The 46,483-nt window shown below is 51.2% G+C and carries 38 protein-coding genes and 6 tRNA genes (1 of these 44 running past the window's edge); 24 read left to right on the top strand and 20 right to left on the bottom strand.

Annotation, left to right across the window (positions count from 1 at the left end):
• Positions 1-97: 97 nt before the first annotated feature.
• On the bottom strand, positions 98-1,522 hold the full coding sequence (miaB, locus tag B4923_RS07430) for a tRNA (N6-isopentenyl adenosine(37)-C2)-methylthiotransferase MiaB (RefSeq protein WP_109053707.1): 1,425 nt from the start codon (positions 1,520-1,522) through the stop codon (positions 98-100).
• A gap of 226 nt (positions 1,523-1,748) precedes the next feature.
• On the opposite strand from miaB, the gene ubiF reads away from it, so the two are divergent.
• Complete coding sequence (ubiF, locus tag B4923_RS07425; protein ID WP_109053706.1) at positions 1,749-2,915, top strand: 3-demethoxyubiquinol 3-hydroxylase; 1,167 nt, start codon at positions 1,749-1,751, stop codon at positions 2,913-2,915.
• 121 nt (positions 2,916-3,036) lie between these two features.
• Here the strand turns inward: ubiF and B4923_RS07420 are convergent.
• From B4923_RS07420 to nagB, 10 genes are all read right to left on the bottom strand, one after another.
• A tRNA-Gln gene (locus tag B4923_RS07420) sits at positions 3,037-3,111 on the bottom strand.
• 6 nt (positions 3,112-3,117) lie between these two features.
• Positions 3,118-3,194 (bottom strand) — tRNA-Met (locus tag B4923_RS07415).
• 55 nt (positions 3,195-3,249) lie between these two features.
• Positions 3,250-3,324: transfer RNA gene (locus B4923_RS07410), tRNA-Gln, on the bottom strand.
• A 35-nt stretch (positions 3,325-3,359) separates the two neighbouring features.
• Positions 3,360-3,434 (bottom strand) — tRNA-Gln (locus B4923_RS07405).
• A gap of 54 nt (positions 3,435-3,488) precedes the next feature.
• Positions 3,489-3,573: transfer RNA gene (locus B4923_RS07400), tRNA-Leu, on the bottom strand.
• Between the two features lie 8 nt (positions 3,574-3,581).
• Positions 3,582-3,658: transfer RNA gene (locus B4923_RS07395), tRNA-Met, on the bottom strand.
• A gap of 218 nt (positions 3,659-3,876) precedes the next feature.
• Positions 3,877-5,544 (bottom strand): asparagine synthase B, encoded by a 1,668-nt coding sequence (gene asnB, locus B4923_RS07385; RefSeq protein WP_109053704.1) that lies wholly within the window; start codon positions 5,542-5,544, stop codon positions 3,877-3,879.
• Between the two features lie 302 nt (positions 5,545-5,846).
• On the bottom strand, positions 5,847-7,070 hold the full coding sequence (gene nagC / locus B4923_RS07380) for a DNA-binding transcriptional regulator NagC (protein WP_109053703.1): 1,224 nt from the start codon (positions 7,068-7,070) through the stop codon (positions 5,847-5,849).
• Between the two features lie 20 nt (positions 7,071-7,090).
• A complete protein-coding gene (nagA, locus tag B4923_RS07375; RefSeq protein ID WP_109053725.1) occupies positions 7,091-8,248 on the bottom strand; it encodes an N-acetylglucosamine-6-phosphate deacetylase in 1,158 nt (385 codons plus the stop codon).
• A gap of 181 nt (positions 8,249-8,429) precedes the next feature.
• The gene (nagB, locus tag B4923_RS07370) at positions 8,430-9,230 is read right to left on the bottom strand and encodes a glucosamine-6-phosphate deaminase (RefSeq protein WP_109053702.1); all 801 of its coding nucleotides are present in this window, start codon (positions 9,228-9,230) and stop codon (positions 8,430-8,432) included.
• 446 nt (positions 9,231-9,676) lie between these two features.
• Here nagB and nagE point away from each other — a divergent pair, with 446 nt between their 5' ends.
• Both nagE and glnS read left to right on the top strand, forming a co-directional pair.
• Positions 9,677-11,173, top strand: coding sequence for an N-acetylglucosamine-specific PTS transporter subunit IIBC (gene nagE, locus B4923_RS07365; RefSeq protein ID WP_109053701.1), 1,497 nt, complete (start codon positions 9,677-9,679; stop codon positions 11,171-11,173).
• Positions 11,174-11,335: 162 nt separating this feature from the next.
• Positions 11,336-12,994 carry a glutamine--tRNA ligase gene (glnS, locus tag B4923_RS07360; protein ID WP_109053700.1) on the top strand — a complete coding sequence of 553 codons (1,659 nt, stop codon included), beginning with the start codon at positions 11,336-11,338 and terminating at the stop codon, positions 12,992-12,994.
• A 140-nt stretch (positions 12,995-13,134) separates the two neighbouring features.
• Here glnS and fur read toward each other — a convergent pair whose 3' ends face one another.
• Both fur and fldA read right to left on the bottom strand, forming a co-directional pair.
• Positions 13,135-13,584: a ferric iron uptake transcriptional regulator gene (fur, locus tag B4923_RS07355; protein WP_109053699.1), complete on the bottom strand. Its 450-nt coding sequence runs from the start codon at positions 13,582-13,584 to the stop codon at positions 13,135-13,137.
• A 325-nt stretch (positions 13,585-13,909) separates the two neighbouring features.
• Positions 13,910-14,437, bottom strand: coding sequence for a flavodoxin FldA (fldA, locus tag B4923_RS07350; RefSeq protein ID WP_109053698.1), 528 nt, complete (start codon positions 14,435-14,437; stop codon positions 13,910-13,912).
• Between the two features lie 1,047 nt (positions 14,438-15,484).
• Between fldA and B4923_RS07345 the strand changes: the two genes are divergently transcribed.
• Complete coding sequence (locus tag B4923_RS07345; protein WP_109053697.1) at positions 15,485-17,155, top strand: methyl-accepting chemotaxis protein; 1,671 nt, start codon at positions 15,485-15,487, stop codon at positions 17,153-17,155.
• A 56-nt stretch (positions 17,156-17,211) separates the two neighbouring features.
• On the opposite strand, the gene ybfE is transcribed toward B4923_RS07345, so the two are convergent.
• Both ybfE and ybfF read right to left on the bottom strand, forming a co-directional pair.
• The gene (gene ybfE, locus B4923_RS07340; protein WP_109053724.1) at positions 17,212-17,493 is read right to left on the bottom strand and encodes a LexA regulated protein; all 282 of its coding nucleotides are present in this window, start codon (positions 17,491-17,493) and stop codon (positions 17,212-17,214) included.
• Between the two features lie 240 nt (positions 17,494-17,733).
• Positions 17,734-18,501 carry an esterase gene (ybfF, locus tag B4923_RS07335; protein ID WP_109053696.1) on the bottom strand — a complete coding sequence of 256 codons (768 nt, stop codon included), beginning with the start codon at positions 18,499-18,501 and terminating at the stop codon, positions 17,734-17,736.
• A gap of 381 nt (positions 18,502-18,882) precedes the next feature.
• Between ybfF and seqA the strand changes: the two genes are divergently transcribed.
• Positions 18,883-19,413: a replication initiation negative regulator SeqA gene (seqA, locus tag B4923_RS07330; protein ID WP_109053695.1), complete on the top strand. Its 531-nt coding sequence runs from the start codon at positions 18,883-18,885 to the stop codon at positions 19,411-19,413.
• Between the two features lie 36 nt (positions 19,414-19,449).
• Positions 19,450-21,093 carry a phosphoglucomutase (alpha-D-glucose-1,6-bisphosphate-dependent) gene (gene pgm / locus B4923_RS07325; RefSeq protein WP_109053723.1) on the top strand — a complete coding sequence of 548 codons (1,644 nt, stop codon included), beginning with the start codon at positions 19,450-19,452 and terminating at the stop codon, positions 21,091-21,093.
• A 92-nt stretch (positions 21,094-21,185) separates the two neighbouring features.
• Here the strand turns inward: pgm and B4923_RS07320 are convergent, their stop codons facing one another.
• Positions 21,186-21,614 carry an EamA family transporter gene (locus B4923_RS07320; protein WP_109053694.1) on the bottom strand — a complete coding sequence of 143 codons (429 nt, stop codon included), beginning with the start codon at positions 21,612-21,614 and terminating at the stop codon, positions 21,186-21,188.
• 461 nt (positions 21,615-22,075) lie between these two features.
• Between B4923_RS07320 and B4923_RS07315 the strand changes: the two genes are divergently transcribed.
• Complete coding sequence (locus B4923_RS07315) at positions 22,076-22,282, top strand: YbfA family protein (protein ID WP_109053693.1); 207 nt, start codon at positions 22,076-22,078, stop codon at positions 22,280-22,282.
• A 74-nt stretch (positions 22,283-22,356) separates the two neighbouring features.
• On the opposite strand, the gene B4923_RS07310 is transcribed toward B4923_RS07315, so the two are convergent.
• Genes B4923_RS07310 through B4923_RS07300 form a run of 3 tightly spaced genes read right to left on the bottom strand, consistent with a single transcriptional unit; the run spans position 22,357 to position 25,764 of the window.
• The gene (locus tag B4923_RS07310; RefSeq protein ID WP_109053692.1) at positions 22,357-24,012 is read right to left on the bottom strand and encodes an ABC transporter permease; all 1,656 of its coding nucleotides are present in this window, start codon (positions 24,010-24,012) and stop codon (positions 22,357-22,359) included.
• A gap of 60 nt (positions 24,013-24,072) precedes the next feature.
• Complete coding sequence (locus B4923_RS07305) at positions 24,073-25,053, bottom strand: ABC transporter substrate-binding protein (protein ID WP_109053691.1); 981 nt, start codon at positions 25,051-25,053, stop codon at positions 24,073-24,075.
• Between the two features lie 18 nt (positions 25,054-25,071).
• Positions 25,072-25,764 carry an ABC transporter ATP-binding protein gene (locus B4923_RS07300; RefSeq protein ID WP_109053690.1) on the bottom strand — a complete coding sequence of 231 codons (693 nt, stop codon included), beginning with the start codon at positions 25,762-25,764 and terminating at the stop codon, positions 25,072-25,074.
• A gap of 423 nt (positions 25,765-26,187) precedes the next feature.
• Between B4923_RS07300 and B4923_RS07295 the strand changes: the two genes are divergently transcribed.
• From B4923_RS07295 to nei, 8 genes are all read left to right on the top strand, one after another.
• A complete protein-coding gene (locus B4923_RS07295) occupies positions 26,188-27,147 on the top strand; it encodes a YbgA family protein (RefSeq protein ID WP_109053689.1) in 960 nt (319 codons plus the stop codon).
• Between the two features lie 21 nt (positions 27,148-27,168).
• A complete protein-coding gene (phrB, locus tag B4923_RS07290) occupies positions 27,169-28,635 on the top strand; it encodes a deoxyribodipyrimidine photo-lyase (protein ID WP_109053688.1) in 1,467 nt (488 codons plus the stop codon).
• Positions 28,628-29,371: a type 2 GTP cyclohydrolase I gene (locus B4923_RS07285; protein WP_109053687.1), complete on the top strand. Its 744-nt coding sequence runs from the start codon at positions 28,628-28,630 to the stop codon at positions 29,369-29,371. Before phrB ends, B4923_RS07285 begins: the two co-directional genes overlap by 8 nt.
• 136 nt (positions 29,372-29,507) lie before the next feature.
• A complete protein-coding gene (gene pxpB, locus B4923_RS07280; RefSeq protein ID WP_109053722.1) occupies positions 29,508-30,164 on the top strand; it encodes a 5-oxoprolinase subunit PxpB in 657 nt (218 codons plus the stop codon).
• Positions 30,158-31,087, top strand: a complete 930-nt coding sequence (gene pxpC / locus B4923_RS07275) for a 5-oxoprolinase subunit PxpC (RefSeq protein ID WP_109053686.1) — start codon at positions 30,158-30,160, stop codon at positions 31,085-31,087. The genes pxpB and pxpC overlap by 7 nt, the downstream gene beginning before the upstream one ends.
• Positions 31,077-31,814, top strand: a complete 738-nt coding sequence (gene pxpA / locus B4923_RS07270; protein ID WP_109053685.1) for a 5-oxoprolinase subunit PxpA — start codon at positions 31,077-31,079, stop codon at positions 31,812-31,814. Before pxpC ends, pxpA begins: the two co-directional genes overlap by 11 nt.
• Before the next feature lie 44 nt (positions 31,815-31,858).
• Positions 31,859-32,506, top strand: a complete 648-nt coding sequence (pcp, locus tag B4923_RS07265) for a pyroglutamyl-peptidase I (protein ID WP_109053684.1) — start codon at positions 31,859-31,861, stop codon at positions 32,504-32,506.
• 74 nt (positions 32,507-32,580) lie between these two features.
• Entirely contained in the window at positions 32,581-33,372 is a 792-nt protein-coding gene (gene nei / locus B4923_RS07260) for an endonuclease VIII (protein WP_109053683.1), read from the top strand.
• A 62-nt stretch (positions 33,373-33,434) separates the two neighbouring features.
• On the opposite strand, the gene B4923_RS07255 is transcribed toward nei, so the two are convergent.
• Positions 33,435-34,721 carry a citrate synthase gene (locus tag B4923_RS07255; protein ID WP_109053682.1) on the bottom strand — a complete coding sequence of 429 codons (1,287 nt, stop codon included), beginning with the start codon at positions 34,719-34,721 and terminating at the stop codon, positions 33,435-33,437.
• A gap of 661 nt (positions 34,722-35,382) precedes the next feature.
• Between B4923_RS07255 and sdhC the strand changes: the two genes are divergently transcribed.
• The 9 genes from sdhC to cydA form a co-directional block, all read left to right on the top strand.
• On the top strand, positions 35,383-35,772 hold the full coding sequence (gene sdhC, locus B4923_RS07250; protein WP_109053681.1) for a succinate dehydrogenase cytochrome b556 subunit: 390 nt from the start codon (positions 35,383-35,385) through the stop codon (positions 35,770-35,772).
• The gene (gene sdhD, locus B4923_RS07245) at positions 35,766-36,113 is read left to right on the top strand and encodes a succinate dehydrogenase membrane anchor subunit (protein WP_109053680.1); all 348 of its coding nucleotides are present in this window, start codon (positions 35,766-35,768) and stop codon (positions 36,111-36,113) included. The genes sdhC and sdhD overlap by 7 nt, the downstream gene beginning before the upstream one ends.
• A complete protein-coding gene (gene sdhA / locus B4923_RS07240) occupies positions 36,113-37,879 on the top strand; it encodes a succinate dehydrogenase flavoprotein subunit (protein WP_109053679.1) in 1,767 nt (588 codons plus the stop codon). The genes sdhD and sdhA overlap by 1 nt, the downstream gene beginning before the upstream one ends.
• 16 nt (positions 37,880-37,895) lie before the next feature.
• Positions 37,896-38,612: a succinate dehydrogenase iron-sulfur subunit gene (locus B4923_RS07235; protein ID WP_109053678.1), complete on the top strand. Its 717-nt coding sequence runs from the start codon at positions 37,896-37,898 to the stop codon at positions 38,610-38,612.
• A 277-nt stretch (positions 38,613-38,889) separates the two neighbouring features.
• Positions 38,890-41,697, top strand: a complete 2,808-nt coding sequence (gene sucA, locus B4923_RS07230) for a 2-oxoglutarate dehydrogenase E1 component (protein ID WP_109053677.1) — start codon at positions 38,890-38,892, stop codon at positions 41,695-41,697.
• A 15-nt stretch (positions 41,698-41,712) separates the two neighbouring features.
• Positions 41,713-42,936 (top strand): 2-oxoglutarate dehydrogenase complex dihydrolipoyllysine-residue succinyltransferase, encoded by a 1,224-nt coding sequence (odhB, locus tag B4923_RS07225; protein WP_109053676.1) that lies wholly within the window; start codon positions 41,713-41,715, stop codon positions 42,934-42,936.
• Positions 42,937-43,140: 204 nt separating this feature from the next.
• A complete protein-coding gene (gene sucC / locus B4923_RS07220; protein WP_109053675.1) occupies positions 43,141-44,307 on the top strand; it encodes an ADP-forming succinate--CoA ligase subunit beta in 1,167 nt (388 codons plus the stop codon).
• Positions 44,307-45,179, top strand: a complete 873-nt coding sequence (sucD, locus tag B4923_RS07215) for a succinate--CoA ligase subunit alpha (protein ID WP_109053674.1) — start codon at positions 44,307-44,309, stop codon at positions 45,177-45,179. Before sucC ends, sucD begins: the two co-directional genes overlap by 1 nt.
• Before the next feature lie 736 nt (positions 45,180-45,915).
• Positions 45,916-46,483: the start of a cytochrome ubiquinol oxidase subunit I gene (gene cydA / locus B4923_RS07210; protein WP_109053673.1), read on the top strand. It continues 1,001 nt past the right edge of the window; 568 of the gene's 1,569 nt are visible here — the first part of the coding sequence; the start codon lies at positions 45,916-45,918; the stop codon falls past the right edge of the window.

Below are 46,483 nucleotides of genomic sequence, written 5' to 3'. Positions count from 1 at the left end.
ATGTTGCTGACCACCTCCATAGGAGGTGGTGTTTATGCAGGGATAAAAATGGGTGGCGGCGCCACCCATGATGTTGATGACAGGAAGACGACGAAAATTAAGGCTGGTAGATGCCGACACCAATTTCGTTTTCTTTGCGGGTACGGGCGATAACCTGGGAAGGCGATTCGTGAACGCGTAAATCCATCTGATCCTCCGTACGCACCACGATACCGCGCAGTGAGTTCGGGTAAACGTCTACGATTTCTACATCGACAAATTTACCAATCATGTCCGGCGTTCCTTCGAAGTTGACGACGCGGTTGTTTTCCGTGCGTCCTGACAGTTCCATCACGCTTTTGCGCGACGTGCCTTCAACCAGAATACGCTGAACGGTGCCCTGCATACGGCGGCTATATTGCATCGCCTGCTGGCTGATGCGCTCCTGCAAAATATACAGACGCTGTTTTTTCTCTTCTTCCGGTACGTCATCTACCATGTCCGCCGCAGGCGTTCCCGGGCGAGCAGAGTATATAAAGCTGTAGCTCATATCAAAGTTAACATCGGCAATCAGCTTCATGGTCTGCTCGAAATCAGCCTGCGTCTCGCCGGGGAAACCGACGATAAAATCGGAGCTGATCTGAATGCCGGGGCGGGCATTATGTAGTTTACGGATAATCGATTTGTATTCGAGCGCGGTATGGCGGCGTTTCATCATCGTCAATACGCGGTCGGAGCCGCTTTGTACTGGTAAATGAAGGAAACTCACCAGTTCGGGCGTGTCTTCATACACGCTGATAATGTCGTCGGTAAACTCTATCGGATGACTGGTGGTGAAACGAATGCGATCGATACCGTCAATGGTCGCAACCAGCCGCAGCAGTTCGGCAAAGGAACAGATATCACCATTGTAGGTTGCACCGCGGTAGGCATTCACGTTTTGCCCAAGCAGGTTAACCTCACGCACACCTTGTTCCGCCAGCTGTGCGATTTCAAACAGGACGTCATCACAGGGGCGGCTGACTTCTTCGCCGCGCGTATAAGGGACGACACAGAACGTACAGTATTTATTGCAGCCTTCCATGATGGAAACGAATGCCGTCGGGCCTTCAGCTTTCGGCTCCGGCAGACGGTCAAATTTCTCGATTTCAGGGAAGCTGATATCCACGACCGGGCTACGGGTGCCCTGAACATGGTTAATCATTTCCGGCAGTCGGTGTAGCGTCTGCGGACCGAAAATCACATCAACATAGTGCGCGCGTTCGCGGATATGCGCGCCTTCCTGTGAAGCCACGCAACCACCAACGCCAATAATCAGATTGGGATTGATATCTTTCAGCGCCTTCCAGCGGCCAAGTTGATGGAAGACCTTTTCCTGCGCTTTTTCACGGATTGAACAGGTGTTGAGCAACAGAACATCGGCCTCTTCCGCGACCTCGGTTAATTCATAACCGTGCGTACTTCCCAGTAAATCAGCCATCTTGGATGAATCATACTCGTTCATCTGACAGCCCCAGGTTTTAATATGCAGTTTTTTTGTCATCGACTTGCCATTACTCAGTGCGGGTAAGAAAGATTCCCTTGATTCGGGCCGGGTATTGTAATCGTTCGCTGACGTTGTGACCAGTGTCTGAAAACGGTCGATTTTATAACGTATTCACTTTTATAAAATAACCGCTTTTCTGAAAAGTTAATCCGAAATCCAGTACACTGTGGTTATCTATTTTCACCGGTGTTTACGACGATAGCCAGAGAGGGATAAAACCAGTATGCATTATGATGCGATCGTTGTCGGGGGCGGAATGGTCGGTGCCGCCGCTGCATTGGGGCTGGCCCGGAATGGTTTTCAGGTTGCGGTTGTCGAGCAGCAAGCGCCGGCATCTTTCGATATTGAGAGCCCCCCCGATCTCCGCGTTTCAGCGGTAGGCTATGCCTCTGTTGCGTTGCTGAAATCGCTCGGAGCCTGGCAACGAGTCGAGCGGATGCGTAGTGCGCCATATCGACGCCTTGAAACCTGGGAGTGGGAAAATGCTCGCGTGGTGTTTGATGCGGCGGACATCCATTTACCTGAGTTGGGATTCATGGTGGAAAACCGGGTCTTGCAGCTGGCGCTTTGGGAATGTTTGGGGGAAGAGGCTCACTGCCAGCGCTATTGCCCTGCAACGCCTGAGCATTTGCAACAAACCGAACAGGGCTGGAGCCTGCAACTCGGTGACGGACGAACGCTGACCACGTCACTGGTGATCGGGGCCGATGGTGCAAATTCTCAGGTACGTCAGTGGGCCGGCATTGGCATCAGCGGTTGGCAATACCGTCAATCCTGCATGTTAATCAGTGTCGAAATGCCATATCCGCAACAGGATGTCACCTGGCAGCAGTTTACGCCTGCCGGGCCACGTGCGTTTCTGCCGCTGTTTGACCACTGGGGATCGCTGGTATGGTACGACAGTCCGAAGCGCATTCGACAACTTCAGACGATGCCGTTGGCGCAGTTGGACAAAGAGATTGCGGCGATTTTTCCTGAGCGTCTGGGAGCGGTCAAATCGCTGGCTGCGGGGTCGTTTCCGCTGGTTCGCCGGCATGCGCAAACCTATGTTAAGCCGGGATTGGCGCTGTTGGGCGATGCTGCGCATACCATCAATCCTCTGGCGGGACAGGGGGTGAATCTGGGCTATCGGGATGTGGAGACATTGCTGGACGTGTTGATCAGCGCCCGCGATGCCGGCGAAGCGTGGTATTCCGAACGGGTGTTGCGTCGTTACCAGCATCGTCGCAAGCCTGATAACCTGCTGATGCAAAGTGGTATGGATCTGTTTTACAACGCGTTCAGCAACTCGCTACCGCCGCTCAGTCTGGCCCGTAATCTGGCGCTGATGGTCGCCCAGCGCGCGGGAAAATTAAAACAACAAGCCCTGAAGTACGCCATTGGCGTTTAACCCATCGCTTGTTTAAACAGTCTTATTTAAGACATTGCTCTACGCCGCCGATATGGCGGCGTAATCGTATGGTGACAGGATCTTCAGACATAAAAAAGCCCGCTTAGCGGGCTTCTCTATTTGGCTGGGGTACCAGGATTCGAACCTGGGAATGCCGGAATCAGAATCCGGGGCCTTACCGCTTGGCGATACCCCAAAAATGTGGTGGCTACGACGGGAATCGAACCGGTGACCCCAGCATTATGAGTGCTGTGCTCTAACCAGCTGAGCTACGTAGCCAAATGTTACTGCTATTCTTACTATACTTCAATAAAAATCTTTAACATCAATTAGATGGCTGGGGTACCTGGATTCGAACCAGGGAATGCTGGTATCAAAAACCAGTGCCTTACCGCTTGGCGATACCCCAACAGGACAGCGAATTATCAGCGTGTATTTTGAATATGGCTGGGGTACCTGGATTCGAACCAGGGAATGCCGGTATCAAAAACCGGTGCCTTACCGCTTGGCGATACCCCATCAATAACAGAACACTAACAAGCTTCAAAAAGCGATGTCAAACCGTGAAAGTAATGGTGCGGGAGGCGAGACTTGAACTCGCACACCTTGCGGCGCCAGAACCTAAATCTGGTGCGTCTACCAATTTCGCCACTCCCGCAAAAAAGATGGTGGCTACGACGGGAATCGAACCTGTGACCCCAGCATTATGAGTGCTGTGCTCTAACCAGCTGAGCTACGTAGCCATCTTTTCCGCGTCACCTTCATCGGCGTTGCGGGGCGCATTATGCGTAGTTGGCCTAATTGCGTCAACAAATTTTTTCCCGAAAAGCGCATACCTTGTACCGTTTGTCTGGGTTGTGAACAGTATGGTGAGAAAAGCGCCAAAAAGCTGGCTTTTCCGATAAATTAAATAGAAAAAACGGGTCACTGATGACCCGTTTTACAGAGCGAATAAACCAGATTATTGGTAGGCGGACTGGTGTACGCCAACGGCGCGACCTGACGGATCATCCATCTTTTTGAAGGACTCATCCCACTCAATCGCTTTGGCAGAAGAGCATGCCACTGACGGGCCGCCAGGGACACATTCCGCGGCGCTTGGAACCGGGAACAGCTCTTCAAAGATCTCGCGGTACAGATAGCCTTCTTTGGAGTTCGGCGTGTTGTACGGGAAACGGAAGTGTGCGGTTTCCAGTTGCTGATCGGTAATCTGCTGCGCGGCAACTTCCTTCAGTGTATCAATCCAGCTGTAACCCACTCCGTCGGAGAACTGCTCTTTTTGACGCCATGCCACGCTGGACGGCAGGTATGACTCAAAGCACTCGCGTACAATATGTTTTTCCATTTTGCCGTTGCTGCCGCACATTTTGTCACGCGGGTTGATACGCATGGCCACGTCCAGGAATTTTTTATCCAGGAACGGTACGCGCGCTTCCACACCCCAGGCAGACATTGCCTTGTTGGCGCGGGCACAGTCATATTGGTGCAGCGCCAGCAATTTACGCACGGTTTCTTCGTGGAACTCTTTGGCGTTCGGTGCTTTGTGGAAATACAGGTAACCGCCGAACACTTCATCCGCACCTTCACCCGACAATACCATTTTAATGCCCATGGCTTTGATCTTGCGGGACATCAGGTACATCGGCGTTGAGGCGCGGATTGTGGTCACATCATAAGTTTCGATGTGATAGATCACGTCACGAATGGCATCCAGACCTTCTTGTACGGTGAAGTGGATTTCGTGGTGAACGGTGCCCAGATGTTCGGCAACTTCCTGAGCGGCCTTCAAGTCCGGGGAACCTTCCAGACCCACCGCGAAAGAGTGCAACTGCGGCCACCAGGCTTCGCTACGCTCATCGTCTTCTACGCGACGCGCGGCGTATTTTTTCGTAATGGCGGAGATAACGGAAGAGTCCAAACCGCCAGACAGCAACACACCGTAAGGAACGTCAGACATCAGATGGCTTTTCACGGATTCTTCCAGCGCATCGCGCAGCGCGACGGCGTCGGTTTCGTTATCTTTTACGTTTTCGTAATCGAACCAGTCACGGCGATAGTATTCACGGATTTCTCCGTCTTTACTCCACAGATAGCTGCCTGCCGGGAATTCCTTAATCGTGCGGCATACCGGAACCAGCGCTTTCATTTCCGAGGCGACATAGAAGTTGCCGTGTTCGTCATAGCCCATGTACAGCGGGATGATGCCCAGGTGGTCACGGCCAATCAGGTAAGCGTCTTTTTCGCTGTCATAAAGGGCGAAAGCAAACATACCACGCAGATCATCCAGGAATTCAGGTCCTTTTTCCTGATACAACGCCAGAATAACTTCACAGTCGGAGCCAGTCTGGAACGCGTAACGGTCACCGTATTGCTGACGCAACGCCTGATGGTTATAGATTTCACCGTTAACAGCCAAAACGTGGGTGCGCGCAGCGTTGTACAGCGGTTGAGCGCCGGTATTCACATCGACGATAGACAGACGTTCATGAGCCAGGATCGCTTTGTCGCTGGCATAAACGCCGGACCAGTCGGGTCCGCGGTGACGCATTAAACGTGATAATTCCAGCGCTTTTTTACGCAATTCAACAGGATCGGTTTTAATATCGAGCACACCGAAAATAGAACACATAAATCACTCCCTCAATTCACTTGTATTGCCAAGCGAAGCTTTGTTTCAGATTAACTAGATGCGATTCACGGGGCGAGCAGGGCATTCCGTGTTTCTGCATTATGATTACAGATGCTGTGTCAGTACCAATGATTTAGCATCAAAACGCTACCATAATTCAATATTATCTAATGAAAAAAGCCATCTTGATGTTGTTTCGATAATTATTATCATCAATTGGTGATGGATCGGTAAATTAATTCAATAGAATCGCCGGATTTTTAGGGATTACATAATCCGGCATAAGGTGACAAACGCGATAATCAGTGATTTTCAAGCAGATGTTGCAGCAAAACGCCATTCAACATGGCTCGTTTTACCAGTGCAAAGGCGCCGATTGCTGAGAGATGGTTCAGGCTGGAAACTTCGATAGGCAGGTTGATACGGAAATCTTTCAATACCTGAGCATTGACGCAGCGCTGTATTGCCGGCAACAGGATTTTTTCGGCTTCCGTGATTTCGCCGGCAATCACCACTTTTTGCGGATTAAACAGGTTAATGGCAATGGAAACTGCTTTGCCTAGATATTGCCCGGCGTGTTCGATGACTTCTCTGGCCAGGGTGTCACCACGGTTAGCGGCTTTGCAGATGGTTGTAATGGTGCAGTTGTCGGGAGTGATTTTGCTTGGGTAGCCCTGCTGCAATAAATGCTGTACCCGCTGCTCAATGGCGGCATTGGCGACAACCGTTTCCAGACAGCCAAAATTACCGCAGTGACATCGTTCTCCCAGTGGGTCAATCTGGATGTGGCCGATCTCTCCGACATTACTGTTATTGCCGAGAAAAATCTGTCCGTTGACCAGAATACCGGCTCCGGTTCCACGATGGACGCGCACCAGAATGGAGTCCAATGAGTCATGTGTGACGCCGAAATAATGTTCCGCCAGCGCCAGGCTGCGAATATCATGCCCGACAAAACTGGTGACGTGGAAATGACGTTGCAGGTTTTCGACCAGCGGCCAGCTATTGACGTTGATATGCGGCATGTAGCGGATAACGCCCACATTCGGATCAACCAGTCCAGGCAGCACGACGGAAATGGCGATCAGCTCGCGGATACGGCGCTGGTGGCTATCGATAAAGTGGTCGATCGCTTTGAATAAAGCGCTTTCCAGCGTTTCCTGCGTTTTTTCCGGCAGCTTATAATGTTCTTCCTCCAGCGACTTTCCCTGCAGGTCATACAGCGCAATGGTGGCGTCGTGGCGGCCAAGCCGAACGGCAATAGCATGAAAAGGCCGGGTCTCAGTGACAATAGAGATGGCGCGTCTGCCGCCAGTGGATGCCTGTTGGTCTACTTCTTTTATCAGCCCGCGTTCCAGAAGCTGACGAGTAATTTTCGTGACGCTGGCGGGGGCAAGCTGGCTTTGTTCTGCAATCTGTATCCGTGAGATGGGACCATGCTGATCAATCAGACGGTACACGACCGCGCTGTTCAATTGTTTAACCAGATCAACGTTCCCTATCTGCGCTTGTCCGCCTGTGGTCATGAAAAAGTTACTCGCTGTAATCAGTGCTTTGTTGCCGCCAACACATCGTCACCGTTAACAAAGGTATTAAGAATATGGTAATCGCGGTTGAAGACCGTCAGGTTGGCAACTTTACCGCTCTCGATACTGCCTAACTGCCTGTCCACGCCGATGGCGCGAGCAGGGTAGAGCGTAGCCATGCGGATGGCTTCATCCAGCGGAATGCCGGCCTGTTCTACACTGTTGCGTACGGCTTCGATCATCGTGAGGGCCGAGCCGCTCAGGGTGCCGTTATCATCCACACATAGCCCGTCACGGTAGTATATGGTTTTACCAGCAAAACTGAACTGGTCAATATCCGCGCCTGCCGGCGCCGTAGCATCGGTGACCAGCACCAGTTTGTCACCTTTGATTCGTTTACTGTTACGAAGATTTGCCCAGTTAACATGTAAACCATCGGCGATAATACCGCAATAGACTTCCGGCGCATCGTAGACGGCGCCGACCAGACCCGGTTCGCGACCGGTCAAATAAGGCATGGCGTTAAACAGGTGCGTGGCAAAACGGATACCGGCGGCAAAACCTTGTTTGGCCTGCTCCCAGGTGGCGTTGGAATGTCCTGCTGAAACCACAATACCCGCTTCGATAAGTTGACGGATGACCGATGATTCGACTTTTTCAGGCGCCAGCGTGATTTTCGTGATGACATCTGAGTTTTGACACAGAAAATCGACCAGTTCTTTCTCCGGTTGGCGGATAAACGCGGGATTATGCGTGCCTTTTTTAATAATATTCAACCAGGGACCTTCGAGGTGTAAACCCAAAGCCTGATGACGGTTTTGTGCCAGATAGGCGCGCATGACGTCCACCGCATGCTTCATAAACGCATCGCTGGAGGTAATCAGCGTGGGTAAAAAGTTGGTGCAGCCCGATCGCTGATTGGCCTGCTGCATGATTTCCAGCGTTTTGACCGAAATGGATTCCAGCGAGTCATTAAACTGAACGCCGCCGCAGCCGTTGAGTTGCAGATCGATAAATCCGGGAGCGATCAATGCGCCGCCAAGGTCATGCTTTTTCAACTCGACGGGGAGCGTGCCAACGTGGCAGACACGCTCTATCAAACCATTAGAAATCACGACTGCATGATTATCAAGCACCTGGTGACCGGTAAAAATCCGGCCATTTGTTAAAGCGAACATCATCAACTCCCAGATTACCCCGCCATCTTCCAAGTCGCAGGCGCGTTGGCTGGACAAATTCGTCCTTCGGTTGCCGCGTTACGAGGCGCATGCATGAATCTCGCCCGTGAAGGGCTAACGCCTTGCGTTGTTCAAAACGACAACGTTTTGTCCTGTACCTGAAATCTATTGGGGATATAGATTAAAGATTTTTCATGTTTTCCGCTTCTAGCTCACGGAAGTATTTAACCGTTTTTACCTTCAGCTCCATGGTGGACGATTCATCGCAAACCATGATTGCTTTAGCATGAAGCTGTAGACAGCTGATTGTCCACATGTGGTTTACATTTCCTTCTACCGCTGCCTGCAAGGCCTGTGCCTTGTTGCGTCCGGTAACCAGAATCATCACTTCTTCGGCATCCAGCAGCGTACCCACACCAACGGTCAGCGCATATTTGGGCACCAGGCTCGCCTCACCGCCAAAGAAACGGGAGTTGGCGATACGCGTTTCTTCGGTCAGGGTTTTTATGCGCGTTCTGGAGGCTAAAGACGATGCGGGCTCATTGAAGGCAATGTGTCCGTCGTTGCCCACGCCGCCCATAAACAGATGGATCTTGCCGTAGGATTTGATTTTTTCTTCGTAGCGGAGACACTCTTCTTCGATGTTCTCTGCATTACCATTCAACAGGTTAATATTTTCCTGCGCAATATCAATGTGATTGAAAAAATTCTGGTACATGAAGGTACGGTAACTTTCAGGATGGTCGCTGGGCAGGCCGACATACTCATCCATATTGAAAGTTACAACGTGTTTGAAACTCACCAAACCGGCTTGATGCATTGAAATCAGCGCCTTATAGGCTTCCAGCGGTGAACTGCCAGTAGGGAGCCCGAGAATAAAAGGTCGGCTGGCGCTGGGATTAAAGTCGTTGATTCTCTGGACGATATAACGTGCGGCCCATTTGCCGACTTCCGCTGTGGTATTTAAGGGAATGAGTCTCATCAGTGCTCTCCTGGTTTACTCAATGGGTGATCCCGTCATCTTTTTTCAAGTGGCCGATATGGCGGCTTCCTGCGTTTTCCCGTTCCTCCGGCTATCCTGATTTCCTGGAACGGGTTTTATTGCCGCCTTACCGCACCTTGAGAACGATAGGGAATAAAATAAGTATTAGGCTAAATCGCGCCATTGGCGCGTTTCAATGCCGGGATTAAAACTGAGTATCAGTGTACCTTGTTTTTTTTTGTCTTGAAATAAGTTGGCGTTTTATTCAGGTATAAACTTTTTGTATGCGATTTTTTAGTGATTGTTATCACATAATGCTAGGGTTTAATTTGCGTAGCGAAATATTTTTCTTACACTCCATGCCAAAGCCATACACGATGGTTTGACCCGGCAGTGAGCAAATCTAACCGGCAGTTTTGTTTACCCCTAGGGGAAGAGAGGAAAAGGTGAGTATTCTAGGCTATTTACAAAAGGTTGGGCGGGCGTTGATGGTACCAGTCGCGACGCTGCCTGCCGCCGCTATCCTGATGGGTGTCGGCTACTGGATAGATCCGGTGGGCTGGGGGAGTGAAAATGCGCTGGCGGCTCTGTTTATCAAATCAGGTGCGGCCATTATTGAGCATATGGCGGTGCTGTTCGCTGTGGGCGTTGCGTATGGCATGTCGAAAGATAAAGACGGTGCAGCCGCACTTACCGGTTTTGTCGGCTATCTGGTATTGACCACGCTCTGTTCGCCGGCGGCAGTCTCCATGATTCAGAAGATCCCGGTCGATCAGGTGCCTGCGGCTTTCGGGAAAATTGAAAACCAGTTTATTGGTATTCTGATCGGTATTATTTCAGCGGAACTGTATAACCGTTTTAGTCGGGTTGAATTACCGAAAGCGCTGTCATTTTTCAGCGGACGCCGTCTGGTTCCCATCCTGACATCGTTCCTGATGATTCTGGTTGCATTCATTTTGATGTATGTGTGGCCAGCCATTTACAATGCGCTGGTGGCCTTTGGTGAACACATTCAGCAATTGGGCTCGGCTGGCGCAGGGATCTATGCGTTCTTTAACCGCTTGTTGATTCCGGTTGGTTTGCATCATGCCCTGAATTCGGTGTTCTGGTTTGATGTCGCCGGGATTAACGATATCCCGAATTTCCTTGCCGGGCAGCAGTCCATCGATGCGGGTAAAGCGGTTGTGGGGATCACCGGACGTTATCAGGCAGGCTTCTTCCCCATTATGATGTTTGGTCTGCCTGGTGCCGCATTGGCGATTTATCACTGCGCGCGTCCTGAGAATAAGAACAAAGTTGCCGGGATTATGATCGCGGCGGCATTTGCCTCCTTCTTCACCGGGATCACCGAACCGCTCGAATTCTCCTTTATGTTTGTCGCGCCGGTGCTGTATTTCCTGCATGCGTTGCTCACCGGGATTTCCGTGTTCATTGCGGCCAGTATGCATTGGATAGCCGGTTTCGGGTTCAGCGCCGGTCTGGTGGATATGATGCTGTCGTCGCGTAACCCATTGGCGACGCATTGGTATATGTTGATACCACAGGGACTGGTGTTCTTTGGTGTTTACTATCTGGTGTTCCGCTTTACCATCACTCGTTTCAACCTGCTGACGCCCGGGCGTGAACTGTCCGTCAGCGGCAGCGAAGCCGATGGATATAACGTCAACACGACGCCTGCAACATCCGCCGCCCAGGATTCCAACCAACTGGCTCGTGGTTATCTGGCGGCGCTTGGTGGTAAAGATAATCTGGTTGGGATTGACGCCTGTATCACGCGCTTGCGTCTGAATGTGGTGGATTCCGGTCTGGTTGATGAAGCTCAGGCCAAACGACTCGGTGCCGCGGGCGTTATCCGCCTGAATAAGCAGAGCGTTCAGATAGTGGTGGGGACGCAGGCGGAATCCATTGCTTCTGCGCTGAAGAGCGTCAGCAAAGAGCAATAAACGTCACACAGTGATGGTTTGCTATAAATTTACGGGGTGAGATCACAATCTCACCCCGTTTTTTTCATCATTAATAATTAAATGAAACTAACGGTTGTTTCCCGACGTAGCTTGTTGGATCATTAGCGGTTATATGTCGTTTTAGCATTTGAGGAATCAAGCATGAGTGAGGCTGAAGCCCGCCCAACTAACTTTATCCGTCAGATTATTGATGAAGATTTGGCATCCGGTAAGCATGATCATATCCAGACGCGTTTTCCGCCAGAGCCTAACGGCTATCTGCATATTGGCCATGCGAAGTCTATCTGTCTGAATTTTGGCATTGCACGCGATTACAATGGGCAGTGCAATCTGCGCTTTGACGATACCAACCCGGTAAAAGAAGATATTGAATACGTTGAGTCGATCAAACGTGACGTAGAGTGGCTGGGATTCTCATGGAGCGGTGAGGTTCGCTATTCTTCCGACTATTTCGATCAGTTGCACCTGTATGCGGTTGAGTTGATTAGTAAAGGACTGGCATACGTTGATGAACTGACGCCGGAACAGATCCGGGAATACCGCGGTACGCTGACGTCGCCAGGGAAAAACAGCCCTTATCGCGATCGTACCGTACAGGAAAACCTCGCTCTGTTTGAAAAAATGCGTAACGGCGGTTTTGCTGAAGGAACCGCTTGTCTGCGTGCCAAGATTGATATGGCATCGTCATTTATCGTTATGCGCGACCCGGTTCTCTATCGTATCAAGTTCGCTGAGCATCATCAGACCGGCAACAAGTGGTGCATCTACCCGATGTATGACTTTACCCACTGCATTTCCGATGCGCTGGAAGGCGTGACGCACTCCCTGTGTACGTTGGAATTCCAGGATAATCGTCGTTTGTATGACTGGGTACTGGACAACATTACGGTTCCTTGCCATCCACGTCAGTATGAGTTTTCTCGCCTGAATCTTGAATATGCCATCATGTCCAAGCGCAAGTTGAATCTGCTGGTCGAGGAAAAGGTTGTCGAGGGATGGGACGATCCGCGTATGCCAACCATTTCTGGTTTGCGTCGTCGCGGTTATAGTGCGGCGTCTATCCGTGAGTTCTGTGTTCGCATCGGGATTACCAAGCAGGATAATAACGTCGAAATGGCGGCGTTGGAATCCTGTATCCGCGACGATCTGAACGAAAATGCGCCGCGTGCCATGGCGGTTCTGGATCCGGTGAAGCTGATTATTGAAAGCCTGCCTTCAGACCATGAAGAGTGGGTTACCATGCCAAATCATCCGAATAAGCCGGAGATGGGGACTCGCCAGGTCGCGTTCAGCCGTGAGATTTATATCGATCGCGCCGACTTCCGTGAAGAAGCCAACAAGCAATACAAACGTTTGGTGCTGGGTAAAGAAGTTCGCCTGCGTAATGCTTACGTGGTCAGAGCCGAACGTATCGAGAAAGACGAGCAGGGCACGATCACCGCTATTTATTGCAGCTACGATCCTGAAACGTTAAGTAAAGATCCGGCAGATGGCCGCAAAGTGAAAGGGGTGATTCATTGGGTGTCAGCAGCCCATGCGTTGCCGGCAGAATTCCGTCTGTATGATCGTTTGTTCAGCGTCGCGAACCCGGCCGCGGCGGAGGATTTCCTGTCCACCATTAACCCGGATTCACTGAAGATTACTTATGGATTTGTCGAAGCCAGCCTGGCGCAGGCTGAAGCAGAGAAGGCCTATCAGTTTGAACGAGAAGGTTATTTCTGCGCAGATCGTGTTTACTCCAGTGCAGAGCATCTGGTGTTTAACCGTACTGCCGGCTTGCGGGATACCTGGGTCGGCTAATGCCGAACAGAGTACCCGGTAATATAAAAATAAAACCGCCGAGGCGGTTTTATTTTATGACGGGCGATCCTGCCCGTCACCCTGCGGGCCGTCGCAGGCGACGTTAAAAGTCGCTCCGGCGGATTTTTTATGCGGTCGATTTATCTTCTTGCATCGTGCAGGGTTTCGTCTTCACGGCAATCCCCTGCGCTGCAATGGCCATACAGATACAAACTGTGGTTTGTCAGTTTGATACCATGTCTTTCTGCGATTTCGCGCTGACGCGCTTCAATATATTCATCGCGGAATTCAATGACTTTGCCACAATCCAGGCAAATCAGATGGTCATGATGATGTTGTTGAGTCAATTCAAAAACTGATTTACCACCTTCAAAATTATGGCGGGTGACAATACCAGCATCATCAAACTGATTAAGTACGCGATAAACGGTCGCCAGACCAATTTCTTCGCCCATATCAATCAGTTTTTTGTATAAATCTTCCGCACTGACGTGATGGCACTCTGGGTCCTGCAATACTTCCAGAATTTTCAGTCTTGGAAGAGTGACTTTCAGGCCGGCCTTCTTTAATGCGGTGTTATTGTCAGTCATGCGGATTTAGTCCTGTTGCTTACTTATATCAATGGAGGCTATCTAGCCTATGACATCGGTCGGCTCAAAAAATGTAATAGCGTCCCAATTATAGAACCGTGCATGCAAAATGGAAACCATGGAATGTTAACAATGTTGTCCCTACACCTATTATAGGTATTGACGCAATGTGTTGTTGATAAATGAAGAAACATTCATGCACGTACAAAACCGATGGGTTTATTGTACAGGTTTATGGCGGGAAGTTAAAAAAATGTGTCAATTATTATGAAAGGTTTTTCCTATTGATCTGACCCTGATCGTGCTATCAGGGCCAGAAACAATATTAACCAACCAGCTCTTTCAGGTTCAACTCTTCGCTGATCTGTTTAACCCAGGTCGTTACGCGTTCGCTGGTCAGTTCAGGTTGACGATCTTCGTCAATGGCCAGACCGATGAAATGGTTGTCATCCGCCAGACCTTTCGATGCTTCAAAGTAATAACCTTCTGTCGGCCAGTGCCCGACAATGGTCGCACCGCGTGGCTCGATGATGTCACGAATGGTGCCCATGGCATCGCAGAAGTATTCTGCATAATCTTCCTGATCGCCACAGCCAAACAGGGCAACCAGTTTGCCGGTGAAATCGATCTCTTCCAGCGTCGGGAAAAAGTCATCCCAGTCGCATTGGGCTTCACCATAATACCAGGTCGGAATACCCAACAGCAGGATATCGAAAGCTTCGAGATCTTCTTTACTGCTTTTGGCGATGTCATGAACTTCAGCAACGTCGGTGCCCAGCTGCTGTTGGATCGTCTTGGCAATGTTTTCAGTATTGCCAGTATCACTGCCAAAGAAAATGCCTATCAGTGCCATGAATTAAATAACCTCTTGATTCTTAATGGTATGGTGCCATGTCTCACCCACTTATCGGCTCATAATAACAGACACAACCTGCATGAGAAACTCGTATCGGTAAGGATACGTAAATTGGGTGAGGTTTTATCCACTTCGGTTTGGCGTTGGTTAACACACGCATATTCAAGGCAATCTGGTATGCGAGTGGCAATGTCAATCATGCTGCCATCGTCTTTAAACGAGGGGATGGTTGATGACGCACAGCGCGGTAAGGTTGTCACAGGCATGCGGAATTGGTTGAAGGAGGGAATGGGAAATATCAGGCGGTTATTTCTCATATCCACTTATTCTTTATCCTATTGAAATGTTAGCGTGCGAATGAAATATTAAAATCGGTGTGCTAAAAAATAAAATGTTATATTTTTTGCTTAAAGAATAATGAAATGCCATTTTGATTTTATCTTTTCGTCTTTTACGCTAATTTTGTCACGTTATCAGGTTACTAGCCGGACAATTTTCGGCAAATCATGAGATGTGTGTTGGATTTTTAAACAAATATCATCATGACGAAGATGATAAGCTATATGTAGTATGGCCGTATGAAATTGAAAAGTTTAAATTTTATCGGCAATCGGAATATTATCTTTCGGGGTATGGCCAGACACCTGAAAATCAACCTGACATCGGTGATCTGTGCTGTGCTTCGCCATGGTTGCCGCTCATTGTATCGTCGTACTGTCTGTGACCGGATTTTTTCATATGCTGCGGTTAGTGTCGCTAACCTTCTTCAGCGGCATTTACGATACTTAATATTCTTATATATCTGAAAATTTATGAAATTGTTCTCGGAATAGAACAATAAATTGAAGAAAGGTATCTCCAACGCTAAATATTCTCTGAATTTTGTCGATTAGTCAGCGTGGTCCCTTTTGTTTTCAACACAATGAAATTGAACATTGGGGGAGATGTAACATATTTCATGACATGGTTTTTTCTGAAAACTGTCTGTTGATTAACGATAAAAAGCCATCCTTGTTATTTTAATGCTTAGGTTTGGAGCAAGCTATGAGACTATTAAAAGATATCGCCATTAGAACGGCGATGCTGTGGGTGTTAGGCACCTTTTGCGTGTTATGGGGCGGTGTCTCTATCTATACCATGTTCTCTTTTAAAGAGATGACAGCGACATCCAAGACCAGCAGTTTGCTGGTGCAAAACACGAACTTTGTCAATCAAGGCAACGATCAGTATTTTCGTATGGTCACGCGTTTGGCGCGAGCGGTTGATTATCGCCGCAATGGCGATAATGATTCAGCGGATAAAGAGCAGGCATCCGCTTTGAACGCGTTGAATACTTTAAAATCTGATTTGATCGCGTTTAATGCCATCGATCATGCCGGTCTGGATGATGCGCTGGTGCAAGCGGTCAGCCGTGACTGGGGTAATCTGATTACACAGGGCGTTGATCCGCTATACCAAAAGGCGGCCGCCAATGCGTTGGATGATTATCAGGATCAGGCTAAAAACGTGGTTCCGCCGCTGAGCCGGCAGTTCGGCGCATCGCTGACCGCTTTCAGTAAAGCCAGCGCTGACAAGTTTGATGCGGCGGGGATTCGATTCGAACAGATTACCTCGATCGGTCAGAATATCTTGTTGACCGGTTTGGTGGTCGGTTTGATGATGCTGTTCCTGACCGACCGCTATCTGGTGATCTGTCTGACTCGTCCATTGAACGAGCTGCGCGACCATTTCAGCGTCATTGCTTCCGGCCAGCTAGGCAAGCCGATTATCGATTTTGGCCACAACTGCGTTGGTAAATTGTTTCCGCTATTGCGGGAAATGCAAACCAGTCTGGCGAATACCGTCAGCACAATCCGCAACAGTACAGACTCTATTTATCAGGGCGCATCAGAGATTGCGGCTGGCAATAACGATTTGTCATCACGTACGGAACAGCAGGCTTCCGCGCTGGAAGAAACCGCTGCCAGCATGGAGCAATTGACGGCAACAGTGAAGCAGAATGCGGAAAATGCCAACCATGCCAGCCAATTGGCGCTGCAAGCGTCAACAACCGCGAAAAAAGGTGGCGATATCGTTGAAAATGTGGTGAAAACCATGTCGGAAATCTCTGGCAGTTCGAGAAAGATTGCTGAGATTACCACCGTGATTAACGGCATTGCCTTCCAGACGAACATTCTTGCGCTTAACGCCGCGGTAGAAGCCGCACGAGCCGGTGAGCAGGGCCGTGGTTTTGCCGTGGTGGCAGGGGAAGTCCGCAGTCTTGCGCAGCGCAGTGCACAAGCCGCGAAGGAAATTGAAGGGCTGATTTCCGAATCGGTACGCTGTGTGGATACCGGGTCGAATCTGGTTGAAGATGCCGGTAACACCATGCATGAAATTGTGCGGGCGGTGACGAATGTAACAGACATCATGGGAGAAATTGCGTCTGCTTCGGAAGAGCAAAGCAAAGGCATTGCGCAGGTCGGTCAGGCGATCGCGGAGATGGACAGCGTGACTCAGCAGAATGCGGCGCTGGTGGAACAGGCCTCGACCGCTGCGCAATCCCTTGAGGAACAGGCGGCGCTGCTGAACCAGACGGTTTCTTTATTCCAGCTGTCTGAGCAACATCCACAGTCGCGGGCAGTGGCAAATTCAGCGCCGGCGCCAAAAGCGGTAGCCGCTACGTCTGTCAGAAAAGCGCTGCCACCCAGCCAGGATAATTGGGAAAAATTCTGAGTCTGGTTTTCCTCAGTGTCAGGGATGACACTGTACAAATTTCATAAATCGATATTTCAGGACGATTGGTCGGCCAACTGCGCCAACAGTATTTGCTCAATGAGTTCGCTACGGCTGATATTCCGTTGTTCCGCCAGACTATTCAGTATATCCACTGCCTCACTATTGATTTTTAATTCAATACGCCGCAATCCGCGAACTTTATCGCGTCGCAGCTGGTTACGCTTATTGATTCTTAGCTGTTCATCACGTGAAAGCGGATTGGTCTTCGGGCGGCCCGGGCGACGTTCATCTGCGAACAGATCCAGCGTGGTGCGATCCGTTTGTTCTTTTGCCATAGGTAATGATACTGCAAGGTATTCGGACCAAAACGCGCACATCCTACGTCCTTTATCTTTCATGAAACCGGCGATCTGGTTTGCCTGCATGATGAAATCTATGAGGTATATAACGCGTGCATTTTGATGATGTGGTTACAATGCCTGTGGCTGAATCAGCCGTCCCTCTACTGCGAGCGCCATCATACCTTAGCCGCACTGGCGGCGACAACGGTTAACTGTCGTTGACGGCCTGTCTGGTCAACCGGCATCCAGGAAACGATGAATGGCGCGTAAAACCGCGTCCGGTTTTTCAGAATGCACCCAGTGACCGGCGCCGCTGATCACATATGCGCGGGCTGTCGGGAATTGGCTTAATAAGGCATCACGATAGATATCATCCAGGTAGGGTGAGTTTTCACCGCGAATAAACAAAATCGGCCCTTGCCACGGGGGAACAACCTGCCAACCGACGATATTCTCGTACTGCTCCCACAATACCGGCACGTTAAAGCGCCATTCACCTTGCTGGAATGATTTCAGCAGAAACTGAATCACGCCTTCTTCTTTAATGAACTGACGCATCAATCCGGCAGCGTCCGAACGCGATGTAATGCCTGCTTCGGTGACGGCCCTGAGCGCGGTAAAAATAACATCGTGTCGGCGCAGCTGATAATCCACCGGCGCAATATCAATCACTACCAGTTTTTCCAGCCGATCCGGAATCAGCGCAGTAAGCGACATAGCAACTTTCCCGCCCATTGAATGGCCGATGACGATGGCTCGTTCAATGTTTAAGTCATCCATTAACGCCAGAATATCCTGCGCCATGGCTGGATATGTCATCTGTGACGAGCGTGGTGACAAGCCGTGATTGCGTAAATCAACTTGTAGGATATCGTGTTGGTTTTGCAACTCCCGACCCAATACCCCAAGATTATCCAGATTGCCAAACAGGCCATGAATAAGGATAACGGGTCGCTTGCCCTGCGGCTGATGAGCATTTTTCCAACGATAATTCAATTTCATGGTGAAGTTCATTCAGAGAGACAGGCGCTTAGGGTATCATGACTTTACGACATTATGCTGTCGTTGAAGGAACAGGGACGGCCGCTTGAGCAGAAGCAGAGACATTGGGGCATAATCCGACTTTTTGCATTGTCTGTGCTATGGCGCTGTTCGAGAATGTTTGATCGCTTGTATACTCCTTGACGATTGATTTAAGTAATATACCCGTCATCTTTCAAATGCAGGCGTGTCGGCTTCCTGAATTACCTGGGCTCCCCGGGGCGCAGCAAGCAGCGTTCAAATCTGCTCCAGGCAGATTTTAGCTAAGTTCCAGGGGCTTTGTTCAGTTGCCGACTTCTGTACGTTGAAATCTATTGGGTAATAAAACAGTACTGGATAAAGATGAAAACTATTGAGGTCGACGAAGAGCTTTATCGTTATATCGCCAGCCACACACAGCATATTGGTGAGAGCGCATCGGATATTTTACGGCGTATGTTGAAATTTACCGCTGGCCAGGTTGTCGTACCGCAAGTACAGGAATCGGCAGTCACGGCTCAACCGGCGTCGATGCCGGGGCCACGCGATCGGATCCGCACGCTGCGCGAGCTGCTGTTATCGGACGAATACGCTGAACAGAATAAAGCAATCAATCGCTTTATGCTGGTACTGTCCACGCTGTATACCTTGTCTCCGCCGGAGTTTGCCGTGGCGACGGAATCACTTCATGGCCGCACGCGCGTGTATTTTGCCGGCGATCAGCAAACTTTACTTCAGAATGGCACACACACGAAACCCAAGCATATACCGGGTACGCCATACTGGGTCATTACCAACACGAATACCGGTCGTAAACGCAGCATGGTTGAACACATCATGCTGATGATGCAGTTCCCTGCTGAACTGACAGAGAAAGTTTGCGGAACTATTTAACTCTTTATTTGACAACAGCGTCAGGGAGAAATGCCGATGGCTAATCACCCAAGAGCAGGGAAACCCACCCAGCAGAGCGATTTAATTAATGTGGCGCAACTGACGTCACAATATTATGTTTTGCGTCCGGAGGTTGGGAATGCCGCGCATGCGGTGAAGTTTGGTACTTCCGGCCACCGTGGTAGTGCAGGGCGTCACAGTTTTAATGAAATGCATATTCTGGCGATTGCGCAGGCGATTGCGGAAGAGCGTAAAAAACAGGGTATTAGCGGCCCGTGCTATGTTGGTAAAGATACGCATGCTTTGTCTGAACCCGCTTTCATTTCGGTACTGGAAGTGCTGGCGGCCAACGGTGTGGATGTGGTTGTTCAGCAGGACAACGGCTTTACGCCAACGCCTGCGGTTTCCAACGCTATTCTGGTGCACAACCGTCAAGGCGGTGCGCTGGCTGATGGCATCGTGATTACCCCGTCTCACAACCCGCCGGAAGATGGCGGCATTAAATACAACCCGCCGAACGGCGGACCCGCGGATACCAATCTTACCAGCGTGATTGAAACGCGTGCCAATGCCCTGCTGGCTGATGAACTGCGGGATGTGAAACGCATTACGCTGGATCAAGCGTGGAAAAGTGGCTATCTGCATGAACAGGATTTAGTTCAACCGTATGTGGAAGGGTTAACCAGCGTGGTGGACATGGCCGCCATTCAACGTGCCGGATTGAAGCTGGGCGTTGATCCGCTGGGCGGTTCCGGTATCGCTTACTGGCAGCGTATTGCCGAGCAATATAAGCTGGATTTGACGCTGGTAAACGATGAGATTGATCAGACGTTCCGTTTTATGACGCTGGATCACGACGGTGTCATCCGCATGGATTGCTCATCGGTATCGGCGATGGCCGGACTGCTGGCGCTGCGCGATAAGTTTGACCTGGCGTTTGCCAACGATCCTGACTATGACCGTCATGGTATCGTAACGCCTGCCGGGCTGATGAACCCGAATCACTACCTGGCAGTATCTATCAACTATCTGTTCCAGCATCGTCCGCTGTGGGGCGAATCCGTGGCTGTCGGTAAAACGCTGGTTTCCAGCGCCATGATCGATCGGGTGGTCGCCGATCTGGGCCGTAAGCTGGTGGAAGTGCCGGTTGGTTTCAAATGGTTTGTTGATGGTCTGTTTGACGGCAGCTTTGGCTTCGGTGGTGAAGAAAGTGCGGGAGCGTCGTTCCTGCGTTTTGATGGTACGCCGTGGTCAACCGATAAAGACGGGATCATCATGTGTCTGTTAGCGGCGGAAATTACCGCTGTGACGGGGAAAAATCCGCAGCAGCATTACGACGATCTGGCGCAGCGCTTTGGGGCGCCGAGCTATAACCGTATTCAGGCGCCGGCGACTCATGCCCAGAAAGCGGCGTTGTCCCGGTTATCGCCTGAACAGGTTTCGGCGAATACGCTGGCGGGAGACGCGATTACCGCTCGCCTGACGGCAGCGCCGGGCAATGGCGCTTCTATCGGCGGTTTGAAAGTGATAACCGATAACGGCTGGTTTGCCGCACGCCCTTCCGGTACGGAAGAAGCCTACAAAATCTACTGTGAGAGTTTCCTCGGTGCAGAGCATCGGGCGCGTATCGAGAAAGAAGCGGTAGAAATTGTCAGCGCTGTGCTGGCGAATGCTAAATAAATCACCTCAGGCGCTGCTTGCAGCGCCTTTTTTATGGCGGGCAGGACGCCTGCCGCCCCGCTCGGCAACGTTGAAAAACGCTCCCGGCGTTTTTATCCCAGCGCCACCATTAACGCACCTACCGAGATCAGGGCCACACCGACTCCGGCCACCATCGAAATCTGTTCCCCGAGTAGCAGTACCGCCAGTACCACAGCAAACACCACGCTAAGTTTATCGATAGGGGCAACCTGAGCGACATTGCCGTTTTTCAAGGCAACAAAATAGAATAACCACGACATCGCGCCTGCCACGCCGCCCAGCAGGATAAACAACAGCGCTTTTTTATTGGCAAGAATGTCGCTGACTATCGCGATCTTTCCCTGTGCGACCACGACGCCAACCAGGAAGAGCGCCATGACGACGGAACGGATTGCCGTGGCGGTATTGGCGTCAAGGTTTTGCAGACCAATTTTCCCAAACAGCGCGACCAGTGCGGCGCACAGCGCAGAAAGCAACGCATAGATTAACCAACTGCTCATGAGCTCATATCCCTGAAAATAGACAAGAAACGTTGTGAAGCACAAAACGGAAATGTTACGCCCAGTGGCGGCCGATCGCCAGAGTAGCGGAGTAAAATCGTGAAGCGTTGATGGCATAAAACGCTAACTGATGGCGATGTCCTGGCGTGCCGCCAGATGAGACGGGCGATAATTTTCGCCGTCAATTTTCATCACATACAAAGCCGTTCACTGAACGCCCAATTTATTGTTACGTGGATCTTATGATTTAAAACCATAGTTTAACTAATGGTATGTTTGTTTTTAACCATTTTGTAACTTAATGACGTGATTGCGAAAAAACTGGCGATTATTTCATCTTTTTCTGGTCGGATGAGTAGTAAATTTTCACTAAAGACGATAAAATTTTAATCAATATCTCAGTTTTAATTTTATCGTTAATGTGAGTGAAGCCGCTCACGCATCCCCGAGGGAGGATCGTTATGTCACTCTATACTGCTTATCCTTTACACCGCATTCTCCTGCGTCGTATTGCTGTCGTCTTCGTCGGCATAGTGGCTTTGCCTGTCATGTTATTCCGTCATGATCGCGCGCGTTTTTACAGCTATCTACACCGTGTGTGGCTGAAAACCAGCGATAAACCTGTATGGATGGAACAGTCTGAAGCGGCGGCATGTGATTTTTACTAAGGGCAACAAACGCGTTGCGGTTAGCGCGATATGCTGACTATCGCTGAAGCCTGTCGCTATATAGGATGTGACGCTTATTTTGTTTTTCCCGTATGAAACCTCAGTGCCAGTAACATCACCGACAGGCTGATGATAACCGCAACGCTGGCCATCGCCATGCCGTCGCCTACCGAACCCTGTTCAAATTGCCTCCAGACAAAAATAGAAACGGTTTGTACTCCCGCAGGCGATAATAAAAGCGAAGTGACCAGTTCGCGTGTCGCAACGGCAAATACCAACATCATCGCCGCCAGTAAACTAGGAAAAACCAACGGAAGGACGATCAGCCGCAATGCCGCCATTGCACTGGCGCCATGAACGCGGGCGGCTGATTCCAGATTACTGCCAATCTGCGCCAATGCCGCGTGACTGTAACGGACAGGATAAGGCAACAGCAGGCAACTATAGGCCAGCAGCAAAATTGCCCAGGTATTATAGGGTGTCACCGGCCAAAAGTTTTGATTCCAGGCCAGGATCAATCCGACGCCAACCACGATCCCCGGCAATGCGGCTGGCAACATCGACAAGCCGTCGAGCAACGCTGCGCCACGGATGCGTTTTGCCACCACCAGCCATGACGACAAAAAACCGATTACTCCCGTCAATAATGCACTCCCCAGCGCCAGAGCCAGGCTGGTCGTTAGCGCAGGCAAGGCTTCGTTTTGCGTATCAATCAGCATGGCGAAGTGCTGCCAGGTTAAATTTTGCCAGGAGATGCTGCTGGAGATCTTGGCCGAAAACGCAGTAACGAGCATGGCGGCGATCGGAATGCCGGCGGCTAATAGCCCTACGCAGCTAAACAGTACTAATACCGGCCAGCGCCAGATGCCCAGAGGGCGAGTGACGATCGCTGCTGGTTTCCCCGTGGTCGTTTCAACATTGCGGCCCGAAACCATGGCACGCTGTAGGGTAAATGCGCAGAGCGCAATGGCAACCAATAGCAAAGACAGTACGGCTGAACCGGATAGATCGATCGGCCAGTCAGCTAAACGCTGCTCAATATTGGTGGTCAGCACCTGAATACCCGCACGGGAGCCTAACGCAGCCGGTATGCCGTATTCTTCAATTGCCAGCGTAAAGGCCAGCAGCAGGCTGGCCGCGGTGGCAGGTAAGGACAACGGCAGCGTGATCCGTACAAATGCCTGCCAGCCGCTGGCCCCGTGAACGCGAGCCACATCAGCAAGGCGGTTGCCGCTGGCGGCCATACTGCGGGAAACCGCAAAATAGACCACGGGAAAAATATTCAGCGTCATCACGCCGATCATTCCCGGTAATGAAAACAGCGCATCGCCCGGTTGTATCGGCAATAATTGCTCAACGTAGCCCCGGGGCTGTAAGGCCAACATCCATGATAGTCCGGCGATATAAGGCGGGATCAGGAAAGGCACTAAAAACAGCAGATCCCAAAACCGGGCCATCGGCAGCGCAAATAATCCGCGTAAGGCGCCGAGAGGAATGGCGATTAATGCGCAGCACAGGGCGACGCCGGAGCCAAGCAGCAGCGTATTCTTCAGAAGAGAGAACAGACGTGCTTGCGCAAAGACTTCGGCAAAAGTGGCAAAAGGGGTTGAAAACGAACCGGCCCCTAAATGTGGGAAAATGGCCTGTAGCACAACGAACAATACGGGGATGCCGACCAGAATAAAAAGTACCGCCACCGTGAACAGTGGTAGTAGAGCAAACTTGTTCATCTGATACTCCTGCCTTACCGGTCATCACCAGTAAGGCATTGTCTTGTAATGACGGAATCCTTAGCGCTGACCAAATAAGGTTGCAAAGCGATCCAGAACCGCGGCGCGGGAGGTAGAAGCGCTATCCCCTTCAGGCAGTAATTTCAGGTTTTTGAACAAAGGCCGTTTTGCGTCAATATCCTGACGAGCCGGCATTAACCACGCTTCGGCTACCGCTTCCTGGCCTTCAGGTGACAACATATAGTTGATGAAATCTTTTGCCTGTTGCTGATTCTTGCTGCTCTTCAAGATCATCATTGGCCGTGGTGCGATCACGGTGCCGCTGGAAGGGAAGATGACTTTTATCGATTCACCCGTTTCCATGCTGCCATATGAAACATAGTCAACCGCCCCGAAAACAGCCGCCTTGGCGCCCTGTAATACCGGGGTTAATGCTTGCGCATTAGGGCCGGCGATAATCATGCCGTTGGCTTTTAAACGATCAAACATCGCCCAGGCCTGCTCTTTTTCGGCATTTTGCAAGCCAATAAGCAGATCGAGCGACGCGCCTGAGAGAGCGGGATCGGGGGTGGTCACCTTATCTTTAAATTCAGCCTTGGTCAGGTCATTCCAGTCTTTAGGCTCTGGCGTACCGCTTTTGCTGTTCCAGACAATACCCAGTGCGGAAATACCCTGTGCCACATAGAACGGTGATTTGAATTGCGCAGGCACCGTGGCGGCATTGGGGCTGTCAAATTCCAGCAGCCAACCTCGCTGCTGCAAATCCGTCGCCGTATCCCAGGAGGCGGAAATCAGTACGTCCGCGCGCGGATTCGCCTGTTCGGCTTCCAGCCTGGCCATCACTTTACCGGTGGTGGCCTGAAAAACATCGACTTTCACGCCAGTCTGTTTTTCATAGCCTGCCGCCAGTTTTTTCGCCAGCGCTCCCGGCCCGGCGGTGTAAAGTGTCAGTGCCTGCGCGCTGCCCGTCACCGCTGCTAATGAGAGAGCAATACCCATAATTACGCCTCGTTGAGTCATATTGAACAGTGTGTTTTTCATTGCGTTTATTCCCCTGGATTAAAGAGTGGTGATATCGGTAATTTGGCCTTGCGACAGATGTGCCACACGGTGCGCCAGCGTATTAGCCTCGCTTCGATCGTGCGTGACGTACACGGCCGTGGTGCCGAGATGACGTAAAAGTGAAGCCATCTCCTGACAAAGCGATTCACGAAGATCTCGATCGAGATTGGATAAGGGTTCGTCGAACAGCAGGATGTGGGGTTCTGCGATGATGGCGCGAGCCAGTGCGACGCGCTGCTGTTGACCGCCGGACAAATCAGCGGGCTTGCGATCGGCGAAATCGCTGAGGCCCACGCGCGCCAGCGTTATCTCCACCTGTTGGCGACGCGCATCACGCGGAACATTGCGCATCAGCAAGGGAAATCCGACATTTTGCGCAACAGTCATATGTGGCCAAAGCGCATAATCCTGGAACACCATGCCGAGATTGCGTTGTTCAGGTGGAAGGAATTGCTGGCGGCTGGCGACCAGCCGATTGCCGAAGTGAATGGTGCCTGCATCCGGTTGTAACAAACCGGCCAGCAACTTTAGTAGCGTGCTTTTGCCGCAACCGGAAGGCCCCAGTAAAGCCAGAATCGTCCCTTTGGGGACATTCAAACAGATTGAGTCTAGTACTGTCCGTCCAGCAAAGGCGTGTGACAATCCGTCAACGGCAATAGCGGCAGGGGCGGATAATTCGGGAGAAGCCATCATCGCCTCCTGTTGAATAACAGTGGACGGCATCTACCCTGATATCGATGGTTTATACGGTCGCCTTGTCGATACCTTGTGAAATGGCATGGCAAAGCATCCTGACTATAAAGCAGGGGAAAAAACATGGGGTATCCTCTTTGGGACTCTATATCGGAATGGCGATTATAAGCAGCGAATAAGATCCTTTGATGACGGGTGGATAAACGTCGGCTGTTTCGTGATACCGCCTGTTTAAGCCTGGAACCAGGCATGGTCACGGTGTTGGGGCCCCGCGAAGGGAATTATCATGGTCTGGCGTTTTTTTCCGGTAATAGCCATCAATATCATGATTTATTACCTTATTCTCGTCTTCGTCTACACAGAAAAAGAGGAAAATCCGCTATGCTGAACAGAGAGAGACACTTTCTGTAAGGGCGGATCATGACGTTTGAACATATCCCGGTGGGCGTCAGTGCCTGCCTGCTGGGTAATCCAGTGAGGTTTGACGGAGGACATAAGCGTCTGGCCTTTGCTGTTGAACAGTTGGCGCCGTATTTTCGTTTTGAGCCTGTTTGTCCCGAGATTGCGGTAGGGTTACCGGTGCCTCGTCCTGCGTTGAGATTGGTTAAAGAGGGCGAAAATAATTTAAGGCTGCTCGCCGGTAATGGTTCTTCGCTGGATGTGGCAGAGAAAATGCGTGCGTTTTCCGCTGAAAAAGTCAGCTATTTTCAGCATTTGTGCGGCTATATCGTCTGTGCTAAATCGCTCGGCTGTGGTATGGAACGGGTAAAAGTCTATGACGAATCACAGAAGAATGCGCGAAAAAGTGGGGTAGGCTTGTTTACTCAGGAACTGCGGCATCAGATGCCGTGGCTGCCGGTTGAGGAAGATGGGCGCTTACACGATCCTGCATTGTGTGAAAATTTTATTGAACGAGTTTATACGCTGTATGAATTGCATCAACTCTGGCAGCAAGGGCTTAGCCGCGGTGCGTTGATCGGTTTTCACAGTCGCTATAAGTTGTTGCTGCTGGCACATTCGCAACCACAATATCGTGAATTGGGACGTTTTGTGGCGGACATTGATAAGTGGGAATCGCTGGAAGCGTTTATGGTGGAGTACCGTCTGCGGCTGATGAAGCTGTTGTCTCGCCCGGCGACGCGGCGCAATCATACCAATGTGTTGATGCATGTTCAGGGTTATTTCCGTGGTCAGCTCAGCGCACAACAACGGCAGGAACTGACTCAACTGATTGACCGTTATCGCCAGGGGTTACGGCCCTTGTTAGCGCCTATCACATTACTCAAACAATACATGGCGGAATACCCTGATGCTTATCTGGCGCAACAGCGTTATTTCGAGCCCTATCCGGAAGCGCTAAGGTTACGCTATGGTCACTAACAGGCAGATTGAGAAAGATTCATGAACACCCACCTGGTCTGGCTGCGAAACGATCTACGCATTACCGATAATCTGGCGCTTTCGGCTGCATGTAATGATCCGCAAGCGCGGGTACTGGCGGTATTTATTGCGACCCCGCAACAGTGGCTGCACCATAATATGTCTCCACGTCAGGCGGCATTTTTGCTGGAAAATCTCAAGGCGGTGCAACAGGCGCTGGCTGAAAAAGGGATTGTGCTTTATTACCACGAATGTTCCGATTTTGCGGAGTCGGTGAACTGGCTGATGGAATTCTGCCAACGGCAACAGGTATCGCATCTGTTCTATAACCGGCAATATGAAATTAACGAGTGCCGGCGTGACCGACAGGTAGAGCGGTTGTTAGCGGAGCAAGTGGTGTGTTACGTGTTTGATGACAGTTTGCTGTTGCCTCCGGGGAGTGTACTGACAGGAAACGGTGACATGTTTAAGGTTTTTACCCCCTTTCGCCAGGCGTTTATTAAACGCCTGCTGGAAGTGGACACCCGTTCTGTTCCCGCCCCGACACTACGAAACCGTGATGCAATCGATATCGCCCAGACTTTAACCCCATTCAGCTACTCGCGGCAGGATATTGACAGTGATTTTCCGATAGGCGAACAGGCCGCCCTACAGCGGCTTAGGCGTTTTTGCCGCGAGCAGGTGCAGGGTTACCACCAACAGCGTGATTTACCGGCGTTATCTGGCACCAGCAAACTCTCTCCTTATTTAGCGCTGGGCGTCGTCTCGCCACGTCAGTGTTTTAATCGCCTGCGCGCCGAATGTCCTGAGCTACTGGAACAGCGGGAAGGTGGGGCGTTCATCTGGCTTAATGAGCTGATTTGGCGTGAATTTTACCGCCACTTACTGGTTGCCTGGCCGGAATTATGTAAGCACAGACCGTTTAGCGGCTGGACGCAAGGTGTCCAGTGGCGTCACTCGCCGGAAGATTTGTCAGCATGGCAACAGGGAAAAACCGGCTATCCGATCGTTGATGCCGCCATGCGGCAACTGAATCAAACCGGGTGGATGCATAATCGTTTACGTATGATTTGTGCCAGTTTTTTAGTAAAAGATTTACTTATCGATTGGCGTGAGGGTGAGCGCTATTTTATGCAGCAACTGCTGGACGGTGATTTAGCGGCTAACAACGGTGGTTGGCAATGGGCTGCGTCGACAGGAACCGATGCTGCGCCATATTTCAGGATTTTCAACCCGACTACGCAGGGCGAGCGTTTTGATCCACAGGGTAAGTTTATCCGCCGATTTTTACCAGAGTTAGCGGATGTGCCGGATAACGCGATTCATCAGCCTCATCAGTGGGCGCAGAAACAGGGCCGTGCCTTGAATTACCCCAGACCAATCGTCGACCATAAAGATGCAAGGCAGCAGACACTGGCAGCTTTTGAAACTGCCAAAAGTGCGAGTGCGGTAAATAATGAACAGAAAGAGAAGAACAAGTATGCATAATCGTGATTTGGAAACACTGATGAACCAGTTACTGAACGTCGAGACGTTTCAGGACTATGCGCCGAATGGTTTGCAGGTGGAAGGGCGCGATGACGTTCAGCGTATTGTTACCGGCGTGACGGCGTCGCAAGCGTTACTGGATGCGGCGGTTGAACATGAGGCGGATGCCATTCTGGTTCACCATGGTTATTTCTGGAAAAACGAATCCCCGGTTGTCTGTGGTATGAAGCGTCATCGTCTGAAGACGCTGCTGGCCAACGATATCAACCTGTATGGCTACCATTTACCGTTGGATGCACATCCGCAACTGGGTAATAACGCCCAACTGGCGGAACTGCTGGAGATCAAGGTGCTGGGTATGATTGAACCGCTGGTGCCTCATGGTGAACTCGCGCAGCCAATGAATAGTGATGCGTTTTGCCGCCGTCTGGAAAACCGTTTGGGGCGTTCAGTGCTGCATTGTGGGGATAATGCACCGCAACAGATACAACGTGTTGCGTGGTGTACCGGTGGTGGTCAGGGCTTTATTGAACCGGCGGCCAGATTCGGTGTCGATGCGTTTATTACCGGCGAAGTATCCGAGCAGACGATTCATATCGCCCGCGAAATGGGGCTGCATTTTTTTGCGGCCGGGCATCACGCCACTGAGCGGGGCGGTGTCAGGGCTTTGGGGGAATGGCTGGCTGAGCAGCATAATTTTGACGTGACATTTATTGATATTCCTAATCCGGCTTAAGCATTAAATGCCATGCTATTTAAGGAGATAGGAAGGCGATAAAACAAAAAACGGCATGGAAAGTCATGTTGGTATCTTTATTGCTTCCTATCAAATAACAGGAAGAGGCGATGATAGCGTCATTCAGGAGAAAAGATTGCAAAGAGTACGTTGTTACCTGCTGGGTGAGAAAACGGTCGTTCTGGAACTGGAACCGCCGATGACGTTGCAAAGTCAGCAACGTATCTGGGGTCTCGCCGAGCGCTTGAATCACCATGCTGAAGTGCAGGAAGCGATTCCCGGCATGAATAATCTGACCGTGCTGCTGGAGCATCCGCAGCAGGTTGCGCTTGATGCCATTGAACGCCTGCAACGCTGGTGGGAAGACAGCGAATCGTTGGTGTTTGATCCTCGTGATATTGAGATCCCGGTCGTTTATGGCGGCGACGCCGGGCCGGATCTGGACGTTGTCGCTCACCATTGCAATCTGACCGAACGTCAGGTGGTGGAAGCTCATGCCGCCGCCAGTTATGTCGTGTATTTCCTGGGCTTTCAACCGGGCTTTGCCTATCTGGGCGGGCTGGATGAACGGCTGCATATGCCACGACGAGCGGAGCCGCGTTTGCGGGTCGCTGCGGGCTCGGTAGGGATCGGTGGCGCGCAAACGGGCATTTATCCGTTGGCGACACCGGGCGGATGGCAGTTGATCGGTCATACATCGTTAACGTTATTCAACCCACAAACCATGCCTCCTACTCTGCTGCGGCCCGGCGATAATGTTCGCTTTATGCCTCAGAAGGGGGGCGTATGCTGAAAATTATTCATGCCGGACTGTATACCTCGGTACAGGATACCGGCCGACAGGGGTTCCGCCGTCTGGGTATCAGCCAATCCGGCGCGCTGGATGTTCCCGCATTGAAACTGGCTAATCTGCTGGTGGGGAACGCGGAAGATGCCGCGGCACTGGAAATTACGCTGGGGAAATTTGTCGCCACGTTTACGTCGCCCTGTTGGGTCGCGCTGACCGGGGCTGACTGCCATGCCGATCTGGATGGCAAACCGTTATGGACCGGCTGGCGTTTTGCCGTAAAAGCCGGACAAACATTGAAAATGCATTTACCGCGACACGGTATGCGTAGTTATCTGGCGCTCTCCGGCGGCATCGACGTGCCGGAAGCACTGGGATCGCGCAGTACCGATTTGAAAGCGGGGTTTGGTGGTTTTGCCGGGCGTTTGCTGGCGGATGGCGACGAGCTTTTGCTGGGAACCTCCACCCGATTGCCGACCAGGGAAACAGGGGTTAAACAGTTGCTGTTTGGAAACCGCGTGCGGGCGCTGCCTGGACCGGAATATCAGGAATTCAGCGAGGAAGCGCAGGAAACATTCTGGCGAACCCCCTGGCACCTGAGTCCGCAAAGCAATCGGATGGGATATCGGCTGCAAGGACCCGAACTGAGACGAACGACGCAGCGTGAAATGTCGTCGCATGGGTTACTGCCGGGCGTTGTGCAGGTGCCACATAACGGTCATCCGATCGTGTTGTTGGCCGATGCCCAAACGACGGGAGGCTATCCGCGCATCGCCTGTGTGATTGAAGCCGATCTTTATCATTTGGCTCAAATTCGTCTTGGCGAACCGATCCATTTTATCCGTTGTACGCTGACCGACGCTCAGCAGGCGGCACAAGAACAGCAGCGTTATCTGGAACAACTGGCGTGGAGGCTGCATGATTATTGATCTGAATGCCGACCTGGGTGAAGGTGGCGAAAACGATGAAGCGTTGCTGAAGTTGGTCAGTTCGGCAAACATAGCCTGCGGGTTTCATGCAGGGGATGCGCAAACCATGCGACAGTCGGTGCGTTGGGGAATTGACTATGGCGTAGCATTGGGCGCACATCCGGGATTTCCCGATCGTGAAAACTTTGGGCGCAGAGAGATGAATTTGCCCGCGGAGACGGTCTTTGCGCAGGTGCTTTACCAGCTTGGCGCGCTGAATGCGATCGTGGCGGCGGAAGGCGGTAAACTGGCGCACGTAAAGCCGCATGGCATGCTCTACAATCAGGCGGCGCGTGAACCTGCACTGGCAGATGCTATCGCACGTGCGGTCAAGGTGATTAATCCGGCACTGCGTCTGGTTGGATTGGCGGGCGGTGAACTGATTCGCGCAGGGCAGCGCCTTGGGCTGACGACGCGTCAGGAAGTATTTGCCGATCGGTGTTATCAGCCTGATGGCTCGCTGGTTCCCCGCAAGCAGTCGGGCGCGCTGATCAACAGCGATGAACTGGCGTTGGCGCAAACGCTGGAAATGATTCAGCGCCAACGGGTGCGGGCCAGCGACGGTTCCTGGGTGCATGTACAGGCGGATACCGTGTGTGTGCATGGTGATGGCCTGCACGCGCTGACGTTTGCACGCAAATTGCGCAACTGTTTCACTCAACATCAGATACAAGTGGTGGCAGCGTAATCATCCCCCTCTGCGTATTTCAATGATGGTCTAAGTGAGGACTGATGAAAACCGTACTGATAGCGGCGTTTGAATCTTTCGATGGCGAGGCGATTAACCCATCATGGGAAGCGGTAAAAGTGTTTCATCAGCGTGAAATCGCTGGGGCCAGAGTGGTAACCAGCCAGTTGCCTTGTGTCTTTGGATTGTCTCTGGAGCAACTCTATCGGGAGATTGCGCAGTGGCAGCCTGACGTTGTGATTGCCGTCGGTCAGGCTGGAGGGCGGGCCGATATCTCCGTTGAGCGTGTAGCGGTGAATATTAACGATGCGCGTATTGCAGATAATCGCGGCAATCAGCCCGTCGATACGTCGGTTATCGAAAAAGGTCCGGCGGCCTATTTCTCAACGTTGCCGGTAAAATCGTTGGTACAGGCGCTGCATGAGGCCGGTGTGCCTGCCTCCGTGTCGCACTCGGCGGGGACATTCGTCTGTAATCATGTGATGTATGGTTTGTTGCATTTTCTGCATCAGCAGGGCGATGTGATGCGGGGCGGTTTTATCCATGTCCCGTATTCGCCAGAACAGGCTACACGCCATCCGGGCGCGCCAAGTATGCCAACCGGCATGGTAACGAATGCGCTGGAAATTATTATCAGGCAATCCCTGCTGGTGCGGGATGATGTTGCACAGACCGGCGGCGCATTACATTAGCGGGTCGTTTTTTCATATCTGAATGATAAAGCGACGAGCGGCCTCATTGTTGCGCTATTTATTATGGAGAAGACATGCCGGAAGGACCAGAAATCCGCCGTGCGGCCGATAGCCTGGCTGCTGCGGTGGTCGGTAAAACGCTGAGCCGCGTTTGGTTCGCTTTCCCTGAATTGAAACAGTATGAGCCGGTGCTGACAGGACAGCGCATTGAGCAGATCGTAACGCGTGGCAAAGCGCTGCTGACCTACTTCAGTAATGGACTGGTTCTCTACAGTCACAACCAGCTCTACGGCATATGGCGGGTGGTCAGGGTCGGAGAGACGCCGCAAACGAAACGCGATCTGCGCATCCGGCTGGAAACGCAGGATTCCGCTATTCTGCTTTATAGCGCTTCCGATATTGAAATGTTGACCACTGAGACCCTCTCGGCACACCCTTTCCTGCAACGTATCGGCCCCGATGTGCTCGACTTGTCGCTGACGATGGACGCGGTGCGTGAGCGATTACTGTCTCCGCGTTTCCGACGGCGGCAGTTCAGCGGTTTATTGCTCGATCAGGCATTTCTGGCTGGATTGGGGAATTACCTTAGGGTTGAAATTCTCTGGCATGCTCAGCTGGCGCCACAACATACCGCGCAGCAGTTAAGTGCAGAGCAACTGCTGAGGTTGAGCCAGGCATTGATCGATATTCCTCGCCTATCCTATAACACGCGTGGCGAGGTGGATGACAATCGCCACCATGGGGCGATTTTCACTTTTAAGGTTTTTCATCGAGAAGGCGAGGCGTGTGAACGCTGTGGCGGTATTATTGAGAGGACCGTTCTGGCTTCACGTCCGTTCTACTGGTGTCCCAACTGCCAGAGATAACGCATTCGGGAATAATAAAGGCCGGCATTTTCTCCGGCCTTTATTTAGCTTGACTGAACGGATTAATCGTTTTTCAGCTTGGATTGGAAATCTCGCTTGTCGTAGCCAGTATACAACTGGCGCGGACGGGCAATCTTGATGCCGTCGTCGTGCATTTCGTTCCAGTGAGCAATCCAGCCAACCGTCCGCGCCATGGCGAAGATAACGGTGAACATGGAAGACGGGATCCCCATCGCTTTCAGGATGATGCCTGAATAGAAATCGACGTTTGGATACAGTTTCTTCTCAATGAAGTACGGGTCGTTCAGCGCGATATTTTCCAGCTCCATCGCTACTTCCAGCAGGTCGTCTTTACGGCCCAGCTCTTTCAGCACTTCATGGCAGGTTTCACGCATGACGGTTGCACGCGGATCGTGGTTTTTATAAACACGGTGGCCGAAGCCCATCAAACGGAAGGAGTCATTCTTGTCCTTCGCGCGCTCAATGAACGCAGGAATGTGTTCAACGGAGCTGATTTCTTCCAGCATGCGCAGACAGGCTTCGTTCGCGCCACCGTGCGCCGGTCCCCACAGCGAGGCGATCCCCGCGGCGATACAGGCGAATGGGTTAGCGCCGGAGGAGCCGGCGGTACGTACAGTGGAGGTTGACGCATTCTGTTCGTGGTCGGCGTGCAGGATCAGAATGCGATCCATGGCGCGTTCCAGCACCGGGTTCACCACGTATTCTTCACAAGGCGTGGAGAACATCATGTGCAGGAAGTTACCGGCATAGGATAGGTTATTTCTTGGATAAACAAAGGGCTGGCCAAGAGAATACTTGTAACACATGGCTGCGACGGTCGGCATTTTTGACAGCAGACGATAGGCGGCAATTTCGCGATGACGCTCAATGCTGATATCCAGCGAATCGTGATAGAACGCCGCCAATGCGCCGGTTACACCACATAATACGGCCATGGGATGCGAGTCACGGCGGAAACCGTGGAACAGACGAGTAATCTGCTCATGGATCATGGTGTGACGGGTTACCGTAGTTTTAAATGTGTCGTATTGCTCTGGTGTCGGCGCTTCGCCGAACAGCAAAATGTAACACACTTCCAGATAGTTGGATTTTTCCGCCAACTGGGCGATCGGGTAACCGCGATGTAACAAAATGCCCTCATCACCGTCGATATAGGTAATTTTGGATTCGCAGGACGCCGTAGAGGTAAAGCCCGGATCGAAGGTGAACAAGCCTTTAGAGCCAAGGGGACGGATGTCTATTTCATCATATCCCAACGTACCGGACAGGACTTTTAGTTCAATCGGATCTTTACCATCTAGAGTAAGCGTTGCTTTTTTATCAGCCATTTACAGTCTCCTTAGCGCTTTAATTTTAAATTTTTTCACTGAAGAAATACCGTCATGCCTGTACACCGGATCAATCGCTGCCGGTGAAACTCTGTTGCGACACGTTTTGTCGATGAGGGCACAGAGCTGGGCGATGGCAATAAGCCCGCCGCATTCAGGATGAAAACATCGTTCTCCAGGTAATTAACAATTCTCGGGATTAAATTCTCAGAATTAATTGTAGTCATTACCTATGACTTTTACGTGGGTTCTCTCCATCCACTGTTACATAAGTTATGCCAGCGGGGAAGAGTAACCATATGTGGTTTGACACATCATAAGAAATTTAGTGCCCTAGTTGTAATTTAAATGTTGAAGTTTTGTCAAATTAGATAATCAATTTTATATAAATTGTGAAATTCGTGATCTAAATCACTGTTCAAGGGAAATGTTACCAAACAGTTTGTATGGGAATTGTAATAGGAATGTGAAGGACCTATACTGCCGCCAGGTCTCCGGAATACCCTGCAGTAGGAGCACCCAGTATGAAAGGATCATGCGCTGTTTGGACACCGGAATGTCGATGTTTGAGCGCGTACCGTAAATCCGGTTTCACGGTTTTCGACTTTCATGCTGTCTGACCTCATTCAGGTCCGGAGGAAGATACAATAATAAAAGCTGTGTGGGCAAATTCGTGAAAAAACAAAGACCTGTCAATCTGGATTTGCAGACGATCCAGTTTCCCGTTACTGCGATAGCATCTATTCTTCACCGCGTCTCCGGCGTTATTACCTTTGTCGCTGTCGGTATTTTACTGTGGCTGTTAGGTTTATCCCTTTCTTCTGAAGAGGGGTTCTTACAGACTGCCGCGATTATGGATAGCTTCATTGTTAAATTTATCGTTTGGGGCATCCTCACTGCGCTGGCCTATCACATTGTGGGTGGTTTACGTCACCTGATGATGGATTTCGGCTACATAGAAGAAGACCTGGCAGCGGGTAAACGTTCTGCAAATATCTCCTTTATTATTACTGTCGTGCTTTCACTTCTGGCTGGAGTCCTCGTATGGTAAGCAATGCTTCTGCGTTAGGACGCAATGGCGTACACGATTGGTTGCTGATTCGCGCTTCTGCCATCGTCATCGTGCTGTATGTAATTTATATCGTTGGTTTTGTTGCCACTGCCAACGAAATCACTTATGAAGCCTGGCGTGGCTTTTTCGCTATGGTTCTCACCAAAGTATTCACACTGTTAACGTTATTTTCCATCCTGGTACATGCATGGATAGGGATGTGGCAAGTGCTGACCGACTACATTAAACCGCTGGCCCTGCGCCTGACTTTACAGTTGGCGATCGTGATTGCGCTGTTGGTGTACGTCATTTATGGAACTATCGTGGTGTGGGGTGCGTAATGAATTTGCCAGTCAGAGAGTTTGATGCAGTTGTTGTCGGTGCCGGTGGCGCAGGTATGCGTGCCGCACTGCAAATATCCCAGATGGGCCTTTCCTGCGCCCTGTTATCCAAAGTCTTCCCGACCCGTTCCCATACTGTGTCAGCACAAGGCGGTATCACTGTTGCGCTGGGCAATACCCATGAAGACAACTGGGAATGGCACATGTATGACACCGTGAAAGGGTCTGACTATATCGGCGACCAGGATGCCATTGAATATATGTGTAAAACCGGTCCGGAAGCGATTCTGGAACTGGAGCATATGGGCTTGCCGTTCTCACGCCTTGATGATGGCCGCATTTATCAGCGTCCGTTTGGTGGGCAGTCCAAAAATTTTGGCGGCGAGCAGGCCGCTCGTACGGCTGCCGCCGCTGACCGTACCGGCCATGCGCTGTTGCATACCTTGTACCAGCAGAACCTGAAAAACCATACCACCATCTTCTCCGAGTGGTATGCGCTGGATTTGGTGAAGAATCAGGACGGCGCGGTGGTCGGCTGTACCGCTATCTGTATCGAAACCGGCGAAGTGGTTTATTTCAAAGCTCGCGCAACCGTACTGGCGACGGGCGGTGCCGGTCGTATTTACCAGTCCACGACCAATGCGCACATTAATACCGGCGACGGCGTTGGTATGGCATTGCGTGCCGGCGTGCCCGTGCAGGATATGGAAATGTGGCAGTTCCACCCGACCGGTATCGCGGGAGCCGGCGTGCTGGTGACCGAGGGCTGTCGTGGCGAAGGGGGCTATCTGCTGAATAAGCACGGTGAGCGCTTTATGGAGCGCTATGCGCCGAATGCCAAAGATCTGGCCGGCCGCGACGTGGTTGCCCGCTCCATCATGATTGAAATTCGCGAAGGGCGCGGCTGTGAAGGGCCGTGGGGACCTCACGCCAAGCTGAAGCTGGATCATCTGGGCAAAGAGGTGCTGGAATCTCGTCTGCCGGGCATTCTGGAATTGTCTCGTACCTTTGCTCACGTCGATCCGGTCAAAGAACCGATTCCGGTTATTCCCACCTGCCACTATATGATGGGCGGTATTCCGACCCGAGTCAGCGGTCAGGCGCTGACGCTTAACGAAAAGGGCGAGGATGTCGTGATCCCGGGTCTGTTTGCCGTTGGCGAGATCGCCTGTGTATCGGTACACGGCGCAAACCGTTTGGGCGGTAACTCGCTGCTCGATCTGGTGGTGTTCGGCCGTTCTGCGGGTATGCATCTGCAAGAGTCGCTGGAAGAGCAGGGCGTGAGCCGTGACGCCAGCGAGTCGGACATTGAAGCGTCGCTTGACCGCCTGAATCGCTGGAACAACACCCGCTCAGGTGAAGATCCGGTTGAAATCCGCAAAGCGCTGCAATCCTGTATGCAGAACAATTTCTCGGTCTTCCGGGAAGGGGATGCGATGGCGAAAGGGCTATCCGAGCTGAAAGTAATCCGCGAGCGTCTGAAAAATGCGCGTCTGGATGACACCTCCACCGAATTCAATACCCAGCGTATTGAATGCCTGGAATTGGATAACCTGATGGAAACCGCTTATGCAACAGCGGTTTCTGCCAATTTCCGTACCGAAAGCCGTGGCGCGCACAGCCGTTTCGACTATCCTGAACGTGATGATGAAAATTGGTTATGTCATTCGTTATATCTGCCGCATACGGATAGCATGACGCGCCGTGAGGTGAACATGCAGCCTAAATTACGTCCGGCGTTCCCGCCGAAAATACGTACTTATTAATAGCGGAGATCAGACGATGAAACTCGAATTTTCTATTTATCGTTATAACCCGGATGTTGATGATGCTCCGCGGATGCAGGATTACTCGCTGGAAGCGGAAGAAGGGCGGGACATGATGTTGCTGGATGCGCTGATTCTACTCAAGGAACAGGATCCGACACTGTCGTTTCGTCGTTCCTGTCGTGAAGGCGTGTGTGGCTCTGACGGCGTCAACATGAACGGTAAAAATGGCCTGGCCTGTATCACGCCGATTTCGGTATTGCGTCGCGGAAACGGTAAAATCGTCATTCGTCCTCTGCCAGGATTGCCAGTTGTGCGTGATTTGGTAGTGGACATGGGACAGTTCTATGCCCAATATGAGAAAATAAAACCTTACCTGTTGAATAATGGGAAAAATCCACCAGCGCGCGAGCATCTTCAGTCACCGGAGCAGCGTGCGAAACTGGATGGTTTGTATGAATGTATTATGTGTGCCTGTTGCTCGACGTCTTGTCCATCGTTCTGGTGGAACCCGGACAAGTTTGTTGGACCTGCCGGGCTGCTGGCGGCATACCGTTTCCTGATCGACAGTCGTGATACGGAAACCAAGCCGCGACTGGACGGGCTTGACGATGCTTTCAGCGTTTTCCGCTGTCACAGCATCATGAACTGTGTCAGCGTTTGTCCGAAAGGGCTTAATCCGACACGCGCCATCGGCCATATCAAGTCGATGCTGTTACAGCGCAGTGCCTGATGACGTTAATGCCCATGTTGTAATGGAAAGCAGTAATAAATAAGTCGTCAAGACATGTATGCCCCCCGGTAGTGATTGCCAGGGGGCCGCAGGAAACCTTTAAAAACCGGCTTACGCGCCAGAACCGGTTTTTAAAGGTTCCTTAACGGATAATGGATATCCTGATAGCGCGTATTGAAATACGACAAGTGAACCGTTTACGGCAACCGATTTTATACGGCACTAATTACATGTTAACCACGGCGAAAACTGAAGCTTATTAGCTTAAGGGATCATGATGCAGAACGGCGCAATGAAGGCCTGGCTGGATTCCTCCTATCTGGCGGGCGCAAACCAGTCCTACATAGAACAGCTCTATGAAGATTTTTTAACCGATCCGGATTCTATCGATCTCAGCTGGCGCTCGATCTTCCAGCAACTGCCTACTACTGGGGTCAAACCAGATCAACTCCACTCCAAAACGCGTGAGTATTTCCGTCGTTTGGCGAAAGATTCATCACGCTTTGCCTCATCGGTTACCGATCCTGATAAGGATGCCAAACAGGTCAAGGTGTTACAGTTGATCAACGCCTTCCGCTTCCGTGGGCATCAACAGGCGAATCTGGATCCGATTAATCTGCGCCCCCAGATACCGGTTGCTGAACTGGATCTGGATTATCATAACCTGACGCAGGATGATCTGCAGGAAACCTTCAACGTCGGCTCCTTTGCGATTGGCAAAGACACCATGAAGCTGGCGGATCTGTACGAAGCGCTGAAACGCACCTATTGCGGTCCCATCGGCGCTGAATACATGCACATTACCAGCACGGAAGAGAAACGCTGGATTCAGCAGCGTATCGAATCGGTGATGGGACAGCCGTCATTTACGGCGGAAGAAAAGCGTCGTTTCCTGAAGGAATTAACCGCAGCCGAGGGGCTGGAACGTTATCTGGGGGCCAAATATCCCGGAGCCAAACGCTTCTCGCTGGAAGGCGGGGATGCACTGGTGCCGATGCTGAAAGAACTGATTCGGCATGCCGGCAATAACGGTACCCACGAAGCCGTGTTGGGGATGGCGCACCGCGGCCGTCTGAACGTGCTGGTCAACGTGATTGGCAAAAAACCCCAGGATCTGTTCGACGAATTTTCCGGCAAACATAAAGAACACCTCGGCACGGGGGACGTGAAATATCATCAGGGCTTCTCTTCTGATATTGCAACCGACGGCGGACTGGTTCATCTGGCGCTGGCGTTCAACCCTTCGCATCTGGAGATCGTCAGTCCGGTGGTGACGGGGTCGGTGCGTGCTCGTCTCGATCGTCTGGGTAACCAGAGCGGCCCGCGCGTACTGCCGATAACCATTCATGGCGATGCGGCCATCTGCGGTCAGGGCGTTGTTCAGGAACTGTTGAACATGTCGACGGTGCGTGGTTATGAAGTCGGCGGCACGCTGCGTATTGTTATCAACAACCGTATCGGTTTTACCACCTCTAATCCATTGGATATCCGCTCGACGGAATACTGTACTGATATCGGCAAGATGGTTCAGGCACCGATTTTCCACGTGAATGCCGACGATCCGGAAGCGGTTGCTTTTGTGACCCGTCTGGCTCTCGATTACCGTAATACTTTCAAACGTGACGTGTTTGTCGATCTGATTTGTTATCGCCGTCATGGTCATAACGAAGCGGATGAACCAAGCGCTACGCAGCCGATGATGTATCAGAAGATCAAAAAACATCCAACGCCGCGTAAGGTGTATGCCGATCGTCTGGAACAGGAAAAAGTCATTACGCTGGAAGACGCGACCGAAATGGTTAATCTGTACCGGGATGCGCTGGATGCCGGCGAGTGCGTGGTGGAAGAGTGGCGTGAGATGGATATGCAGTCCTTTACCTGGGCGCCTTATCTGAACCACGAATGGGACGAGCCGTATCCGAATAAAGTCGAGATGAAACGTTTGCAGGAACTCGCCAAACGTATCAGCGAGGTGCCGGAAGGTATCGACATTCATCCCCGCGTTACCAAGGTTTATACCGATCGTGCCGAGATGGCGCTCGGTAATAAACCGTTTGACTGGGGGGGGGCAGAAACTCTGGCCTACGCCACATTGGTGGACGATGGTATTCCTATTCGTCTGTCAGGTGAGGACACCGGGCGTGGGACGTTTTTCCATCGTCATGCGGTGGTTCACAATCAGAAAAACGGTTCCAGCTATACGCCGTTGAATCATGTGCATAATGCGCAAGGCGCGTTCAACGTCTGGGACTCTGTACTGTCCGAAGAAGCGGTGCTGGCGTTCGAGTACGGCTATGCCACGGCGGAACCTCGCACGTTGACGATCTGGGAGGCGCAGTTCGGCGACTTCGCCAATGGCGCCCAGGTGGTGATCGATCAGTTCATCAGTTCTGGCGAACAGAAATGGGGTCGGATGTGCGGTTTGGTCATGTTGTTGCCGCACGGATATGAAGGGCAGGGACCGGAACACTCCTCAGCCAGACTTGAGCGTTATCTACAGTTGTGTGCTGAACAGAATATGCAGGTTTGTATTCCATCAACGCCAGCTCAGGTTTATCACATGCTGCGCCGTCAGGCGTTGCGCGGTATGCGTCGTCCATTGATTGTGATGTCGCCAAAATCACTGCTGCGTCATCCGCTGGCAATCTCGTCTCTGGATGAGTTGGCCAACGGTCATTTCCAGCCGGCGATTGGCGAAGTTGACGACCTGGATCCCAAGGCTGTCAAACGCGTCGTTCTCTGTTCCGGTAAGGTTTACTATGATTTAGTGGAGCAGCGTCGTAAGAACGAGCAGAAAGATGTGGCCATTGTGCGTATCGAACAGCTGTATCCGTTCCCGCATCAGGCCGTTCTGGCGGCACTTGAGCCATTCGCGCATGTGCTTGATTTCGTGTGGTGTCAGGAAGAGCCGCTGAATCAAGGGGCTTGGTATTGCAGCCAGCATCATTTCCGTGAAGTGGTTCCATTTGGGGCTGCTTTACGTTACGCCGGACGTCCCGCATCGGCTTCACCCGCTGTTGGCTACTTGTCCGTACATCAGAAACAACAACAAGCTCTGGTTAATGACGCGCTGAACGTTGATTAAATAAAAGGATAGATAATGAGTAGCGTAGATATTCTCGTTCCTGACTTGCCTGAATCGGTAGCCGACGCCACTGTGGCTACTTGGCACAAAAAACCAGGCGATAGCGTCCAGCGTGACGAAGTGCTGGTCGAGATTGAAACTGACAAAGTTATTCTGGAAGTTCCTGCTTCTGAAGCCGGTATCCTGGATGCTGTACTGGAAGATGAAGGTGCCACGGTGACGTCTCGTCAGGTATTGGGCCGCCTTCGTGCAGGGGACAGCTCCGGTAAAGAAACCAGCGAGAAATCACAGAGTAAGGAATCTACCCCGGCACAGCGCCATACCGCTGCGTTGGAAGAAGAGAACAATGATTCACTCAGCCCGGCTATCCGCCGTCTGATTGCGGAACACGATCTCGACGCCGCCGCCATTAAAGGTAGTGGCGTCGGTGGACGTATTACCCGCGAGGATGTTGATAAGCATCTGGCTGAGCAGAAGAAAAACACCAGGAAAGAAGAGAAGCCAGCGGCGCCTTCTTCCCCGGAACCCGCTCTTGGCGGTCGTAGCGAAAAACGTGTACCGATGACGCGTCTGCGTAAACGCGTTGCCGAGCGGTTGTTGGAAGCGAAGAACAGCACCGCGATGTTGACGACGTTTAATGAAGTCAACATGAAGCCCATCATGGATCTGCGCAAGCAGTACGGCGAGGCTTTCGAGAAGCGTCATGGTGTGCGCCTGGGCTTCATGTCTTTCTACATCAAGGCGGTGGTCGAAGCGCTGAAACGCTATCCGGAAGTTAACGCTTCCATTGATGGCGAAGATGTGGTTTACCACAACTATTTCGATGTCAGCATCGCCGTATCTACGCCGCGCGGTCTGGTTACGCCGGTATTGCATGATGTCGATGCATTGGGTATGGCCGATATCGAGAAAAAAATCAAAGAGTTGGCAGTTAAGGGCCGTGATGGAAAACTGACCGTTGAAGAACTGACGGGCGGTAACTTCACGATTACCAACGGCGGCGTGTTTGGCTCTCTGATGTCTACGCCGATCATCAACCCGCCACAAAGTGCGATTCTTGGCATGCATGCGATTAAAGATCGTCCGATGGCTGTGGAGGGTCAGGTTGTTATCCTGCCGATGATGTATTTGGCGCTGTCCTACGATCATCGCCTGGTCGATGGTCGGGAGTCTGTTGGCTTCCTGGTGACAGTGAAAGAAATGTTGGAAGATCCTGCTCGTCTGTTGCTGGATGTCTAATCGAATCGGGCGGTAAGTCAGTAAAGGCTTACCGCACGAAAATGTGTGCTATGCAGGCCGTTTTTGTCAGCGGCTTTATCCAAAAATACCAGAACGTCCAGAGATGAATGGTCATCACTTCATCCGGGTTATTTCCGGCATGAGTTTCGACTGATAAAAAATAAGTCCAACGACGTATCTTCAAACCTAAATGGATAGAACATCATGAATTTACATGAATATCAGGCAAAACAGCTCTTTGCTCGATATGGTTTACCGGCTCCGACCGGCTATGCCTGCACTACACCGCGTGAAGCGGAAGAGGCCGCATCGAAAATTGGTGCCGGCCCGTGGGTGGTGAAATGTCAGGTTCACGCGGGTGGCCGTGGTAAAGCGGGCGGTGTTAAAGTCGTTAGCAACAAAGAAGATATTCGCGCGTTTGCTGAAAACTGGTTGGGTAAAAACCTGGTGACCTATCAGACGGACGCAAATGGACAACCGGTTCATCAGATTCTGGTTGAAGCGGCTACCGATATTGATAAAGAACTTTATCTGGGCGCGGTCGTCGATCGCGGCAGCCGTCGCGTGGTGTTTATGGCATCAACGGAAGGCGGCGTCGAGATTGAAAAAGTCGCGGAAGAAACGCCCGAACTGATTTATAAAGCGGCGCTGGATCCGCTGACGGGGCCACAGCCTTATCAGGGGCGTGAGTTAGCCTTTAAATTAGGGTTAAGCGGTAAACAGGTTGCCCAGTTCACCAAAATTTTCATGGGCCTGGCAACGATGTTCCTGGAGCGCGATCTGGCGCTGGTAGAAATCAATCCGCTGGTTATCACCAGTGAAGGCGATCTGGTTTGTCTGGATGGAAAACTGGGAGCGGATGGCAATGCGCTGTTCCGTCAGCCTGAACTGCGTGAAATGCGCGATCCAAGTCAGGAAGACTCCCGTGAAGCGCATGCTGCGCAGTGGGAACTGAACTATGTGGCGCTGGACGGTAACATTGGTTGCATGGTGAACGGTGCCGGTCTGGCAATGGGAACCATGGACATCGTTAAGCTGCATGGTGGCGCGCCAGCCAATTTCCTTGACGTGGGCGGCGGTGCAACCAAAGAGCGCGTTACTGAAGCGTTCAAAATTATTCTGTCCGATGACAAAGTGAAAGCCGTACTGGTGAATATTTTTGGCGGTATCGTGCGTTGCGATTTGATCGCTGACGGTATCATCGGCGCGGTAGCCGAAGTGGGCGTTAACGTACCTGTGGTTGTCCGTCTGGAAGGGAACAATGCGGATCTGGGCGCCAAAAAATTAGCAGACAGCGGCCTGAATATCATTGCTGCGACCAGCCTGACGGATGCGGCTCAGCAAGTTGTTGCGGCAGTAGGGGGTAAATAATGTCCATTCTGATCAATAAAAATACCAAAGTTATCTGTCAGGGATTTACCGGTAGTCAGGGGACTTTCCATTCAGAGCAAGCACTTGCTTACGGTACACAGATGGTCGGTGGCGTAACGCCGGGTAAAGGGGGTAGTGAGCATCTGGGTTTGCCGGTTTTCAATACCGTGCGCGAAGCGGTTGAAGCCACTGGTGCAACCGTCTCTGTCATTTATGTACCCGCCCCGTTCTGCAAAGACTCCATTCTGGAAGCGATTGATGCGGGCATCGAGCTGATCATTTGTATTACTGAAGGTATCCCGACTCTGGATATGCTGACGGTGAAGGTCAAACTGGAGCAAAGCGGCGTCAGGATGATTGGCCCGAACTGTCCGGGCGTGATTACGCCAGGTGAATGTAAGATCGGTATCATGCCGGGCCACATTCACCTGCCGGGCAAAGTGGGTATCGTCTCCCGTTCCGGAACGCTGACGTATGAAGCGGTAAAACAGACCACGGATACCGGTTTGGGGCAGTCCAGCTGTGTGGGTATTGGCGGCGATCCGATTCCTGGTTCCAACTTCATTGATATCCTGAAGCTGTTTGAACAGGACCCGCAGACCGAAGCTATCGTCATGATCGGCGAAATCGGGGGAACGGCGGAAGAAGAAGCCGCAGCATACATTAAAGATCACGTGACCAAGCCGGTAGTGGGCTATATCGCGGGGGTGACGGCGCCAAAAGGCAAGCGCATGGGCCATGCCGGCGCGATTATCGCCGGAGGGAAAGGAACCGCCGACGATAAATTCGCTGCTTTGGAAGCCGCAGGCGTGAAAACGGTACGTAGTCTGGCGGACATTGGTGAGGCGGTCAAAGCGGTTCTTTCCCGCTGAACCGGCAATAAGCAAAGATGCGTTAATGTATTACACTATTAATGTTCGACATGTTTGGCCACCTTGTGTGGCCTTTTTTATAGGAAAAAACAGCCTATTCAATCGTTTTTCACAGGAAAATTGGCCTGTTAATAAAGTGCAACAAGGCGATAACAATATTGATACGTAAATATAATCGGCAATTACGGAAAAAAGACAAAAAAACAAAAATCAGTAAGTTCGTCATTTCAGGACAAATAATCGATTTTAAAGTAAAAAATATATTGCTGAATTAATTTTTATATCAACCGTAATATCACATGAATTTAACAATGCAAACAAACATGAAATTAATGCAAGCCCATAATTAACAAAAGGGAGTTAAATTGCGCTAGATCAAAATTCACCTCTGGATATATTTTTAGAAATACGATTAAATTGCGGCAAATCAATTATTGCCAAAGGTGCTCACCGGTAGGGAAGTTGATTTGAAACCAAAAACCCAATCTGCGTCACGTAAAAACCTATTTATTGTAGGGGATTACAGGCGTAATATACCGCTACCCACTCTCGGGTAGGATATTAGTGATCTTTCTTTGGCTTGCTGTTGGATTTGCCGATTTATTTGTCGGCTTATGTTAAGCCTGTGCTAAAGCAATTTTTTGTTGTGTTCTCTTTTGGGTGTTTACTGCCGGGTTTTTAGCGGCTTGTCAGCTTCTGCAAGCTAAAACCATCCTGCGAGGAGCAAGGAGTCAAGATGTTTGATATAGTCGAACTGTCACGCTTACAGTTTGCCTTAACTGCGATGTACCATTTTCTATTCGTACCATTGACGCTGGGGATGGCGTTTTTGTTGGCGATTATGGAAACGGTATATGTGCTGTCTGGTAAACAAATCTATAAAGATATGACCAAGTTCTGGGGCAAGTTATTTGCAATTAACTTTGCTCTGGGCGTTGCGACCGGGCTGACCATGGAGTTTCAGTTTGGTACCAACTGGTCATATTTCTCGCATTATGTCGGGGATATTTTTGGGGCACCGCTGGCCATTGAAGGTTTGATGGCGTTCTTCCTTGAATCCACATTTGTTGGCTTGTTCTTCTTCGGCTGGGACCGTCTGGGAAAAGTACAACACATGGCGGTTACCTGGCTTGTTGCATTGGGCTCAAACTTTTCTGCGCTGTGGATCCTGGTCGCAAACGGCTGGATGCAGAACCCCATCGCCTCGGATTTCAATTTTGAAACCATGCGTATGGAAATGGTGAGCTTTGCCGATCTGGTATTGAACCCGGTAGCGCAGGTGAAATTTGTTCACACCGTTGCCG

Origin of the sequence: Brenneria roseae subsp. americana, from assembly GCF_003115815.1 — a bacterium.
GTDB lineage: Bacteria > Pseudomonadota > Gammaproteobacteria > Enterobacterales > Enterobacteriaceae > Brenneria > Brenneria roseae.
Note: the sequence above shows the minus strand (reverse complement) of the source record. Positions and strands in the feature narration are given on the sequence as shown.

Bases quoted from the DNA above. Each gene is read 5' to 3' on its own strand.
- B4923_RS07345 (WP_109053697.1), top strand. From the start codon at position 15,485: ATGAGACTATTAAAAGATATCGCCATTAGAACGGCGATGCTGTGGGTG.
- phrB (WP_109053688.1), top strand. From the start codon at position 27,169: ATGAACACCCACCTGGTCTGGCTGCGAAACGATCTACGCATTACCGAT.
- B4923_RS07235 (WP_109053678.1), top strand. From the start codon at position 37,896: ATGAAACTCGAATTTTCTATTTATCGTTATAACCCGGATGTTGATGAT.
- glnS (WP_109053700.1), top strand. From the start codon at position 11,336: ATGAGTGAGGCTGAAGCCCGCCCAACTAACTTTATCCGTCAGATTATT.
- seqA (WP_109053695.1), top strand. From the start codon at position 18,883: ATGAAAACTATTGAGGTCGACGAAGAGCTTTATCGTTATATCGCCAGC.
- sdhA (WP_109053679.1), top strand. From the start codon at position 36,113: ATGAATTTGCCAGTCAGAGAGTTTGATGCAGTTGTTGTCGGTGCCGGT.
- B4923_RS07300 (WP_109053690.1), bottom strand. From the start codon at position 25,764: ATGGCTTCTCCCGAATTATCCGCCCCTGCCGCTATTGCCGTTGACGGA.
- pcp (WP_109053684.1), top strand. From the start codon at position 31,859: ATGAAAACCGTACTGATAGCGGCGTTTGAATCTTTCGATGGCGAGGCG.
- asnB (WP_109053704.1), bottom strand. From the start codon at position 5,544: ATGTGTTCTATTTTCGGTGTGCTCGATATTAAAACCGATCCTGTTGAA.
- pgm (WP_109053723.1), top strand. From the start codon at position 19,450: ATGGCTAATCACCCAAGAGCAGGGAAACCCACCCAGCAGAGCGATTTA.
- nagC (WP_109053703.1), bottom strand. From the start codon at position 7,070: ATGACCACAGGCGGACAAGCGCAGATAGGGAACGTTGATCTGGTTAAA.
- fldA (WP_109053698.1), bottom strand. From the start codon at position 14,437: ATGGCACTGATAGGCATTTTCTTTGGCAGTGATACTGGCAATACTGAA.
- B4923_RS07310 (WP_109053692.1), bottom strand. From the start codon at position 24,012: ATGAACAAGTTTGCTCTACTACCACTGTTCACGGTGGCGGTACTTTTT.
- miaB (WP_109053707.1), bottom strand. From the start codon at position 1,522: ATGACAAAAAAACTGCATATTAAAACCTGGGGCTGTCAGATGAACGAG.
- B4923_RS07255 (WP_109053682.1), bottom strand. From the start codon at position 34,721: ATGGCTGATAAAAAAGCAACGCTTACTCTAGATGGTAAAGATCCGATT.
- B4923_RS07315 (WP_109053693.1), top strand. From the start codon at position 22,076: ATGTCACTCTATACTGCTTATCCTTTACACCGCATTCTCCTGCGTCGT.
- pxpA (WP_109053685.1), top strand. From the start codon at position 31,077: ATGATTATTGATCTGAATGCCGACCTGGGTGAAGGTGGCGAAAACGAT.
- sucD (WP_109053674.1), top strand. From the start codon at position 44,307: ATGTCCATTCTGATCAATAAAAATACCAAAGTTATCTGTCAGGGATTT.
- B4923_RS07305 (WP_109053691.1), bottom strand. From the start codon at position 25,053: ATGAAAAACACACTGTTCAATATGACTCAACGAGGCGTAATTATGGGT.
- fur (WP_109053699.1), bottom strand. From the start codon at position 13,584: ATGACTGACAATAACACCGCATTAAAGAAGGCCGGCCTGAAAGTCACT.
- nei (WP_109053683.1), top strand. From the start codon at position 32,581: ATGCCGGAAGGACCAGAAATCCGCCGTGCGGCCGATAGCCTGGCTGCT.
- sdhD (WP_109053680.1), top strand. From the start codon at position 35,766: ATGGTAAGCAATGCTTCTGCGTTAGGACGCAATGGCGTACACGATTGG.
- sucA (WP_109053677.1), top strand. From the start codon at position 38,890: ATGCAGAACGGCGCAATGAAGGCCTGGCTGGATTCCTCCTATCTGGCG.
- B4923_RS07295 (WP_109053689.1), top strand. From the start codon at position 26,188: ATGACGTTTGAACATATCCCGGTGGGCGTCAGTGCCTGCCTGCTGGGT.
- pxpC (WP_109053686.1), top strand. From the start codon at position 30,158: ATGCTGAAAATTATTCATGCCGGACTGTATACCTCGGTACAGGATACC.
- nagB (WP_109053702.1), bottom strand. From the start codon at position 9,230: ATGAGACTCATTCCCTTAAATACCACAGCGGAAGTCGGCAAATGGGCC.
- odhB (WP_109053676.1), top strand. From the start codon at position 41,713: ATGAGTAGCGTAGATATTCTCGTTCCTGACTTGCCTGAATCGGTAGCC.
- ubiF (WP_109053706.1), top strand. From the start codon at position 1,749: ATGCATTATGATGCGATCGTTGTCGGGGGCGGAATGGTCGGTGCCGCC.
- ybfE (WP_109053724.1), bottom strand. From the start codon at position 17,493: ATGGCAAAAGAACAAACGGATCGCACCACGCTGGATCTGTTCGCAGAT.
- sucC (WP_109053675.1), top strand. From the start codon at position 43,141: ATGAATTTACATGAATATCAGGCAAAACAGCTCTTTGCTCGATATGGT.
- B4923_RS07285 (WP_109053687.1), top strand. From the start codon at position 28,628: ATGCATAATCGTGATTTGGAAACACTGATGAACCAGTTACTGAACGTC.
- B4923_RS07320 (WP_109053694.1), bottom strand. From the start codon at position 21,614: ATGAGCAGTTGGTTAATCTATGCGTTGCTTTCTGCGCTGTGCGCCGCA.
- ybfF (WP_109053696.1), bottom strand. From the start codon at position 18,501: ATGAAATTGAATTATCGTTGGAAAAATGCTCATCAGCCGCAGGGCAAG.
- nagA (WP_109053725.1), bottom strand. From the start codon at position 8,248: ATGTTCGCTTTAACAAATGGCCGGATTTTTACCGGTCACCAGGTGCTT.